Annotated in this window: 58 protein-coding genes and 2 tRNA genes (1 of these 60 running past the window's edge); 29 read left to right on the forward strand and 31 right to left on the reverse strand. The window is 70.1% G+C overall.

Annotated elements, in window-relative coordinates:
- The coding region (locus L6241_RS10255; protein ID WP_368245600.1) for an integrase core domain-containing protein at positions 1–114 on the forward strand (114 nt) is incomplete at its 5' end.
- Between the two features lie 513 nt (positions 115–627).
- On the opposite strand, the gene L6241_RS10260 is transcribed toward L6241_RS10255, so the two are convergent.
- From L6241_RS10260 to L6241_RS10300, 9 genes are all read right to left on the reverse strand, one after another.
- Positions 628–2040 carry a glucose-1-phosphate adenylyltransferase family protein gene (locus tag L6241_RS10260; protein ID WP_368246084.1) on the reverse strand — a complete coding sequence of 471 codons (1413 nt, stop codon included), beginning with the start codon at positions 2038–2040 and terminating at the stop codon, positions 628–630.
- A gap of 597 nt (positions 2041–2637) precedes the next feature.
- Positions 2638–3339, reverse strand: a complete 702-nt coding sequence (locus L6241_RS10265; RefSeq protein ID WP_368246085.1) for a hypothetical protein — start codon at positions 3337–3339, stop codon at positions 2638–2640.
- Between the two features lie 92 nt (positions 3340–3431).
- Positions 3432–4232, reverse strand: a complete 801-nt coding sequence (locus L6241_RS10270) for a DUF2382 domain-containing protein (protein ID WP_368246086.1) — start codon at positions 4230–4232, stop codon at positions 3432–3434.
- 123 nt (positions 4233–4355) lie between these two features.
- Positions 4356–5150: a hypothetical protein gene (locus L6241_RS10275; protein WP_123093771.1), complete on the reverse strand. Its 795-nt coding sequence runs from the start codon at positions 5148–5150 to the stop codon at positions 4356–4358.
- 830 nt (positions 5151–5980) lie between these two features.
- Positions 5981–6148, reverse strand: a complete 168-nt coding sequence (locus tag L6241_RS10280) for a hypothetical protein (protein ID WP_368246087.1) — start codon at positions 6146–6148, stop codon at positions 5981–5983.
- Between the two features lie 227 nt (positions 6149–6375).
- Entirely contained in the window at positions 6376–7092 is a 717-nt protein-coding gene (locus L6241_RS10285) for a response regulator transcription factor (RefSeq protein ID WP_368246088.1), read from the reverse strand.
- Positions 7093–7337: 245 nt separating this feature from the next.
- Positions 7338–7499, reverse strand: coding sequence for a hypothetical protein (locus L6241_RS10290; RefSeq protein WP_368246090.1), 162 nt, complete (start codon positions 7497–7499; stop codon positions 7338–7340).
- A gap of 287 nt (positions 7500–7786) precedes the next feature.
- Positions 7787–8029, reverse strand: a complete 243-nt coding sequence (locus tag L6241_RS10295) for a hypothetical protein (protein ID WP_368246091.1) — start codon at positions 8027–8029, stop codon at positions 7787–7789.
- A gap of 66 nt (positions 8030–8095) precedes the next feature.
- Positions 8096–9166 carry a helix-turn-helix domain-containing protein gene (locus L6241_RS10300; protein ID WP_368246093.1) on the reverse strand — a complete coding sequence of 357 codons (1071 nt, stop codon included), beginning with the start codon at positions 9164–9166 and terminating at the stop codon, positions 8096–8098.
- A gap of 58 nt (positions 9167–9224) precedes the next feature.
- Between L6241_RS10300 and L6241_RS10305 the strand changes: the two genes are divergently transcribed.
- The 3 genes from L6241_RS10305 to L6241_RS10315 all read left to right on the forward strand — a co-directional run bounded on the left by L6241_RS10305 (position 9225) and on the right by L6241_RS10315 (position 12199).
- Positions 9225–10331, forward strand: coding sequence for a M23 family metallopeptidase (locus L6241_RS10305; protein ID WP_368246094.1), 1107 nt, complete (start codon positions 9225–9227; stop codon positions 10329–10331).
- A gap of 126 nt (positions 10332–10457) precedes the next feature.
- Positions 10458–10643, forward strand: coding sequence for a hypothetical protein (locus L6241_RS10310; RefSeq protein ID WP_368246095.1), 186 nt, complete (start codon positions 10458–10460; stop codon positions 10641–10643).
- 971 nt (positions 10644–11614) lie between these two features.
- Positions 11615–12199, forward strand: coding sequence for a hypothetical protein (locus L6241_RS10315; RefSeq protein ID WP_368246097.1), 585 nt, complete (start codon positions 11615–11617; stop codon positions 12197–12199).
- Positions 12200–12770: 571 nt separating this feature from the next.
- On the opposite strand, the gene L6241_RS10320 is transcribed toward L6241_RS10315, so the two are convergent.
- The 3 genes from L6241_RS10320 to L6241_RS10330 form a co-directional block, all read right to left on the reverse strand.
- Positions 12771–13388 carry a CueP family metal-binding protein gene (locus L6241_RS10320; RefSeq protein WP_368246098.1) on the reverse strand — a complete coding sequence of 206 codons (618 nt, stop codon included), beginning with the start codon at positions 13386–13388 and terminating at the stop codon, positions 12771–12773.
- A gap of 130 nt (positions 13389–13518) precedes the next feature.
- The gene (locus L6241_RS10325; protein WP_368246100.1) at positions 13519–15867 is read right to left on the reverse strand and encodes a heavy metal translocating P-type ATPase; all 2349 of its coding nucleotides are present in this window, start codon (positions 15865–15867) and stop codon (positions 13519–13521) included.
- Positions 15868–15932: 65 nt separating this feature from the next.
- Positions 15933–16547, reverse strand: a complete 615-nt coding sequence (locus tag L6241_RS10330) for a DUF305 domain-containing protein (RefSeq protein WP_368246102.1) — start codon at positions 16545–16547, stop codon at positions 15933–15935.
- Positions 16548–16804: 257 nt separating this feature from the next.
- Here L6241_RS10330 and L6241_RS10335 point away from each other — a divergent pair, with 257 nt between their 5' ends.
- A complete protein-coding gene (locus tag L6241_RS10335) occupies positions 16805–17524 on the forward strand; it encodes a response regulator (protein WP_368246104.1) in 720 nt (239 codons plus the stop codon).
- On the forward strand, positions 17521–18696 hold the full coding sequence (locus tag L6241_RS10340) for a sensor histidine kinase (RefSeq protein ID WP_368246106.1): 1176 nt from the start codon (positions 17521–17523) through the stop codon (positions 18694–18696). The genes L6241_RS10335 and L6241_RS10340 overlap by 4 nt, the downstream gene beginning before the upstream one ends.
- 204 nt (positions 18697–18900) lie before the next feature.
- Here the strand turns inward: L6241_RS10340 and L6241_RS10345 are convergent, their stop codons facing one another.
- Positions 18901–19503, reverse strand: coding sequence for a cadmium resistance transporter (locus tag L6241_RS10345; RefSeq protein ID WP_368246107.1), 603 nt, complete (start codon positions 19501–19503; stop codon positions 18901–18903).
- A complete protein-coding gene (locus tag L6241_RS10350) occupies positions 19500–19859 on the reverse strand; it encodes a helix-turn-helix transcriptional regulator (RefSeq protein WP_006590980.1) in 360 nt (119 codons plus the stop codon). Before L6241_RS10350 ends, L6241_RS10345 begins: the two co-directional genes overlap by 4 nt.
- Positions 19860–19990: 131 nt before the next feature.
- Between L6241_RS10350 and L6241_RS10355 the strand changes: the two genes are divergently transcribed.
- The 3 genes from L6241_RS10355 (at position 19991) to L6241_RS10365 (ending at position 21111) form a co-directional block, all read left to right on the forward strand.
- Positions 19991–20209, forward strand: coding sequence for a hypothetical protein (locus L6241_RS10355; RefSeq protein WP_259909123.1), 219 nt, complete (start codon positions 19991–19993; stop codon positions 20207–20209).
- Between the two features lie 29 nt (positions 20210–20238).
- Positions 20239–20703 carry a hypothetical protein gene (locus tag L6241_RS10360; protein ID WP_368246112.1) on the forward strand — a complete coding sequence of 155 codons (465 nt, stop codon included), beginning with the start codon at positions 20239–20241 and terminating at the stop codon, positions 20701–20703.
- Between the two features lie 165 nt (positions 20704–20868).
- Positions 20869–21111 (forward strand): WhiB family transcriptional regulator, encoded by a 243-nt coding sequence (locus L6241_RS10365; protein WP_368246113.1) that lies wholly within the window; start codon positions 20869–20871, stop codon positions 21109–21111.
- A gap of 279 nt (positions 21112–21390) precedes the next feature.
- Here L6241_RS10365 and L6241_RS10370 read toward each other — a convergent pair whose 3' ends face one another.
- Positions 21391–22326, reverse strand: coding sequence for a cation diffusion facilitator family transporter (locus tag L6241_RS10370; protein ID WP_259909126.1), 936 nt, complete (start codon positions 22324–22326; stop codon positions 21391–21393).
- Positions 22326–22703: a helix-turn-helix transcriptional regulator gene (locus L6241_RS10375; protein ID WP_259909127.1), complete on the reverse strand. Its 378-nt coding sequence runs from the start codon at positions 22701–22703 to the stop codon at positions 22326–22328. Before L6241_RS10375 ends, L6241_RS10370 begins: the two co-directional genes overlap by 1 nt.
- 85 nt (positions 22704–22788) lie before the next feature.
- Here L6241_RS10375 and L6241_RS10380 point away from each other — a divergent pair, with 85 nt between their 5' ends.
- From L6241_RS10380 to L6241_RS10415, 8 genes are all read left to right on the forward strand, one after another.
- On the forward strand, positions 22789–23169 hold the full coding sequence (locus tag L6241_RS10380) for a helix-turn-helix transcriptional regulator (protein WP_259909128.1): 381 nt from the start codon (positions 22789–22791) through the stop codon (positions 23167–23169).
- A gap of 35 nt (positions 23170–23204) precedes the next feature.
- Entirely contained in the window at positions 23205–25136 is a 1932-nt protein-coding gene (locus L6241_RS10385; protein WP_259909129.1) for a cation-translocating P-type ATPase, read from the forward strand.
- Positions 25133–25777, forward strand: coding sequence for a thioredoxin domain-containing protein (locus tag L6241_RS10390; RefSeq protein WP_007926780.1), 645 nt, complete (start codon positions 25133–25135; stop codon positions 25775–25777). Before L6241_RS10385 ends, L6241_RS10390 begins: the two co-directional genes overlap by 4 nt.
- Positions 25758–26390 carry a vitamin K epoxide reductase family protein gene (locus L6241_RS10395; RefSeq protein WP_259909130.1) on the forward strand — a complete coding sequence of 211 codons (633 nt, stop codon included), beginning with the start codon at positions 25758–25760 and terminating at the stop codon, positions 26388–26390. Before L6241_RS10390 ends, L6241_RS10395 begins: the two co-directional genes overlap by 20 nt.
- Before the next feature lie 282 nt (positions 26391–26672).
- The gene (locus L6241_RS10400; RefSeq protein WP_368246117.1) at positions 26673–27128 is read left to right on the forward strand and encodes a TlpA disulfide reductase family protein; all 456 of its coding nucleotides are present in this window, start codon (positions 26673–26675) and stop codon (positions 27126–27128) included.
- The gene (locus tag L6241_RS10405; RefSeq protein WP_368246118.1) at positions 27125–27883 is read left to right on the forward strand and encodes a cytochrome c biogenesis CcdA family protein; all 759 of its coding nucleotides are present in this window, start codon (positions 27125–27127) and stop codon (positions 27881–27883) included. Before L6241_RS10400 ends, L6241_RS10405 begins: the two co-directional genes overlap by 4 nt.
- Before the next feature lie 463 nt (positions 27884–28346).
- On the forward strand, positions 28347–28601 hold the full coding sequence (locus tag L6241_RS10410) for a hypothetical protein (protein ID WP_191563183.1): 255 nt from the start codon (positions 28347–28349) through the stop codon (positions 28599–28601).
- Between the two features lie 6 nt (positions 28602–28607).
- Positions 28608–29000 (forward strand): hypothetical protein, encoded by a 393-nt coding sequence (locus L6241_RS10415; protein WP_368246120.1) that lies wholly within the window; start codon positions 28608–28610, stop codon positions 28998–29000.
- 429 nt (positions 29001–29429) lie between these two features.
- On the opposite strand, the gene L6241_RS10420 is transcribed toward L6241_RS10415, so the two are convergent.
- Positions 29430–29501: transfer RNA gene (locus L6241_RS10420), tRNA-Arg, on the reverse strand.
- 85 nt (positions 29502–29586) lie between these two features.
- Here L6241_RS10420 and L6241_RS10425 point away from each other — a divergent pair.
- Complete coding sequence (locus L6241_RS10425; RefSeq protein WP_368246121.1) at positions 29587–29769, forward strand: hypothetical protein; 183 nt, start codon at positions 29587–29589, stop codon at positions 29767–29769.
- A 123-nt stretch (positions 29770–29892) separates the two neighbouring features.
- On the opposite strand, the gene L6241_RS10430 is transcribed toward L6241_RS10425, so the two are convergent.
- Together L6241_RS10430 and L6241_RS10435 are read right to left on the reverse strand one after the other, a co-directional pair.
- Positions 29893–30156, reverse strand: a complete 264-nt coding sequence (locus L6241_RS10430) for a GlsB/YeaQ/YmgE family stress response membrane protein (RefSeq protein WP_368246122.1) — start codon at positions 30154–30156, stop codon at positions 29893–29895.
- Positions 30157–30360: 204 nt separating this feature from the next.
- A complete protein-coding gene (locus tag L6241_RS10435) occupies positions 30361–30900 on the reverse strand; it encodes a 2'-5' RNA ligase family protein (RefSeq protein WP_368246124.1) in 540 nt (179 codons plus the stop codon).
- Between the two features lie 81 nt (positions 30901–30981).
- Between L6241_RS10435 and L6241_RS10440 the strand changes: the two genes are divergently transcribed.
- Entirely contained in the window at positions 30982–31155 is a 174-nt protein-coding gene (locus L6241_RS10440; protein WP_368246125.1) for a hypothetical protein, read from the forward strand.
- 64 nt (positions 31156–31219) lie between these two features.
- Here L6241_RS10440 and katG read toward each other — a convergent pair whose 3' ends face one another.
- The gene (katG, locus tag L6241_RS10445; protein WP_368246127.1) at positions 31220–33490 is read right to left on the reverse strand and encodes a catalase/peroxidase HPI; all 2271 of its coding nucleotides are present in this window, start codon (positions 33488–33490) and stop codon (positions 31220–31222) included.
- Between the two features lie 277 nt (positions 33491–33767).
- Between katG and L6241_RS10450 the strand changes: the two genes are divergently transcribed.
- The 4 genes from L6241_RS10450 to L6241_RS10465 all read left to right on the forward strand — a co-directional run bounded on the left by L6241_RS10450 (position 33768) and on the right by L6241_RS10465 (position 39260).
- Positions 33768–34391, forward strand: a complete 624-nt coding sequence (locus tag L6241_RS10450) for a hemerythrin domain-containing protein (RefSeq protein WP_368246129.1) — start codon at positions 33768–33770, stop codon at positions 34389–34391.
- A 37-nt stretch (positions 34392–34428) separates the two neighbouring features.
- The gene (locus tag L6241_RS10455; protein WP_368246130.1) at positions 34429–35394 is read left to right on the forward strand and encodes a DUF4268 domain-containing protein; all 966 of its coding nucleotides are present in this window, start codon (positions 34429–34431) and stop codon (positions 35392–35394) included.
- Positions 35395–35457: 63 nt separating this feature from the next.
- Positions 35458–39063: a DUF4011 domain-containing protein gene (locus L6241_RS10460; RefSeq protein ID WP_368246132.1), complete on the forward strand. Its 3606-nt coding sequence runs from the start codon at positions 35458–35460 to the stop codon at positions 39061–39063.
- On the forward strand, positions 39060–39260 hold the full coding sequence (locus tag L6241_RS10465) for a hypothetical protein (protein ID WP_068276722.1): 201 nt from the start codon (positions 39060–39062) through the stop codon (positions 39258–39260). The genes L6241_RS10460 and L6241_RS10465 overlap by 4 nt, the downstream gene beginning before the upstream one ends.
- 80 nt (positions 39261–39340) lie before the next feature.
- On the opposite strand, the gene L6241_RS10470 is transcribed toward L6241_RS10465, so the two are convergent.
- The 4 genes from L6241_RS10470 to L6241_RS10485 all read right to left on the reverse strand — a co-directional run bounded on the left by L6241_RS10470 (position 39341) and on the right by L6241_RS10485 (position 42560).
- Positions 39341–39709 (reverse strand): MscL family protein, encoded by a 369-nt coding sequence (locus tag L6241_RS10470; RefSeq protein WP_368246134.1) that lies wholly within the window; start codon positions 39707–39709, stop codon positions 39341–39343.
- Between the two features lie 121 nt (positions 39710–39830).
- Positions 39831–40466 (reverse strand): SAF domain-containing protein, encoded by a 636-nt coding sequence (locus L6241_RS10475; RefSeq protein ID WP_368246135.1) that lies wholly within the window; start codon positions 40464–40466, stop codon positions 39831–39833.
- A 40-nt stretch (positions 40467–40506) separates the two neighbouring features.
- Positions 40507–40857 (reverse strand): FmdB family zinc ribbon protein, encoded by a 351-nt coding sequence (locus L6241_RS10480; RefSeq protein WP_123092338.1) that lies wholly within the window; start codon positions 40855–40857, stop codon positions 40507–40509.
- 176 nt (positions 40858–41033) lie between these two features.
- Positions 41034–42560 (reverse strand): potassium/proton antiporter, encoded by a 1527-nt coding sequence (locus L6241_RS10485; protein WP_368246137.1) that lies wholly within the window; start codon positions 42558–42560, stop codon positions 41034–41036.
- Positions 42561–42598: 38 nt separating this feature from the next.
- Here L6241_RS10485 and L6241_RS10490 point away from each other — a divergent pair, with 38 nt between their 5' ends.
- On the forward strand, positions 42599–45259 hold the full coding sequence (locus L6241_RS10490) for a penicillin acylase family protein (RefSeq protein WP_368246139.1): 2661 nt from the start codon (positions 42599–42601) through the stop codon (positions 45257–45259).
- Here L6241_RS10490 and L6241_RS10495 read toward each other — a convergent pair.
- Positions 45234–45842: a 5-formyltetrahydrofolate cyclo-ligase gene (locus L6241_RS10495; protein ID WP_368246140.1), complete on the reverse strand. Its 609-nt coding sequence runs from the start codon at positions 45840–45842 to the stop codon at positions 45234–45236. The genes L6241_RS10490 and L6241_RS10495 overlap by 26 nt on opposite strands.
- A 24-nt stretch (positions 45843–45866) precedes the next feature.
- Between L6241_RS10495 and L6241_RS10500 the strand changes: the two genes are divergently transcribed.
- From L6241_RS10500 to L6241_RS10510, 3 genes are all read left to right on the forward strand, one after another.
- Positions 45867–47261, forward strand: coding sequence for a UTP--glucose-1-phosphate uridylyltransferase (locus tag L6241_RS10500; protein WP_368246142.1), 1395 nt, complete (start codon positions 45867–45869; stop codon positions 47259–47261).
- On the forward strand, positions 47258–47917 hold the full coding sequence (locus tag L6241_RS10505; protein WP_368246144.1) for a GNAT family N-acetyltransferase: 660 nt from the start codon (positions 47258–47260) through the stop codon (positions 47915–47917). Before L6241_RS10500 ends, L6241_RS10505 begins: the two co-directional genes overlap by 4 nt.
- Positions 47918–48189: 272 nt before the next feature.
- Positions 48190–49107 (forward strand): hypothetical protein, encoded by a 918-nt coding sequence (locus L6241_RS10510; protein WP_368246145.1) that lies wholly within the window; start codon positions 48190–48192, stop codon positions 49105–49107.
- A gap of 100 nt (positions 49108–49207) precedes the next feature.
- Here the strand turns inward: L6241_RS10510 and L6241_RS10515 are convergent, their stop codons facing one another.
- A complete protein-coding gene (locus tag L6241_RS10515) occupies positions 49208–50530 on the reverse strand; it encodes an AI-2E family transporter (protein ID WP_368246147.1) in 1323 nt (440 codons plus the stop codon).
- Positions 50531–50629: 99 nt separating this feature from the next.
- Here L6241_RS10515 and L6241_RS10520 point away from each other — a divergent pair.
- Positions 50630–50705: transfer RNA gene (locus L6241_RS10520), tRNA-Ala, on the forward strand.
- A gap of 73 nt (positions 50706–50778) precedes the next feature.
- Here L6241_RS10520 and L6241_RS10525 read toward each other — a convergent pair.
- Entirely contained in the window at positions 50779–51339 is a 561-nt protein-coding gene (locus L6241_RS10525) for a helix-turn-helix domain-containing protein (RefSeq protein WP_368246148.1), read from the reverse strand.
- A 68-nt stretch (positions 51340–51407) separates the two neighbouring features.
- Between L6241_RS10525 and L6241_RS10530 the strand changes: the two genes are divergently transcribed.
- Positions 51408–52985, forward strand: coding sequence for an FAD-dependent oxidoreductase (locus L6241_RS10530; RefSeq protein ID WP_368246149.1), 1578 nt, complete (start codon positions 51408–51410; stop codon positions 52983–52985).
- Positions 52986–52990: 5 nt separating this feature from the next.
- Here the strand turns inward: L6241_RS10530 and L6241_RS10535 are convergent, their stop codons facing one another.
- The 4 genes from L6241_RS10535 to L6241_RS10550 all read right to left on the reverse strand — a co-directional run.
- Positions 52991–53476: a cupin domain-containing protein gene (locus L6241_RS10535; RefSeq protein WP_368246150.1), complete on the reverse strand. Its 486-nt coding sequence runs from the start codon at positions 53474–53476 to the stop codon at positions 52991–52993.
- A 218-nt stretch (positions 53477–53694) separates the two neighbouring features.
- On the reverse strand, positions 53695–54735 hold the full coding sequence (locus L6241_RS10540) for an NAD(P)-dependent alcohol dehydrogenase (protein ID WP_368246152.1): 1041 nt from the start codon (positions 54733–54735) through the stop codon (positions 53695–53697).
- 47 nt (positions 54736–54782) lie between these two features.
- Positions 54783–55241 carry a MerR family transcriptional regulator gene (locus L6241_RS10545; RefSeq protein WP_368246153.1) on the reverse strand — a complete coding sequence of 153 codons (459 nt, stop codon included), beginning with the start codon at positions 55239–55241 and terminating at the stop codon, positions 54783–54785.
- Positions 55242–55334: 93 nt separating this feature from the next.
- Positions 55335–55547, reverse strand: partial view of a DUF1304 domain-containing protein gene (locus tag L6241_RS10550; RefSeq protein WP_368246155.1) — the 3' portion only. 177 nt of this gene lie beyond the right edge of the window; 213 of the gene's 390 nt are visible here — the last part of the coding sequence; its start codon lies off the right edge, out of view; it ends in the stop codon at positions 55335–55337.

The following is a 55547-nucleotide window of genomic DNA, read 5'->3' on the forward strand; positions in this document are numbered from 1 at the left end:
AACACCGACCGCGCAGCCGCCCTTGCACCCTGGCTCGAGCAGTACAACACTCGACGACGCCACACCGCTCTGGGCGGACTCCCACCCATCAGCCGCCTGTCACCAACGTCGTGACCGAGTACAGCTAGACCTTGCTCGAGCAGTGTGTGTCGGCGCACCGCGCCGGCGAACGTCCTCGCGAGCCAGCGTCGTAGAAGTGAACCCTGAGGGCTGTCGTCATCCCTTTCGGGGTGTGCCCGGACGAGGGCAGCGTCGCCAAGGTGGTCGCGGATGTAGGTGGTCAGCGACCGCGGTGGGCAGTGGGGCAGGTCTAGAAGGTCGGATGCGACCACGGCCGCGGTGTTTCGGCGTAGATCTGTGGGCACAGCGGTCTGCACGAGGATCTGCGATGTGGGTAAATGCCGCGTCGTTAGGTGCTGCATGTACCCGGTGGTAGTGGCCGGCTCGTACCGGATGGGGCGAGCGAACTGGGTGCTCAGTTCTCGGCCGACCTCGTCGGAGGTCCACGTCCTGGACCCGGTCAGGTCGAGGATGACCACAATCCTGGCCCGAAAGACGCGGCGGGCGGGCCACCCATGCGCTCAGTGGGCCTGGGGTCGAGCCGGCTGTCTGTCTTGACCGAAGGTGTCAGGTGGTGGTGCCGGGCTCGAGGCGGGCTCCCGGCTCGAGGACGACCCCCTTCGCCACCTCGGAGTCACGACCGACGAGGACGACGGCGGAGTCCGAGGGCGGCCAGCGCTTCGGCTGCGCCCCGACCTGCGCGTCCTCGCCGACCCGGCACGAGTCGTCGACGACCGCGGCGAAGACCTGCGCACCGGGCGCGACCCGGACCCGGTGCATGAGCACCGAGTCCTCGACGACCGCCCCCGCCTCGACGACGCAGCCCGGTCCGACGACGCTGCGCCGCACCGTGCCGTGCACGTGCGACCCAGGGCTGATCATCGAGTCCTCGACGACGCTGCCCGCGTGCATCATCGGCGGCGGCATCTCCGGCGACCGGGTGAGGATCGGCCACGAGGGGTCGTCGAAGACGTCAACCCGACCACGCAGCAGCTCGCGGTGCGCGGCGAGGTAGGCAGAGGGCCGGCCGAGGTCGCGCCAGTAGCCCGACAGCGGGTACGCGTGGGTCTTCCCGCCCTCGACGAGCCGCGGGAGCAGGCGGTCGGGGAAGTCGCCGATCCCCTCCGTCAGACCCGGGTCGGCCTGCGCCCGCTCGTGCCGGATCGCGTCGAGGGTGCGCAGCAGCACCGCGACGTCGTAGACGAAGACCTCGGCGGCGATCGTCCCGTGCGGCGGGGTGGTCGGCTTGTCGGTGAGCCCCTGCACGACGCCGTCCCGGTCGATGTCGACGACCGTCTTGTGCTTGGCCTGCGCGAGCGGCACCTCGACGGTGACGATCGTCGCCTCGGACCCGCGCTCGAGGTGCTGGGCGACGACAGCGCGCATGTCGAGGCGGTAGACCTGGTCGGCGCTCGTCACGACGACGACCTCGGCGCCCGCCTCGCGCAGCTGCGCCCCCATCTTCAGCAGGTCGTCGGCGTTGCCGGCGCTGAAGCCCCCGGACCCGCTGGGCTGCCCCTCCTCCGGCACGAGCCGGCGGTAGCCGCCGCGTGTGCGGTCGAGGTCCCACGGGCGCCCGCCGGCGAGGTGACGGTCGAGCGAGGACGCCTCGTACTGCACCGAGACCCACACGTCGGCGATCCCGCTGTTGCCGAAGTTGCTCAGCGCGAAGTCGACGAGCTGGTAGCTGCCGGCGAAGGGGAGCGCGGGCTTCGCGCGCTCGCGCGTGAGGACGTCCATGCGGGAGCCCTGACCACCCGCCTGGACGACCCCGACGACCTTCGGGACACGGGAGAGCCAGAGCAGTTCATCGCTTCGGGGTCGAGGTCCTGTGTTCATGAGGGTGCTCCTTGGACGGATACGACTGGTTGTCGCGTGCCAGACGCTCTTGATGTGGGTGTGGTGCTCCTCGCCGGGGGTGCTCAGGCGAGGGCCACGGCCGCGCGCGCAATATGGAGATGCAAGAGTCGCGCAGCGCATTTACGAGGTAAGCCTAGACGATTCGCCGATTTCTGATTTCGTCGACCCATCGCTGACGGTACCGTCATGAACGCCGGGGGCCTGTGCCCACCGCGGGTGAAGACCTATTGCGCAACCTCACGAATATCGCCCGGCACAACTCGCATGGGGTGCATCTCGACTCGTTCTATGAGCAGCTCGAGGTTGATCTCGAACTCCTCTTTGGCAGGACCGGCATGCGGTGGACGAAGGCGATGGCGGTGATCATCCCGTGCGGGGGAGGGGGCTTGCGGTGGGTCCTTGGTCAAGGCCCGGGCCCGAGCACGTCCACGACCGTCGTGCACTTCGCCCGCGCCGGCGGGGCCGCCACGTGCGGCCGCTTGATCTGCGCGGCTTGCTGCAGCCCACTACAACGGCCGGTAGCACGTTTAGCCGGGACAGGTTGTGCCCCAACCGCGTCGGGTCGTCGGATCGTGGCGCACACCATTCGTGCTCGCTGCAGCGTCGGCCCGTGGGGTGGGCTGCACGATGGCAGCAGGCGGGTCCGGTGCATCACGAGGTGCTACCGGACCCGCCTGCCATCGGGGGAGGGCGCCTATATTGGCGCAGGTCGCCGGGTTAGTCCAGGGTGTAGTCGGCGTTGTCGATCTTGCGGTGGTAGCGCATGCCGGTGATGCCTCCGAGGATGGCGCCGATGAGGGTGACGGCGGCGACGGTGATCAGGGCGATGATGCCGGTGGTCGTCGCGTCGTCGGTGCTGACGGGGATGCTGGGCAGGGCGTCGAGCTGGGAGAGGACGTCGAAGCGGTCGCCGGCGATCAGGCCGAGGACGGCGACGACGATCGCGACGAGCACGGCCCACAGCCACACCGCGACGCCCTGCTTGGCGCCGTCGAAGCGGGCCATGCGGCCGGCGACGTAGCCGCCGGCGAAGTAAGCGATGAGCAAGATGACGAGCAGGGCCACGGCGCCGGCGATTCCGACGTCCTTGGCGTTGTCCGCGGCGTCCTGCACGGTGGTGTCGGTGCTGAACCCGATCGCGCTGCCGGTGCCGGCGACCAGGGCCGCCAGCAGGACCGTCAGGCCTACAGCGGTGAGCCAGCCGAAGAACGCGGCGCCGAACTTCATTCCGCCGAATCGCTCCCTCTGCTGCGTGCGCAGGGAGTCGTGGTGGGTGGGGCGGTTGTCCTTGCTCGGCGAGGTGCGCCCGGTGTCGTTGATGTCGCGGCCGGTGTGGCGGCGGGTCAGCCCGTCGGCGTCAGTGCGGCGGTCCCGGTCTTGGTCTCGGCGGTGGTTTTCTTCGCCCATGCTGGTGCTCATGTGCAGCTCCTGATTCGTGTGCGTGTGGTTCGGGGTGCAGACGCAGCAGTCCCCCATGACCTACCGGGGTCATGGGGGACTGCCGGTGGGGATCAGCCGCGCTGGGTGTTCTCGCGCCGGGTGGCCTCGTCGGGCAGATCGGCCTCGATCTGCTCCTTGCGGACTTCCTCGCTGACCTGCTGCTCGTCGGTGACGGTCTCGGTGCCGAGCTTGACGCGCTCGACCGGGACGGTCTCCTTGTCGACCACGACGCGCTCCTCGGTGAGGGTCACCTCGTGCTCCTCCTCGGTGAGATCACCGCCGGCCATGGCCTGGTCGCGGTTGGCGTCGGTGATGGGCTCGCGCTCGAGGCGGACCTCCTCGCGCTGGACCGGCACGGTGGTGGTGACGTTCTCGGTGACGATGTACTTGCGCAGCCGGGCCCGTCCGGTGGCGACCTTCTCGGTCCCCACGTTGAGGCGCTCCTCCGAGCGGGTCATCGCGTCGTCGGTGTTGGGGCCGGAGGTGTCCTGCCCCTCCCCGTGCACGTCGCGGTCCGCGACGCCTTCAGCGTTGTCGAAGCGGCCCTGGCCGCTGTCGGCAATGCCGTAGTAGCGGTAGAGCTCGGCCTCGTCGTCGGCGTCGAGGTGACCGTCGGCGTCGACGCGGGGGGCGTCCTTGATGACGGACTTGGCGAAGGCGACCTGGACCTCGTCATCGCCGCGCACGGTGGCGCCGCGAAGGGGGACGAAGGTCTCGCTGGTGCCGAAGAGACCGGTGTTCGCGGTCACCCACTCGGGCTGACCGCTCTGGTCGTCGAGGTAGACCTGGCCGACCTTGCCGACCTTCTCCCCGGACGCGTCGACGACGTTGCCGCCAGCCACGAGGGTGTTGATCTGCTCGGTAGAAATCATTGATTCCTCCACTTTCGATCGATTGGCTTACTTCGTAAACGTAGCCGAGGTCGCCGGGCCTGGCCGGGCTGGCAGACCCCCCTCTTAGGGTGTATCCGCATGGCCCGGCTGGCGCAGCAGGGCTCAGCCCTGGTTGCGGTCGAAGGGGACGTCGGGGGAGGTGGCCCCGCCGGTGGGGCGGGTGCGGGCCTCGGCGGCCTGGGCCTTGTTCTTGGCCTGCTGGGCCTGCTCCTTGACCGAGGGGGCCTTGGCGGCCTCGGCCTTGATGTTCTGGGTCTCGCTCTCCATCGTGCCGAGGTAGCTCTCCCAGCGGGCCTGCATGGGCTTGATCAGGCCGCCGCCGACGCCGACGATCAGGATGCCGCCGATGGTGGCCAGGACGGTGATCAGGACCGGCAGGGTGACGGTGGTGGCGATGCCGACCTGGTTCAGGGCAGCGATGATGCCCAGGCCCAGGATGAACGCGGCTGCGATGTTGGCCAGGACCTTGCCGTAGGACAGCCCGCCGAGGGTGTTGGCGATGAGCTCGCGCACGGCGGTGGCGATGGCTGCGGCCAGCACGACGATGACGATGGCCACGACGATGCTGGGCAGGAAGGCGATGACCCGGGTGAGCAGGTCGCTGATCGGGTTGGGTCCGAAGACGCCGAAGGCGAGCTGGAGCACGAACAGGATCAGGGTGTAGTAGACGAGCTTGCCCACGATCGAGGAGGCGTCGTACTGCGACTTCGCCAGGGCCCGCTTGACCCCGCCGCGCTCGACGGCGCGATCGAAGCCGACGCGCTCGAGGATCTTGTCGACGGCCTTGCCGATGACCTTGGCCACGATCCACCCGATGACCAGGATGAGCAGGAACATGACGATCTTGGGCACGTACAGGGCCAGGGCGACCCACAGCTGGTTCAACGCGTTCTCCACGGGGAGTACCTCTCGATTGGCTTACACCGTAAATTTACGGTCCGCTGGGTAGTGTGCCAGAGTCGTAAGCATGGACGAACATTCGTTGCCTACCCAGTGTCCGAAGTGCGGGTGCGCGCAGATCTCAGTGGTCACCGACCGGCGGTTCGACGCCTTGGGCGAGCACGAGAAGCACACGGTGACGTGCTCACAGGGGCACACGACGACCTACAGAGACGACAGCGCACCCGCCTCACCCCGCTCGCTGCTGGCCACGGTCCGCGACGCGCTGACGAAGTGAGCTAGCAGAGGGGGCCCCTCGCCAAACGGGGGGACTCGTTCTCCCGTTTGGCCTCCGTCGCTGTCCGCACCGCCCACCGGCGTTCGCGCTGCGAGGTCGCGCTGGTTCTGTGAGACTCGTCGGTCATGGTGGACACGCCAGGAGACGGCCAGGTCCTTCACTCCGCAGTCTCTCGCCGCCAAGCTGACCGACGCCGGGACGACGCCTACGAGCGCTTCCTCACCGACGTGGATCTGGCGCTGCGTGCCAGGGGGTGGTTGCACGCATCGGACCTAGGTCTGTACGAGTCGTGGGAGGACGAGTGGTGGGAGTACCCGCCCTCACGGCCCTCTGGCCTGGCACCGGGTATGGAAGGGGACGCGACGACCATCTCTGCCTCCGATCCGAAGCGGGGGCACACGCTGTGCGTGGAGTACGCGACTTGCTACCGATTGAACAAGCCCAGCGCGCCGAGTACCGCGACCTGGCGCCGTTGCTGCGGCAGATCGCGATCATCGAGGCCTACCGCTCCCCGGTCATCCCCTTTCGCCGCGACCTTTGATCCAGAGGCTCACGGGGCGGTGTCGTCGTCGGTGCGTTCCCGGGCGGGGAGGGTCGTGTCCTGCTGGACCTTGCCCTCGATCTCCAGGCCTGGGTCGCCCTTGGACTCTCCGACAACCTCCTTGACCTTGCCGACCAGCTGGTCCTTCACGTTGTCGATGTTGTCGCCGATGCCCATCTTCGTCTCCTCGAAAGCCGGTCGTTCTCCTGCCGTTCAACGTAGTCAAGATCGGGCGGGAGGTCGCGCCAGGAGAGCGCCCGTTGGGGTGGAGCCCTGGCCCCGGAGGTCCGGGGTTGACTGATCAGGTCCGCCGATGGTGCTTGTGGCTGACCACGGCGGTCCACCCCCCGGGGCAGGGGTCGACACGCCGTCCTGGCCCCTGCTCCGGTGAGGGTGCGATGCGTCTAGAGCGGGATCGACCGGGACCGGGGCACCTCGTGGTCGTCGCCATGGGGAAATAGGCGGGCTTGGGGGCTGGCGCGGAAGCCGTGCTCGACGCCCCACAGAACGGCCTGAGTGCGTGAGTTGACCCCCATCGTGCGGTAGGCCGCTCTGAGGTAGGACTTCACCGAGTTCATGCTCAGGTAGGAGCGATGGGCGATTTCTTGATTGCTCAACCCGGCCACGACTAACACGACCATCTCCGACTGTCGCGGTGTGAGCCCTTGCTCCTTGCCGGGCCAGTCGCCCTCGTGGGTGTCTTTGTCGACTTCAGGCGCTGAGATCACGCTTTGGCCGGCGTAGATCCGCTCGAGCGCGTCGACGAGCTCGGCGCCGCCGAGGGACTTCGACAGCATCCCGGACACGTGCCGGGTGGCGGCGATCTGGATGACCTCGTCAGTGATCGCCCAGGTGTAGAGGACCGTGTGTTCCACCATCGGATCTCGAGCGAGCCGGTCGACCTCCGGGCTATCGACAGCGGCCGCCGCGTACGTGTCGTACAAGAGGACGTGAACCGGTTGAGAGACCGGCAAGCCGGAGTCGAGCTCGACGACCTCCACGCGATCGGAAAAGGGGGCGAGCATCGCCGCGATACCGCGGACGACGACCTCGTAGTCGTTGAGGATCGCGACCCGCACGGGTGGCGTGTCTTGCTGCTGCACCCGCTTGTTGAGCGCCATCCATCGACGGTAGACCCGTGCTTGGAACCTCGCTAGTAGCAAGGGTGGATGCCCGGCGTCGACGAAGGACGAGCATGTTCGCCTCGTCCGAGGAGGTTTGTTCGATCAGCGCCCACCGCCGCGTCCTGCGACGAGCGACCCGGCGACGCCGGAAACAGCGTCGTCTCGCAGCATGTCACCCGCGTAGCCCGACCCGCGCGCACCCCACTCTCAGGCCGTTGCCCGGCCGGGCAAGAGCCCGGCCCTCAGGCCGCGGGTCGGCGCACCTGCTGGGGGGACAGACGCCGCCCGGTCGAATATGCGCCGGTTGCGATCATGGCGCCGACCGCGACGACGGTGACTGTGGTGACGACACCGATGACGAAGCATGCGGCGATGGCGTATCCAACGGGCTGAGGAACGGTCATGGGGCGAGGTTGCCAGGCCGAGGTGAACAACCTTCCTCTACCGGCGGGGTCGGGCGTGTGTCCTGGGCCACGCGCCGCGCGGGGGACGACGAAGCCCCCCGTCCCTCCGAGGGGATGGGGGACGGGGGACTTCGGATTGCTGTAGGGGGACTTGTGGTCGGTGGTCGAGAGAAGGACAGTCAAGGGCGGTTGCCGGGTGCTCCGATGCGGGGCGGGGACTTGAGCGCCGCCAGCCTCCGATGCTCTGAAGGCGCATGGGAACGGACTGATCCGGTGCATCGCCGACTTCACGGTGAGGTGAATACGTTGTACCGGCCGCGGCTCGGCTGATCATGGCGGTCGCGAACGACGATGCCGACGTTCTCCGACGGTGCGCTCGGCCCGCCGAGCTGACAGTCGACATCCGTGCCCACCGGCAACGCTGCGGTGACGTCGACATCCGGCGGCACGGGACGGTCATCCTCGTCCGACGCGCAACATCCCGGCAGTACCAACAGGGACAGGGCACACACCAGCTCAGCCGAGATCACACGCCCCACCTGATCACCGTACGGCGCGACGCCCCGGTGGCGAGGCGCGAGCCGCGAGTGCCATCGTCACGTCATCCCGCGAAGATCCGCCAGCCCCTCACCAGAACGGCCAGGCCCGGAACCCGCCACGAGGTCGTGGCCGATGGCCGTGCGGCCGTAGAGCACCGAGCGCCCGGAGCGGGTGGCCTGGAGGATCCCGGCGTCGCGCAGCGAGCGCAGGTGCTGGTTGGCCGCCGAGGGTGTGATGCCGAGCCGGGCCGCGACATCCGTCGACGAGGTGGGGCAGTCGAGGAGGTGGAGCACCTCGGCGCGGGTGCGTCCGATGAGCCGGGCGAGGCAGGGCGGGGGAGCGGTGCGTGCCCCCGGCGCCGCCGCCGTGCCCCGCACCGCGTAGACGATCGTCGGGTCCTCCTGCGCGGTCATCGGATGGGTGAGGTCGGTGGTGAAGAAGCTGGGCACGAGGACGAGCCCCCGTCCGGCGACCGCCGACTCGAAGTGCGGCTGCACCGCGATGCGCGGCTGCAGCCGTGTCCCGTCCCATCCGAGCGAGGGGCTGAGCGAGGTGATGGCCGCCCGCATGCCGTGCTCGGCGATGATCGTCCCCCGGTAGCCGATGTCGGCCTGCAGCGTCGCGCGCAGCGCCGGCCAGCGCGGCTCGAGGCAGGTGCGCCAGTACCCCGCCATCGCGGTGACGACCCGATCCCTGACGTCCCTCGGACGGCCGCGTAGCGGCTCCGGGCGACCCGCGGGGTGGACCGCGTCGATGCTCGTGGCGAGCCGGTCGGGGTCGAGGACGGCCAGGGCCTGCAGCTCGTCGGCGAAGGTCGTCCCGCTCGGCCCGGGGCGGGGGTTGAGCACGTCGGGGGTGTCGAACCCGGGCGAGATGAGCGCCGCGAGCACCGGCACGTCGAGCGCGTCGTGACGCTCGCGGACCTCGGCGAGCCACCCGCTCATCCGCGGGTACCAGCCGGGCGCGCGCCAGCCCCGTAGCGAGAGGCACAGCTCGCTCAGCGGGGAGACGCCGAAGCGCACGCTTGCGAGGTCGGCGGTGGAGACGACATAGCTGATCACCGCGCTGCCCCCGTGGATGTAGCCCTCGGCTTCATCGATTGCTCCCGTGCTCGAGGTGGTGGACAACAGGTGGGCAGCCGCGTCGCGGCATCCGGCCGCCGCGTGCCTTGATGAGGAGAGAACCATGAGCCACCCCACCTCGCATCTGCGAAACACCCGTGCGCGCACCGCCACGGGTGCCCTCGTGCTCGCTCTCGCCGCCGGCCTCGCCGTGCCGCTGAGCAACGCCTCGGCCGCGCCGGACGACACGGCCGGCGCTTCGACCCCTTCGGGCTCGGCGAACGTAGAGTCCTCAATCGCGCCGTCCGCGCGCTCCCCCTTCGTCGCCGCCGGTGGTGACGTCGACGCCCTCACCGATCTCGTCCTGGGCCGGGCGCTGCGCGGCAGCGGCGCGACCGGCCGTTCCGCCGACCCGTCGGTCCGGCTCGCCACGCTGCGCGAGGAGGGCCGCGAGGTCACCGTCCGCGTCGACCGGGCGAAGGGGGCGTGGGTCGAGGGGGTCGCGTACGTCGAGGCCGCGGCGGACCAGCACGGCGCGCCGCAGGGCTGGCTCTTCGTCGCCCGGCGCACCGCCGGCTCGTGGGATCTCGCGCTCGAGGGCGAGCCCGGCTTCCTCGGCGCGATGGGCCGGGCCGGGACCACCACCTCGTCGGAGCGCGCGACGTACGTCCAGGCGGCGAAGGCCACCCGGGCCACCTCCCGAACCGGCGCCGTGCGCGCGGCCGCGGCCGTCTCGAACGACACGGGCATGCAGTTCCCGGTCAAGGCGGGCTCGTGGTTCCAGATGGGCAGCCCGCACGGGTGGTCCGGCTCGACCGGCGCGCTGAGCTCGGTCGACATCTCGGGCAGCGACGGCACGGTCCGGGCGGCCCGCGCCGGGACGGTGCGCTCGCTGTGCAACGGGTGGACCCGGATCATCCACGACAACGGCTACTCGAGCGACTACTACCACCTGACGGCGGTGCGGGTCACCGGCGGCACGGTCGGCAAGAACGCCGTCCTCGGCAACCAGGGCACCTCGCTGTGCGCGGGCGGCGCGGCGTACGGCGCGCACGTGCACTTCGGTCTGCGGCAGTACGACGCCAACCTCAACGGCTGGTACGTCTCGCTCGACAACAAGATCATCGGCAGCCACCGCATCCGCACCGGCGGCTACTACACCGGCGGGACGACGACCGACGTCGTCAACGGCAACTACGGCGTGCTCCCCGGCCAGCGCTGGAACCGCTGACCCGGTGCCCGTCCCCCTTCGCCCGGTCGATCCTCAGCCGGCCGGGCGAAGGCGGGGCGCGCTCACGTGAGGTGTGCTCGCCGGCCCTCGCGGGCCACCACTCATCAGTTCCAACTCGTCCACGCGATGGCCGAGGCCGGCAAGACCCAGAGTGTGATCGCGTCGACCACGGATCTGTCCCGCGCCGTCGTCGGACGCGTCCTACGCGGCGAGATCGCCTCCCTGGCGAGGTTCGATGCGGGCTCACAGGAGGGCACGTTGCCGCTGTACCGCGGCGAAGGGCAGCCGACGAACCAGGGGACTGCACTGTGACCCGCGACGACCGCTCCGGCCGCCGCAGCAGCGAAAGTTTCGGGGACAGCGTCGTGGAGGGTCTAGGTATTGGCATCCCCGCGGCATTCGCTCTGGCTGGGGCGCTCTTCGCGGAGTCGACGACGTCCCGGTTGTGGTTCGTTGCCACTGCCGTGGTGCTGGTGAGCTCTCTCTGACCGAGCGCGTGACCTTCTCGTGCCGCTGCGCAGCGCTTCCTGAGGGACGTCCGGGTCGGGGGTGAGGGCCGTGGTGGATCGTGACTGGTCGGCGATTCACGCCGTGGTCATGCGAGGCCTCGAGGACTACGAGTCCGCGGACGCGAGGCGCGGGTATCTCCTCGGGATCGAGAAGAGATCGCGGATGTAGTCACCGATCACCTCGCGGCGAGCCTGGAAAGCGGAGTCCTGCGCACACAGCAGCAGGGGGAGCCCGCGGCAGGTGGGGGTCGGGTGAGTCAACGGCATAAGTGGGATCTTGAGCCGACGCGGTCTGTGCGTTGGGTGGCCCGGCATGCCACCGCGATCTGCGTGGCTTGTGTAGTGGTCGTGGTCATCGCGGCGGTCATGGCGGTCCAGTCGCTGATGGGGGATGACCCGCAGGGCGCGCTCGTGTGGGGGCTCCTCGCGGCGGCGTGGCTGACCTCGCCTCCAAGCGTGCGAGGGATCGCGAGGAGCGTCCGCGCTTATGACGACCGGAAACCTAGCGCCGACTAATCACTTTGAGGTCCTGGTCAGCCCGCGGCGAGACTGCTTTGGTCTATGTGGTCATTGTGGTGTTTATGGTCAATTTATCCAGGTCGCGGCCGCCGAGTCAGCCTTGCCAAGGCGTGCGCTGCTCGATGTCTCCTAGAAGTGCCCTGCATATAGGGAGTTCTGGGGATGGACTGGCGTCGGGTGAGTGCAGGTGGGGGAGTGGGCCGTTGTGTGGGGTGGTAACAGGGCGCTGTCCCGGCCGCCTGACACACTGCCGCGGTGACGATTGAGCCGCGAACCGCGTGGGGTGATGAGAGCATCCGGGATCTCGATGGCGCCGGAGGCGGGAAGTACTTCCTGGGGGCAGCCATCCCGGAGCCCCAGGATTGCGCCTCCATCCGAGAGCGGTTGCTGTCGCTTCCTCGAACGGAGCGGAAGCTGCACTGGCATAGCGCTGACGACCGGCGCCGACGCGCCATCATGAGGGTGGTCGACTCGCTTCCCTCCCAGCACGTCGTCATCGTGGCAATCCCGGTCGACCGCAACCGACAGGAGCGAGCTCGAGCGAAGTGCCTCGAGCGCATGCTCTACGAGCTGGACGCGCGTGGCGTGGCAGAACTGGTCATGGAGGCTCGTACGGACGCGCTGAACCGCAAAGATCTCAGGCTTGTCGATCAGTTACGGGGCTCGCGCCGCCTGACACCGTCGATCCGACTCAACTTCGGCAAGCCCTCAGGGGAGCCGCTGCTCTGGCTGCCCGATCAGGTTCTTGGAGCTGTTGGCGCCGCAGACTCAGGCGACGACCGGTGGCTCAGTTCGACGTTGAACCGCCAGGTGGAGCGCATCGACATACAGGTCAGATAACGCAAAAGCCGAGTCCCGTCATACGGCGGGGATCTCGGCTTCCACTTCCAGCCGCCCCAGCAGGACGGTGGCTCATCTCGAACTGTAGCCGCGTACGAGGCCGTACGCCAACATGTGTTGACGCCAGAACACCGACGATGACCAACTGAGCGAGCCTGGCTCCGGCCCGTGGCGCTCCATCGCGGCGCACCTAACCGGCTCCCAGCCCTCCTTGTACGGGTTGGCCTTCTTGGTGGCGACCTGGGGGAGGGGTGACGAAGGTTCGTCGACAGCTGCAGCAGACCCACGTACATGGCTCGGTAGGGCGATTACCTGACATAAGATAGATTATCGGCATTATCATAGACGTGACTAGATTGACTTCTGGCATCCGTAACGCGTGACAGTGCGTTCTTGTCCCCGCCGCGGGGCATGCGCGTCGTCCGCACGTCCGGGCTGCGGCTATCCACTGCCGGATCGGATCTCGTTGCGCAATCAGTCGGCGACCTGGGCACAGAGATGCCGGCCCGCTCTGATGGGTGCCGTAGCTGGGGACGAATGCGACGGATCTTGAGCCTGGCGATGACCGCGTCTACGTGATCTTGAGGTCGGTGATGCAGGTGGGGTCATCGTCCTCGGTGGTGGAGACTTCCCGGGTGCCCACCTCTCCGTTGTGCTCGATCGTCAGCGTTGCCTTGATCCCGCGCGGCACCCACAGGCCGATGAAGCCGTTGTCGTAGGTCCGACGTGTCTCATCGATGAGGGTTTCACCGCTGCCACCGGTCAGGGTGATGTGTACGTTCGCGTTGCGCAGCTCCCCTACGCAGGTGGTCAGGCTGTGGAAGTGGCACTCGTGTGTCGTGTGGCGGTAGGGCGCGATCGAGATGTACACCTCGTCCTCGGGCATGGGTAGCTGAACTTGTTGCCCTTGGCCACCGGTGATGCTCACCGTTCTCGGGTGCACCGATGCGACGAGGCCGGCGGGACGTTCAGCAATGGGCATGGTGTCAAGACGCTCGATGGCCTCTGCGGTGCTCAGACCGGTCAGGTCGTGCTCGGACAGCAGGTCGGCGGCCGCCGGTGAGGTGGTGGCCGAGGAAGGCGCGGGCGCGCCCGGCGACGGTGCCGACGTGCAGCCTGTCAGGATCAGAGCACCGACAGCAGCGGCAGCGAGCAGGCGAGGTCGGATGGGTGCTTGAACGGTGTACATCGGCGCTCTCCGTCAGGGTCTTGGGGAGTCATCAGCTTTGCTCCGATGACGTCCGGTCGGGTCATCCACGTCTGGGAGGGCCGATCGGGTGAGTGATCTGCTCAGTGCCGTGGCTCGTTCGGCGTCCGTGCTAGTCGATGGTGCGGGCGCGCAGACGTAGTGCGTTGGCGATGACGCTGACGCTGGACAGGGCCATGGCTGCGGCGGCAAGGATGGGAGAGAGGAGCAGCCCGAGCACGGGGTAGAGCACGCCGGCGGCGATGGGGATGCCTGCGGCGTTGTAGATGAAGGCGAACACGAGGTTCTGGCGGATGTTGCTCATCGTCATCTCGGAGAGGTGACGTGCCTTGGTGATCCCGGTGAGGTCGCCGCGAAGCAGCGTGATCCCCGCGCTCTCCATGGCCACGTCGGTGCCCGATCCCATGGCGATGCCGACGTCCGCGGCGGCCAGGGCGGGCGCGTCGTTGATGCCGTCCCCGGCCATGGCGACCACTCGGCCTGCTTCGCGCAGGTTCTTCACGACGTCGCTCTTGTGGTCGGGCAGGACCTCGGCCTCGACGCGCTCGATGCCCAGGGATCGCGCGACGGCATTCGCGGTGACCTGGTTGTCGCCGGTGAGCATGACGACGTCGATGCCTTCGGCTCGTAACGCTTCTAGGGCGGCCGGAGTGCTCTCCTTGACCGGGTCGGCGATGGCGAACAGCGCGGCGAGCTGGGTGTCGATGCCCATGTAGATCACGGTCGCCCCGTCAGCGCGCAGCTGGTCTGCGCGTTCGCGCCACGTAGCGGTGTCGATGTGGTGGGAGGCCAGGAAGTCGGCGTTGCCGAGCGTGACGTGTCGTTGCTCGACGAGGCCCGTGACGCCTCGCCCGACCGGGGAGTCAAAGCCAGCTACCTCGGGCAGGGTCAGGTGCTTGGCGGTTGCTGCTTCGACGATGGCCTGGGCTAGGGGGTGCTCCGATGCCCTTTCGACGGCGGCGGCGGTGCGCAGCAGGTCGTCGGGGTCGCCGCCGCTGATTGGCTCGATGTGGGTGACGGTGGGGCGGCCCTCGGTCAGGGTGCCGGTCTTGTCGACCACGAGGGTGTCGACCTTCTCCATGCGTTCGAGCGCTTCGGCGTTCTTGATCAGCACCCCCAGTCTGGCTCCGCGCCCGACTCCGACCATGATCGACATGGGTGTGGCCAGGCCCAGTGCGCAGGGGCAGGCGATGATCAGGACCGCGACAGAGACGATGAGGGCGTGGGCCAGCTTGGGGTCGGGCCCGGCGAGGCCCCATGCGACGAAGGCGATGACGGCGATCGCGATGACGACGGGGACGAAGATGGCCGAGACCTTGTCCGCGGTGCGCTGGATCGGGGCGCGGGAGCGTTGGGCGTCGGCGACCATGGTCACGATCCTGGCCAGCATCGTCTCGGTGCCCACCCGCTCGGCGCGCATGACCAGCCCGCCGCTGCCGTTGATGGTTCCGCCGATGAGCGCGTCGCCGCCGCTCTTGGTCACGGGCATCGACTCGCCGGTCACGAGCGACTCATCAACGGAGGAGCGGCCGTCGGTGACGGTGCCGTCGACCGGTATCGCCTCCCCGGGGCGGACCCGCAGCAGGTCTGCGACCTGCACCTGCTCCAGGGGGATCTCCTCGTCGACTCCGTCGATGATGCGTCGGGCGGTCTTGGGGCTGAGGTTCAGCAGGGCCTTGATCGCACCGGAGGTCTGCTCGCGTGCTCGCAGCTCGAGGACCTGACCGAGCAGGACCAAGGTGGTGATGACAGCGGCTGCCTCGAAGTAGACGTCGACGGTGCCGTCGTCGTTGCGGAAGGAGTCGGGGAAGACCCCGGGCATGGTCGTGGCCACGAGGCTGAACAGCCAGGCGACCCCGGTGCCCATCGCGATGAGGGTGAACATGTTGAGGTTGCGGCTTCGCAGCGAGGCCCATCCGCGCACGAAGAAGGGCCCCCCCGCCCACAGCACGACCGGCGTGGCCAGCACCAGCTGCAGCCACACCGAGACCCGCGCCGGGACGGCCTCGTGGATCCATGGCACCAGGTGCCTGCCCATCTCCAGGACGGTGATGGGCAGGCTGAGCACAACCGCGGCCCAGAAGCGCCGGGTCATGTCCGACAGCTCCCGGCTCGGGCCGCTGTCGGCTGAGATGGTCACCGGTTCCAGGGCCATCCCGCAGATCGGGCATGCCCCAGGACCGGCCTGGCGAACCTCGGGGTGCATCGGGCAGGTCCACTCGCTGGCCGAGACCGGTGCTGCCAGGTCGGGCGCTGCCGAAGAGCGGTCCACCGCTCCCACCTCGAAGCCCTGCGGGTCTGCCAGGAAGCGCTCCTTGCAGCTCGCGGAGCAGAAGAAGTGCTCCTGCCCGTCGTGCTCCGTGCGCAGGGCCGTGTCCTGCCTGACCTGCATGCCGCACACCGGGTCCGTGGCAAGCGGGGTCGAGTCAGCGAGGTCAGGTCGGTCGTTCTCAGTGCTCACGAAGACCTCCGATGTCGCACGCGAGGGTGGTGGGGAAGGCAGAGCGGCAAATCAGGGCTGCCCGCTCAGAGCAGATCCTTCATCGTGGTGATCTCGCTGTTCTGGGCCTTGATGATGTCCGCAGCCATGGTCTTGACCTCGCTGTTGGAGGTCGTGGACTGCACGTCCTTGGCCATCTTCACCGCGCCCTGATGGTGCTTGATCATCATCGTCAGCCACATCTGGTCGAACTCTTCGCCCGAGGCGGACTCGAGATCGGTCATCTCGGACTCGCTCATCATCCCGTCGCCGTGGTCCATCCCACCGTGCCCCATGCCCTCGCTGGCCGGCTCGGCCCCCCACTGCTCCAACCATCCCTGCATGGTCTTGATCTCCGGGCCTTGAGCGGCCTTGATGTCCTTGGCCAAGGCCTGCACCTTCGCCGACGCGCCCGAGCTGTCGTCCAGGGCAAGGTCAGCCATCTCGACCGCCTGCTGGTGGTGAGGGATCATCATCTGCGCGAACATCACGTCGCCCTCCTGCCCCGAGGACGCAGACCCACCGGTGGTCGAGGACATCGACTCCGAGCCATGGTTCATGCCCGGCATCGACCCGTCGGAGTCGTTGGAACAAGCGGAAAGAGCGACCGCGGCCAGGGCGCTCACGCCCACGACAGCGGCACGGCGGGTGGTCAGGTGCATCGTCTGCTCCTTCGATCAGCGCGAGGTCCGCGCGAATTGCGGTCCCTCGACGATGCGTCACCAAGGTGTTCACCATCTTGTGGTCGTGTTGAGATTTCCTCAAGACCGGGCGACATCTCGCTACAGCTTCAGCTCTTCGAGGTCCCGGCAGGCGAGGGCGCCAGACATGCACCGACCCGGGTTGAGGTTTGACGAAGATCTCCACCAACAGCGCTCAAGGCTCTGCCCACGCGGCCGCGCTGGATCACACTGACGGCGTGAACGACCAGCTCAGCACCGACACCCCGCGCCGGGTCCTCGTCGTCGAGGACGAACGCACCCTGGCGGGGATGGTCGCGGCCTACCTGTCTCAGGCTGGGTTCACCGCCGAGCTCGCCCACCGCGGCGACGACGCCGTCGCGGCTGTGCGAGCCGACCCGCCCGACGTCGTCGTGCTCGACCTCGGCCTGCCGGGGATGGACGGCATCGAGGTGTGCCGACAGATCCGCACCTTCTCCGACTGCTACATCATCATCACCACCGCCCGCAAAGAGGAGGTCGACACCCTCATCGGGCTGTCCGTCGGCGCAGACGACTACCTGACCAAACCCTTCGGCGTGCGCGAGCTCGTCGCCCGCGTGCAGACCCTGCTGCGCCGACCACGGGGCGACGGCAAGCCCCACGACACCGAAGGGGGTACCCACTCCTTCGGGGCGCTGCTCGTCGACCCGCTGGGCCACCAGGTCCACCTCCACGGCCAGCCCGTGGCCCTGACCCCCACCGAACGCGACCTGCTGATCACCCTCGCCACCCGCCCGGCGATGGCCTTCAGCCGGCGCCAGCTCATCGACGAGGTATGGGGCACGGGATGGATCGGCGACGAGCACCTCGTCGACGTCCACATCGCCCATCTGCGCAAGAAGCTCGACGACGACCCCGACACCGCCCGCTACATCACCACCGTGCGCGGCGTCGGCTACCGAATGGGCAAGGGATGAACCTCTTACACGGCCGACCGGCCCGCCCGCACGGACTAGCCACCCGCCTCCTGCTCGGCCAGAGCATCGTGCTCCTCGCCGGCGCCGTGACAGTGGCCTTGGTCGCGACCCTGCTCGGCCCGCCGATCTTCCACCGCCACCTCCTCGAGGCCGGCCATAGCGAGAACTCCCCCGAGGTCGTCCACATCGAGATGGCCTACCGCGACGCATCGTTCCTGGCGCTAGGGCTCGGCCTGCTCATCTCCGTGACAGCCGCGGCCGCCGTCACCTGGTTCTTCACCCGACGCCTGCGGCGACCGCTGGCAGACCTCACCCACGCAGCTCGCGAGCTCTCGCGCGGCCATTACTCCACCCGCGTGCCGGCCATCGACTCCGGCACCGAGCTGGAGACCCTGGCAGCCGCGTTCAACCACATGGCCACCCAGCTCGAAGGCATCGAAGACACCCGCCGACGCATGCTCGCCGACCTCGCCCACGAGCTCAGAACGCCCATCACCACCCTGGCGGCCTACCACGACGGCCTCCACGACGGGATCACTCACCTCGGCCCGCACTCCCAGATCGCCCTGGCCGAGCAGACCGACCGCCTCGCCCGCCTTGCCGAGGACATCGACGAGGTCTCGACCGCGGAAGAAGGACGCCTGAGCCTGGCAATAGACCACATGCCTGTCACCGACGTGCTGTGGAACGCGGCCGAAGGCATACGAGAGCGCTACCGCGACAAAGGTGTCAACCTTGTGGTCCAACCCGACGGCGCCGCCGGCCTCAACGTCATGGCCGACCAACAGCGCATCGGACAAGTCATGACCAACCTGCTGACCAACGCGCTCCGACACACCCCGAGCGGCGGAACCGTCACCGTGTCCGCGGAGCGCCACGGCAACGAGGTCGACATCACCGTTAAGGATAACGGGGACGGCATCAGCTCCCAGCACCTGCCCCATCTCTTCGAGAGGTTCTACCGCGCCGACGCAGCCCGTACCCGCTGGCAGTCCGGCTCCGGCATCGGCCTGACCATTAGCAAGGCCATCATCGATGCCCACCACGGCACCATCCGCGCCGAGAGCCCGGGAGCAGGCCACGGCGCCACCTTCATCATCACCCTCCCCCTCGGGCTGCCCTTCGCGGTAACCCCTCCCCTCGACACACGGCAACACCCCGACGAGCACTAAACCGCTCGACACCTAGAACCCACCGAACGGGGCTGCTGCTCCGGCATCTCGGTCTGTGGCTTCGTTCGCTTGGTGGCGGGGTTTTTGCAGCGCTCCGTGGCGGTCTTGTTGCCGCGATCACGCAGGACTGGCTGCAGGTAGGTGTCGCGGTCTGAACCGAGAGGGGTGCGCCCGGTCGGGGCCGTTTGGATCGCTGCCGCTACGTCAGAGTCCGAAGGCTCCGCCGCTGACGAGGATCACGATGCCGAGGCCGATGAGAACGATGGGGAAGAGGATGTGCTCCCAGCGTTCGAGCACTTCGGCGATCGGGGGGCGGGTGGCGACGAACTTTGACAGGGCCACCAGGACCGCGACGAGCGCGAGAAAGACGATGCAGTAGGCGACTACTGCGAGAGGTTCCGCGCTGAGGAAGACAGGGGTGTAGACGCCGATGTTGTCGCCGCCGTTGGCAAGGGTGACGCCTGCGACTGTCCACACGCCGACCTTCTTGCCGGCAACCTTGGCCTCGTCGTCATCGTCGTCATCGTCTCCGCGCCAGGCCTGCCATGCGGCCCAGAGGCCGAGGCCTAGAGGGATGAGACCGAAGTACGGGATGGCTGCCGAGGGCAGGAATGCTCCGGCACCGATGGTCACCAGGACCGCGGCACCGAGGATGCCGGCGAATCCGAGGTACTGGCCGGCCAGAATGCGGGCGGTAGTGCCGCGCTGGCCTGCCCCTCGCGCGAAGAAGAGGGAGAGCACGATGATGTCGTCGATGTTGGTCGCTGCGAACAGGCCCATCGCCTGCAAGACCGAGGTGAGGATCATGCGCCCTCCCCAGCTGCGTCGCATCCGGGAAGCGAGCAGGCGGGATCGATGCACGGGGCGTCTTCGTCCACTGCCAGGGTGGCATCGACCAGTGCCGTCAGCGCCTGCGCCAGGTGCGAATCGGCGATCTCATATCGTGTCCGACGACCCTCGGGCTCGGAGACGACGATCCCGCAATCGCGCAGGCATGCCAGGTGGTTGGACACGTTCGGGCGTGTCAGGTCCAGATCTCGGGCCAGTTCCGCCGGGTAAGCGGGATGGTCGAGCAGGGTCAAGATGATCCGGGATCGAGTGGGGTCGGCCAGTGCACGACCCAGGCGGTTCATCACGTCGAGACGCGAAGCAATAGTCAGCATGTACTGAACTATACAGCGCGCACTGAACACTCGGTCACAGGCGTCAGCCCAGATCGCATGCCCGTAAGGGGATCGCCGGCTGCGACGAGTCCAAGCACCCCAAGTGCGGGGGAGTCGTCACACCCGCGTCGGTGGTCAAGGGAGGTTTCTCCAGCAAGCACGACGCGGACCTCTACGGCCGCGACGTCATCCAAAACGAGTACACCGCGGGCGACATCGCCAACGACGGCGGGCAGCTGCTCGCCGGGGCCGACCGCTCGACGATCCTGCGGGACTACGTCCTGATCGACGAGGCCAGTGGGGACGTCGTCGACCCCGGCGAGCACGACGACCACGACCTGTTCAACTAACCCCCGCTGGGGAGATGGAGCCAAGAATCATGAGCGCAGATGACGGAATCGTGATGGACCTCGGTGGGGTCTACGAGAGGTGCAAGCACCTGGCCCACCAGGCAGTGATGGACTCGCCCAGTTCGTCCTTTGGGTTGGAGGACGTCATGCCCGAGAGTCGCTGGCTGGCGTTCCTGTCCTCCGGCATGGGGTCGCTGGCGCTTCAAGGGATGCTCAACGGCTGCGTCGAGGCGATGGCTGCCAGGTCGACGACCGCGCTGCACGTTCACGACGTGGCGCTGGAGCCGCCACGGGGCACGTTGGTGGAGAGGGAAGACGTCAAGGTCGCCAAGGGGTTGCTGGTCGCGGGTGTGGCGCCTGGACTCGACGAGCAGGCCCGTCAGGAACTAGTGGCCGCCGAGGTCGAGGAGCGAGGGTGGGCGCTGGACGTGGCCCACCTGTCATCGCTGATGATCGTGGTCGTCATCATCGCGGGCGCCGCCGTCGACCACTGAGCGTGACGACGACCGGGCTGGGGTTGTCACCCCAGGGTCGTAGCGTCTTGGACGCCCCTCCCCTCAACCGACCCCCGGGGGGAGGGGCCTCCTGCACGGACCGGGAGTGCGCCCCCTCGTCGCTCTCGGGTGGGGGTTGTCGGTGGCGGCAGCGACCCTGACGACATGGCCTCGATACTTCAGCTACTCAAAGAAGCCCCCGAGTGGCAAAGCCATGCGGCCTGCGGGGAGGCATCCGCCGCCGAGACGTTTTTCCTGGCGCTCAACGGCAGTCGGCCCGAGGTGTCCGCCGCGATCATGGTCTGCCAGCGATGTCCCGTCCGGGACGAGTGCGGCGATCACGCAGACGCCAGCGGCCAGTGGATCGGCGTGTGGGGTGGGGTTGATCGTGGCAGTGGGGTGAGATGACAGCCCAACCGCCCACCCGACCCGGCGTGCCGTTGAAAGACCGACCAACAGGCGACCAGCCGGCCCCAGCAACGCCGCGCCGTCGACGGCACTGCTGGCTCACCCACGAGGACGGCACTGAGACCGAGGGTCTGGTTCTGCAATGGGCACAGGAGGGGCCCACGTGGGTCGCGCTCGTGGCGCACGTCATCCCGCGACCCGGGGGCGACCTCATAGCCCAGGAGTGGGTCCCCGCAACTCGACTACGACCGGTCAACTGGAGGGCGGGGGGGGGTCGCCCTACGTGTGTTGAACCGAGGTGCATGCTCGCTCTCGTATTGCGGTCGTCTCCAGCTGGATGGTGGCATGTTCGAAGGAAACGGGAAAGTGCTCCTTCACACACGAAATGATCTGCTCCAGAATCTGCGGTGCGTGGCCCGACTCGAAGCACTCGTCGTCGATCACGACGTGCGCGGAGATGACGGGCAGGCCAGTGCCGATCGTGGAGGCGTGCAGGTCGTGGACCTCACGAACATGCTCCAGCTCAAGGACATGTGTCCGCACGGCGTCCAGGTCGACGTCCTTCGGGGTGAACTCCATCAGCACCCGCACGGTCTCGCGCAAGAGCTTGTAAGCGCGGGGGAGGATCAAGGCCGCGATGAACAGCCCGGCGATGGTGTCCGCCCGTTGGAACCCCGTGGTGGCGATCACGATGGCGGCCACGATCACCCCGAGGGAACCCAAGGCGTCGTTGAGCACTTCGAGGAATGCCGCGCGCATGTTGAAGTTCGCGTCGCGACTGGAGGACAGGACCACCATCGCGGCGATGTTGGCGACGAGTCCGATGATGCCGAAGAGCAGCAGCTCCCTGGCTTGGACCTGCGTGGGCTCAACCAGTCGGCGGACCCCTTCGATGGCCGCGTAAGAACCCACCAGCAGCAGCAACACCGCTTGGCCTAGGGCAGCGACGATCTCGATTCGCGCGAAGCCCCACGTGCGCTGGCTGCTGGGGGGCCGCAGCATCATGGTGGCCGCGATGACCGCGACCAGCAGGCCGGTGGAGTCCGATAGAGCGTGGGCGGTGTCCGTCAGCAGCGCCAGGCTGCCGGTGATGATGCTTCCGATCGCCTGCGCGATGACGATGAACGAGGTGATGCCAAAAGCAATCAGAAGGCGGTTGCGCAAGCCACTGCCCGCTTGCCCATTTGCCGTGCCGTGGTGGTGGTCGGATCCCATCAGGCCTCCTCGGTCGCAAGTTGGTCGTGGTCACGGTGCTCGCGCAGGGACAACGACGCGCCCGACGCTGCCAGTAGCGCATCCGCGCTTTCGAACAGGTCAGACAGTCGGGACGGATCGGTCAACGAGATCCACGACGCGCGGCCCTCGGTCCGCACCCTCACCAGCCCGCAGTCCCGCAGGCACGCCAAGTGCTTGCTTACCGTCGACTGAGCAAGGTGCATGTGGTCGACCAGGTCGCGGACCCGATGCTCCCCACTGGAGAGGTGCTTCAGGAGCGCCAAGCGCGTGGGCTCGGCCAAGGCATGGAACAAAGCAGCGCAGGCGTCGGACACCTCCATCGCAGTCGGGCTTTCATTTTGGCTATTGATCGTCATAGAGCGATGTTACCTCCATGGAGCGATTCGTTGGCGCCTATACCTTGGTTGGCTCACGGGTCAGTCGTCGATGTATGGTCACTGAATGCTGAATAGTGCTGCTCGTCTGGACGTGCTCAATCGCTTGGGTAGGGCGATGGCGGACCCGACTCGCGCGCGGATATTGGTGTCGTTGTTGCAGGACGCGAGCTATCCGGCGCAGCTGGCCCGCGATCTTGGACTGAGCCGCACGAATGTCTCCAACCATCTCGCCTGTCTGCGCGGCTGCGGGATCGTGGTCACCGCACCGGAGGGACGTCGGACCCGTTACGAGATCGCCGATGCGCATCTGACTCGGGCGTTGGAGTCGTTGATGGACGTGGTCTTGGCGGTCGACGACGGGGTCCCCTGCATGGACGCGAACTGCGACGTGCCGTTGTGCTGCGGGAATACACCTGCGCTGGTTGCCGATGAGCAGAGGGTCTGACGATGAGTGATGTGTGTTGCGGAACGGACGGGCCCGTGACTGAGGATCTCGCGCCGTGGTGGCGTGATCAGGGCTTGGCGCTGCCAGCCGCCGCTGGAGTGCTGTGGCTGACCGGACTGCTGCTGGAATTCGGCGGCGCCGAGGGCCTGAGCGTGCTGTCCTACGCGATCGGCTTGGCTGCGGGTGCTTGGACGTTTGCTCCGGCTGCGATCCGCCGCCTAGTCACGGGGCGTGGGCAGGGCCGGTTGGGTGTGGGCCTGCTGATGACGATCGCCGGTACGGGTGCCGTCCTGCTGGGGCACGTGGGCGAGGCAGCAGCCTTGGCCTTTCTGTTCTCGATTGCCGAGGCGCTTGAGGACCGCGCTATGGACCGGGCCCGTCACGGGCTGCGGGCGTTGTTGTCCCTGATCCCAGAGACCGCTGTCGTTTCACGAGCGGGAACTGATGAACGGATCCCCGCGGAGCAGGTTCGGCGGGGCGATGTCCTCGTCGTCGGCGCTGGCGACCGGGTCAGCACGGACGGCGTGGTCGAGGCGGGTCACTCGTGGATGGACACCTCTGCGATCACCGGCGAGTCGATCCCCGTCGAAGTCGCGCCCGGCGACGAGATCGCGGCCGGATCGGTCAACACATCGGGCACGTTGCGCATCACAGCAGTCGCCGACGGGCGCGACAACTCCCTGACCCAGATGGTCGAGCTCGTCGAGCAGGCTCACGCGAACAAGGGCGAGCGTGCGCGCCTGGCTGACCGCATCGCCCAACCACTCGTCCCATTGGTGCTGCTGGCCGCTGCTCTGATCGCGGCGTACGGGTTCGTCGTGGGCGACCCACAGACGTGGATCGAGCGTGCGCTGGTGGTGCTGGTCGCGGCCTCACCCTGCGCCTTGGCGATCGCGGTCCCGGTCACGGTGATCTCAGCGATCGGCTCGGCCAGCAAGTTCGGGGTGATCATCAAGTCCGGAGCAGCTTTCGAGCAGCTCGGGACGATCCGCACCGTCGCCTTCGACAAAACAGGCACCCTGACTCGCAACGAGCCCCGGGTGGTGGCCACCCACGCGGCCAACGGTCACACCGACGCGGAGGTGCTCTCCTTGGCAGCGGCACTGGAGGCCACCAGCACCCACCCCCTGGCGGCGGCAGTGGTCGCTGCCTCACCAGATCATCCTGCGGCGAGCGACGTCCACGAGCACGCCGGACACGGAGTCACCGGGTTGGTGGACGGACTCCGGGTACGCGTTGGCAGCCCCCGCTGGGTCGCCCCGCACGACCTGAGCGGGCAGGCCGACGCCATGGCCAGCCAAGGCATGAGCCTCATTGTGGTCGAGGTCAACGATCAAGCGTGCGGCGTGATCGGCGTCCGCGACGAGCTGCGCCCCGAGGCAGCCCAGGCCATCTCCGCCCTGCACCAGCAGGGGGTGTCCACCGTGATGCTCACCGGGGACAACACACGCACCGCGCAGGCCATCGCCAGTGAAGCCGGCATCCGACAAGTTCACGCGGAGACCCTGCCCCAGGACAAGGCCGACCACATCCGCGCCTCGATGGCCACGGCCCCGACGGCGATGATCGGCGACGGCATCAACGACGCGCCCGCGCTGGCCACGGCCACCGTCGGTATCGCGATGGGCGCCAGCGGTTCCGCCGCCGCAGTCGAGTCCGCAGACGTTGCCTTCACCGGCCACGACCTGCGGCTGCTGCCACAAGCCCTCGCACATGCCCGCCGCGGACGAGCGATCATGACCCAAAACGTCGTCCTGTCCGTGGCCCTGATCGCGGTCCTGTTCCCGCTTGCCCTGTTCGGCGTGCTGGGTTTGGCCGCGGTCGTGCTGGTCCACGAGGTCGCCGAGGTCATCGTCATCGCCAACGGTTTGCGAGCCAATCGCACCCAGCGCCATTCCCAGCCTGAGGCCAGAAACGATGACTACTCTGCGCGCCAGCAGCGCCCTTCGATGATTGGAACCCGATGAGCAAGAGCCTGAAACTGTCCATGGCCATGATCGTGGCGGTCCTGGTAGCACTGGTCGCTGCGGTGACGTTCAGCCGGGCCGGCGAAGAAGCGGCACCCACGGGGTCCGGAAGCGGTGCGTCCGCGCCATTGGTGCGCGATGACAGCCCTCGCCTGACCTCCGGCAAGAAGGCAGTGTTCGTGGAGTACCTCGACTTCGAGTGCGAAGCGTGCGGCGCAGCCCACCCCGTCATGACGGACCTGCGAGAGAAATACGGCAAAGATGTGACCTTCGTGGTGCGCTACCTCCCCCTCCACGGAAACTCGATGAACGCGGCGCTAGCTGCCGAGGCCGCCCGTGAACAGGACAAGTTCGAGGAAATGCACGACAAGCTCTTCGAGACGCAGGCCGAGTGGAGCCACTCTGAGTCGTCCAAGGAGAAGACCTTCGAGGGATATGCCCAGGAGCTGGGGTTGGACATGAAGCAGTACCGCGCCAGCCTGAAAGACCCCGCCGCAGCACAGCGCATCGAGCAGAGCAAGAAGGACGCCCAGACACTGGGCGTCACCGGCACCCCCACGTTCTTCCTCGACGGCGAAAAGATCGAGCCGACCACCATCGCCGACTTCGAGACCAAGCTTGATGCCGCAATCGAAGACTGAGCCGGCCGTCGTCACTCCGTCGGCTGCATTCAACGCACGCGGACTGGGCTGGCTGTACCTCGTCGGGGGCCTGGTCGGGCTGCTCTGCGCCGGCGTGCTGCTCGTGGAGAAGATCGAGCTGCTCAAGAACCCGGACTACGTCCCCTCGTGCAGCATCAACCCGATCCTGTCCTGCGGCTCGGTCATGGTCACCCCGCAGGCAGACGCCTTCGGCATCCCCAATCCGCTTATCGGAGTCGCCGGGTTCGCAGCCCTTGCCATGCTTGGAGCAGTCCTGGTCAGTGGCACAAGCCTTCGGGCATGGTTGTGGGTCGCGACCCAGGCCGCGGTGACCCTCGCGGTGGTGTTCATTCACTGGCTGATCTTCCAGAGCCTGTACGTCATCGGCGCACTGTGTCCCTATTGCATGGTCGTGTGGGTCGTGACCATCGCCGTCTTCTGGCACACCACCATCCACAACCTTCGGCGTCACCGTGGCTCCGTCGCTTCGCCCGCACGCCGCGGTGTGGCGATGCTCATCGAGTACCGCGCAGCGGTCTTGACCGCTTGGTACCTGGTGATCATCGTGCTCATCGCTATCAGGTTCTGGGACTACTGGGTCACGCTCCTGTGATCAGTGCCCCGTGGACCGAATCGCCATCACGCCGAGAGGCCGAGCGGCATCCTCCAGCCGCCTCGGCGCTGACGAACGACGACCCCGACACCTCGCCGCGCATCCACGCACGCGCGGCGACGACCTCAGGAGCATGAGACCCGAATGACCGCACGTCGTCCCTCCCGCCGAAGTCTCCTCGCCGCGGCCAGTGCTGTCGCTGCCACCAGTGGGCTCGCCGCGTGCTCCTCATCCGGCGCCAAGGATGAGCAAGACCTCGGCTATCGATCCGGGGACGGCAGCGTGACCGCCTTCGACGAGACCCAGCGGGGCGAACCCGTCGAGCTCGCTGGTGACACGCTTGACGGCCAGACGTGGGACAGCGCCGATCACCGTGGCCAGGTCGTCGTCGTCAACGTCTGGGCCAGCTGGTGCGGACCCTGCGCCAAAGAGGCCCCACACCTCGTCGCGCTCAACAAGGAGTTGAAGGGCGATGACGTGCAGCTCGTCGGGATCAACTTCCGAGAGTCCTCCGTAGCGACCGGCAGAGCACAAGCCAAGACGTGGGGCTTCGTCTGGCCCTCGATCTACGACAAATCCGGCACCACCTCGATCGCCATGCAGGGCAAGATGACCACCCAGCCCTCCACCGCTGTCCTCGACCGACAGGGTCGTATCGCTGCGGTTGTCCTCGGGGCCACCACGCAGTCGACCCTTCGAGGCTTGATCGAGGACACCCTCGCCGAGGAGGGTCGATGATCGTCGCTTTCACGACCGGGCTCAGTGACCAGGTTGCCAGTGGGGCTCTGCCTCTCGCCGTGCTCGTCGCGGCCCTCGCCGGGCTCGTCTCCTTCGCCACGCCCTGCGTGCTGCCCCTCGTACCGGGCTATCTCGGCTACGTCACCGGCCTGTCCGACGTAGCACTGGAGAAGCGCAGCCGCGGCCGGATGGTCTTGGGCGCGCTGCTGTTCATCCTCGGCTTCACCCTCGTTTTCGTTCTTGCCTCGATGTTCGTCGCCACCGCCGGCCGCGCGCTCGTGGAGCACCGAGAGCTGCTGATGCGCATCGGTGGCGTAGTGGTGATTCTCATGGCCCTTGTCTTCCTCGGCGCCGGTTCGCAGCGGACCTTCCGCCTGCCGATCAAGCCCGCCACCGGCCTGGCCGGGGCGCCAGTCCTCGGGGCCGTCTTCGGGCTGGGCTGGGCTCCCTGCATGGGCCCGACACTTGCCGCGGTCCTCGCGCTCAACCTCGCCGGCGACGCCTCGATCACCCGAGCTGTCGTTCTCGCCGTGGCCTACTGCCTAGGGCTGGGACTGCCCTTCATCCTCATCGCCGCGGCCTACGAGCGCTGGGCCCCGGTCTCGTCGTGGCTGCAACGACACCAGCGCGCGATCCAGGTCGTCGGCGCAAGCCTGCTGATCATCGTCGGGACACTCCTGCTCACCGGCGGTTGGGATGCGATCGTCCAGCGGCTGCAGACCAGACTCATCAGCGATTGGGAAGTGCCCCTCTGATGCGAAGGAACGTGACCCACTGATGTCAGTTCCCGAGCCACGATGTGACCGCTCATCGTGTGGCCTCCGCTGTAGACAACGGGGCTCGTCGAGCACCTCGGTGGCGCCGGCCTGCCGGTCAGGTGACGCCCGGGCAACGGGCGTTCCGTTGGAGGATCGTCAACTGCGACGCGCGGCCGGCCCCTTGGTGTGCCGCTAGTCGCTTAGCTCGCGGGTGTCGCACTAGACGTGTGCGGAGGGGTTTCGCAGACACGGGCGTCGTCTGCGACGGTCCGACCCCGACCCCGAGCCCGTGTCCGCACATGTCGGCGAGCCCGGGTGGGCGCCAGCCGTGGCCAGACCTGACGCAGAGCCGCGATCCCCCGAAGGGTCAAGATTCGGCAAGTAGTGGAACAGCGCACTGCGGTCTGGGGAACTGGAGACGGAGCAATCCGACTCCACCTCACCGGACAGAGGACCTGCCATGAAGCACCTCACCCACCTGCCGGCGGCCGTCGGCGACACCAGCAACCTGCAGTCCTGGATCCAGGACAACATCATCCCGCTGCTGCTCCTGCTCATCGCGGTGATGCTCTTCGTCTTCGCCCAGCGCGGCGACAACGCCAAGTCGATGAAGGTCGTCGGCGGCGTCGTCATCGCCCTCGCCGTCCTGGGGTTGGCCACCAGCGGCCGAGCTGACTCCGTCGGCACCTGGCTCGCCAGCCTCGTCACGGGGTGACCATCCATGCGACTGCCAGTCGATGACGAGATCTACAACGTCGACGCGGTCTGGCTCGGCCCGCCCGGCAAGACCCTGCCCTTCCGAGCCCGCTACGTCGCCTACGCCATCGCCGCACTCATCTTCTTCCTCCTGCAGGTCCTCGAGCGGCGGCTCGGCATCGGGATGGGCTTCTTCCCCCTCGCCTACAGCCTCCTGGTCACGGCCGGCCTCACCCGATTGGTCCTGGCGTTCGTCGACCACGACCGCCCGGTCGTCACCGTGCTGCAAGCCTTCATCAACGAGCTCACAGCACCCAGGTTCACGACGGCCAGCACGACGACAACGGTCCGCCCGTCCAAGGTGGTCGCGGTCCCCCTTCGTCTCCCACGTCATGGGCGAAGGGGTGAGGAGTCATGAGAGGGAAGACCGGACTGGCGCTGCGTCGCATCTCCGGCCACTGCACCGTCACGAGCGAAGGGGTCATGGCCTGGTACCGGTTGGCCCCGCAGGGCTGGTCCTTCCGGCCCGACTCCGCTGCGCGTGAGCACCAGGCCGTGCCCCGTCAGTCGATGGGCGCGCGCCCACGACGAGAACGCGCCCGATCCGCTTCCCGGGTGGGCCGAGCACCTACGAGCCGATCAGATGCACCTCGCCCGCCGCAGCATGGCGGACGAGGAGGTCTACGTCGGTGTGAGCATCCCTGATGCGCGACGGGTCATGCGGCTCGCGGCCTAGTTCCACGCAGGGGCTTGGGAAGGGCGCCGGCGGGAGCTGATATGTCCAAACTATGTCCACGAGACGTAGTCGGACGGCCCGGCGAGGGCCAAGAAGCCCGGAAAATGGCGGTGCCCCCGGCAAGATTCGAACTTGCGACACCTTCTTTAGGAGAGAAGTGCTCTTCCCCTGAGCTACGAGGGCCAGCCGCTCCTCGGAGCGGCACCGGACCAGGGTACGTGCACCTCTGCTGGTCCGGCGCCACCGCGGGAGGAGGCAGACTGCGGCCATGCGGACTCACGAGAAGTGGTTGCTCGTCGCCATCACCTTCACGGTGCTGTGGTGGGTCGTCATGGCCACGCTCGACGGGGACGCGGAGACGGTCCTCGGCGTCGCCCTGGGCATCCTCACGCTGGTGTGTGCGGTAGTTGCCTTCGTCGCGTGGCGCCGCGAGGGTCCTCGCCGAGGCTGAGGCCCGCGATCCCCGTGATCGGGCCACGCCGACGCACGTCGCCCCCCGAACTCGCTCCAGGCAGAGGAGGGAGTGCGGGGGACTAGGCCGTCTCGAGGACGGCCCGAGGTCAGCACATCCGCGTCAGCGCCGGCCGGTGACCGCCTTGACGACGAAGAGCAGGATCACGGCGCCGAGGAGCGCGGTGAGGAAGCTGAAGATGATCCCAGCGCCCTCGACGTCGACGCCGACGAGGCTGAGCAGGAAGCCACCGAGCAGACCGCCGACGATGCCGACGACGATGTTCAGCGGGATCCCCATCTGCGCATCCGTGCCCATGAACTTGCTCGCGATCCACCCGGCGAGGCCGCCGATCACGATCCAACCGATGAAGCCGAGTCCGAGCACGACAATCACACCTTTCACATCAGAAACACACACAACACTTGCGGGCCGACGATAGGCGGTGTAGGAGGTCTCCGAGGTTCTTGAGACGGGGCCAATCTGCACGTGCCCGCGTGGACGCGGTCGTCCACCGCACGAGTCAGCGCCTTGTGACCCTGCTGGAGACAGCGGTGGGCCTCCCGCAGGTGAGGCCCTCTCGCGACTGCCTCAGACCCCGAGCTCCCACTCGGCGACGGTGCGGCAGCCGTGGTTGGCATACCTCTGCAGCGAGATCCGCTCGGCCCGGCACCGAGCCGGCAGGGTCGGGCCGAGCGCGGACCGGGTGGACCCGACGGTGACCCCGCCCGCCACGTGGTCGACCGTGAGGTGCGGGACGGGGTCGAAGCGCCCGCCGTACGGTGGGCACTGCGGGAAGGCCGCGACCAGCGCGGCCGTCAGCGAGGCGAAGGGGGCCGCCGGGTCAGGTCCCAGGTAAATGGTGCCGTCGGGGAAGACCCCCATCTCGTCCAGCACGAAGTCGATCGGCGCCGTCCTCGACGCGACCTCGGCGATCACGGCCAGGTCGGCGGTTGTGGGGGCGACGACCCACGGCGCGAGCAGGGTGATGTGGGCGTGGACGAACGCGGCGTCGGTGGACACGAAGGAGTCGTCGTAGTGACGTGTCCGCTCGAGCACGAAGTCCTCGAGCTGCGGCACCGGCACGACGAGCACGAGGTGCCCATCGGTCGACGTGTCGCTCGTGACCATGGCCGCGACCCTAGGTCGGCGCCGCAGGGGGCCGCACGTCCGGACCGTCCCCGGATACCCAGGACCTGCTTCCATGACCCCATGTCACCCGCACGCCTGTGGTTCGCCGCCGCGCTCGTCCTCGGCGTCGCCGCTCGCATCGCGGACCGTGCGCTGTCAGGCGGCGCCGCCGACGTCACGACGGTCCTCGTCGCCCTGATGCTCGTCTGCATCTGCGTCGGCGCCACCTCGTGGTTCAGACGCAGCCAGCGCTGAGCCCCTCACGACAGACGAGGGCCCGGCCGTCACCGGACGACCGGGCCCTCACCTGCTCATGACGTCACACGAGGTCGAAGCGGTCCGCCTCCATGACCTTCGTCCACGCCTTGGCGAAGTCGGCGGCGAACTTCCCCTTCGCGTCCTCGCTGGCGTACACCTCCGAGAGCGCACGCAGCTGCGAGTTCGAGCCGAAGACGAGGTCCACACCGGTCGCCGTCCACTTCTTCTCGCCGCTCGCGGCGTCGCGGATCTCGTAGACCCCGTCGCCGGTCTTCACCCACTCGGCGCCGGGCGCCAGCAGGTTGGCGAAGAAGTCGTTGCTCAGCACGCCCGGCCGGTCGGTGAGCACGCCGTGCTCGGACCCGCCGTGGTTGGCGCCGAGGACGCGCAGGCCGCCGACGAGCGCGGTCATCTCCGGCGCGCCGAGGCCGAGCATGTACGCCCGCTCGACGAGCAGCTTCTCCGCCGGCACCGGCAGGCCCTCGCGCAGGTAGTTCCGGAAGCCGTCGGCCCGGGGCTCGAGGACCGCGAAGGAGTCGACGTCGGTCTGCTCCTGCGTCGCATCGGTGCGACCGGGGCGGAAGGGGACCTCGACGGGCTGGCCGCCGTCCGCTGCCGCCTTCTCCACCGCGGCCGAACCGGCGAGCACGATCAGGTCGGCGAGGGAGACCTGGGCTCCCCCCTTCGCGTTGAAGTCGCCGCGGATCGACTCGAGACGCTCGAGGACGCCGGAGAGCTGCTCGGGCTGGTTGACCTCCCAGCTGCGCTGCGGCTCGAGACGGATGCGGGCGCCGTTCGCCCCGCCGCGCTTGTCCGTCGTGCGGAAGCTCGCGGCCGCGGCCCACGCCGTCGAGACGAGCTCGGCGACGGACAGCCCGGAGTCGAGCACGGCCTTCTTCAGCTCCGCGACGTCCGCGTCGCCGACGAGCTCGCCCTCGACCGCGGGCACCGGGTCCTGCCACGGCTGCGCCTCCGGCACCCACGGGCCGAGGTAGCGATCGACGGGACCCATGTCGCGGTGGAGCAGCTTGTACCAGGCCTTGGCGAAGGCGAGGCGGAACTCCTCGGGGTTCTCGAGGAAGCGCCGCGAGATGGCCTCGTACGTCGGGTCGACGCGCAGCGCGAGGTCGGAGGTGAGCATCGTCGGGCGGTGCTTCTTGTCCGCGTCGAAGGCGTCCGGGATGATCTCGTCGTCGGTCTTCGCGACCCACTGGTTCGCGCCGGCGGGGGACTTCGTCAGCTCCCACTCGTAGCCGAAGAGGATCTCGAAGTACCGGTTGCTCCACTGCGTCGGCACGTCGGTCCACGTGACCTCGAGGCCCGAGGTGATCGCGTCACCAGCCTTGCCCGACCCGTACGAGCTCTTCCAGCCCAGGCCCTGCTGCTCGGTGGGCGCACCCTCCGGCTCCGGGCCGACGTGGTCGCCGTCGCCGGCGCCGTGGGTCTTGCCGAAGGTGTGACCGCCGGCGATGAGGGCGACGGTCTCCTCGTCGTTCATCGCCATCCGGGCGAAGGTCTCGCGGATGTCGCGGGCCGAGGCGGCTGGGTCGGGGTTGCCGTTGGGACCCTCGGGGTTGACGTAGATCAGGCCCATCTGGACCGCGCCGAGCGACTCCTCGAGGGTGCGCTCACCGCTGTACCGCTCGTCGCCGAGCCACGTGTCCTCCGGCCCCCAGAAGACCTCCTCGGGCTCCCACACGTCCTCGCGGCCGAAGGCGAAGCCGAAGGTCTCGAAGCCCATGTCCTCGAGCGCGACATTGCCGGCGAGGACGATGAGGTCGGCCCAGGAGATCTGCTGGCCGTACTTCTGCTTGACCGGCCACAGCAGGCGGCGGGCCTTGTCGAGGTTGGCGTTGTCCGGCCAGGAGTTGAGCGGGGCGAAGCGCTGCCCGCCGTCACCGGCGCCACCGCGGCCGTCGTAGATGCGGTACGTGCCGGCGGAGTGCCAGCTCATCCGGATGAAGAGACCGCCGTAGTGCCCGAAGTCGGCCGGCCACCAGTCCTGCGAGCTGTGGAGCACCTCGACGACGTCGGCCTTGAGCGCCTCGACGTCGAGCCCGGCGAAGGCCTCGGCGTAGTCGAAGTCGGCGCCGAGCGGGTTGCCCTTCGGCGAGTGCGCGTGGAGCACCGACAGGTCGAGCGCGTCGGGCCACCAGTCCTGGATCGTGCGGGGGCGTCCGCCGGTCTTGGGCTCCGGCGAGTCGATGACGGGGTTCTCGCTCTCGGACCCCTGCGCGGTCGCGGAGTCGTGCATGACCGGGCAACCTGCCTCGGCCTTGCGGTCCACTCCCTGCGGGCTCTGGGCGACGTCGTTGTCCTGGTTGTCGGTCATGCGTCGATCATGGGGGCTTATCTGGAATCGGTCAAGACTGGCTTTCGGTCGTGGTGCCGTGCTAGGTGCGGCGGTGGCAGACGTCGCGAAGGGGGTGCAGGGGAGGGGGCGAAGGGGGTGCCGGGGCCGGGCCGGGCGGCCGGCTCGGTGCCCCTTCGCCCGGTTTGCCCGAACTGCCCGCGCGATGTCGGTCCCCGGGTCTAGCGTGACGAGCGGAACTCGGGGGAGGGACACGATGGGATCAGCTGACGCACGTGCGGGGGAGCAGGGAGCGGGCATGATGCTCGCGCTGCACGCGGCATTCCGGCGCGACCTGGGGCATCTCGCCCGGGCGGCCGAGGGGCTCACGAGACGGCCGGAGCGCCGTGCCGCGGTGGTGCGGGGGTGGGTCGCCTTCCGCGACGAGCTGCACCACCACCACACGGTCGAGGACACCTCGTTGTGGCCGGCGGTGCGCCGGCGCACGAGCGCCTGCGCCGACGCCGAGGTGCTCGAGGCGATGGAGTGGGAGCACGGCATCGTCGACCCGCTCGTCGAGGTCGTCGAGGTCGTCGACGCCAGTCTCAGCGCGCCGGCGGGGGCCGGCCCGCTCGACGGCAGCGATCTCGCCGCGGCCGTCGACGAGCTGCACCAGCAGCTGAGCCACCACCTGCGGCACGAGGAGCAGGACGCCCTGCCGCTCGCGCTGCGGGTGCTCACCGCGCAGGACTGGCACGCCAGCAGCGCCACCGCGCGCAAGACGAAGGGGCTGAGGACGATCCCCGCCTTCCTGCCCTGGCTCACGGACGGCAGGACCGCCGAGGAGAGCGCGTCGACCCTCGCGCTCTTCCCCGGGCCGCTGCTCGCGCTCAACGGCCGCTTCTTCGAGCCGCGCTACCGACGCCAGGACCGCTGGCTGTGACCGCCACGCGTTAGGTGTCGGTGGCAGGCTTCTGCGGGTGACCCACCAGCGAACCCCGGACCTCGGACGACTGACGACGTTAAATCCTCGGGACGTCTGGAGGCACGAGGCTCACAACTTCACTCCCTGGCTCCTCGGTAACCTCGACGTGCTGAGCGACCTGCTCGGTATGGAGCTAGCGCTCGATGTCGCGGAGCACCCAGTCGGCAGCTTCAGCCTCGACCTCATGGGGCGCGACCTCACCTCGGGCGAGGTCGTCATCGTTGAGAACCAGCTCGAACCCACAGACCACGGCCACTTGGGTCAGATCCTCACCTATGCGGCGGGCACCGAGCCAGCCACTGTCGTGTGGATTGCCTCGTCATTCCGGCCGGAGCATCGCGCAGCTCTCGACTGGCTCAATGCTCGGACCGATGACCAGACCCGGTTTTTCGGGGTCGAGCTCCGGGTGGTACGCATCGGGCAGTCGCAACCCGCCCCCGACTTCAAGCTCGTCGCCCAGCCGAATGACTGGGAGAAGACGGTGCGTGCATCCGCGCGCTCTGAGCTGTCCAGCCGGGAGCGGGCGTACAGCGAGTTCTGGAGGCTCTGGCTGGACCGCCTCGCTGAGGAGAGCCTGCCGTGGTCACGGGCCACGCGGATGCCCAGGGGGTCAGCCTTCGCGATGCCGACCGGGACGTCGAACGTCAGCTACTACTGCTACTTCATGGGTGGGCGCTTGGGGAGCGAGATCGACTTCGAGGATCCCGACCCGGCGACCAACGATGCGCGCCTTCGCGCCCTAGAGGCTCGCAAGGCCGACATCGAGGCGGCGTACGGGGGCCCGCTGGACTGGCAGGAGATGAAGGGTCGGAAGGCGACCCGGATCGCTGACTATCTCCCTGACTCCGTCATCGACGACACGGACCGATGGGAGGAGTACCTGACCTGGCTCCTCGAGCGTCAGCGCCGGTTGCGCCGAGCGATCACCAGCGTCGGCGGCGTGCCCACTGATCTGGCCTGACTAGTGCTGCCGGGGCGCGACGCCGGTGGGCTGCGTCGCTCTCCGCGCGTTAGCCTCTGGGGCGTGACCGCGACGCCCCCCGCACCGCCCCCGACACCGGGCCCGATGCGGCAGTGGCGCGAGGAGCTCATGGACCTCGGCGGGCCGAACACGCTCGTCTGGCCGCGTCGCGACACCTCCGAGGTCGTCACGCTCACCCGCGCCCACCCGGGCGGCGTCGCCATGCTGCTCGCGGGTCGCACGGTGCGGCTCGGCGACCTCGTCCGCGAGACCGAGTCACGCCTCGCGGCGCAGCGCGCGGCCGCCCGTCTGCGGGCCCGCGCTGACGTCATCGCCGAGGAGCACGGGCTGAGCACCTGCTTCCTCGCGATGGGGACCGCGACCTGGCACACGAAGGACGAGGCCCGGCGCCCCGCCGCCCCCGTGATCCTGCGCCGCGTCGACCTCGAGCCGACCGAGCTCGACGGCGACATGCGGCTGCACTTCGTCGCCGACGTCGAGCTCAACCCTGCGCTCGTCGCCGCGCTGCGCACCCGGATTGGCAACCCCGGCGCCCTCACCCGCACCCTCGACCGGGGGCGCGACACCGGGCGTGGGGGCTTCAACCCCGAGCCGGTCTACGCCGCCCTCTCGGCGCTGTGCGCCCAGGTGCCGGGCTTCGAGATCACGCCATCGCTCAGCCTCGGCGCCTACCCCTACGGCAAGGCCGAGGCGATCTCCGACCTCGCCGCCGTCGAGGAGGCCGTCACCGCGCACCCGGTCGTCACCCGGCTCGTCGGCGACGCGCCCGCAGAGCAGCCCACCCCGCCCGACCCGCGCGAGAGCCGCCGCGCGCCCGAAGGGGTCGACCGCAGCGTCTTCGACCTGCCGGAGGACCAGCAGGGCGCGCTCGACCGGGTCGCCGCGGGCGAGGACCTCTTCGTGGAGGCGCCCCCCGGTGTCGACGCCGCCCGCTTCGTCGCCGCCCTCGTCGCGCAGTGCGCGGGCGACCAGCGTCGCGTCCTCGTCGTCGCCGAGAAGACCGGCGCCCTGAGCGCGGTCCGCGAGCGCCTCGACGACGTCGGCCTGGCCGACCTCGCCCTGCACATCACCGACCCGACAGCGCCGGTCGACCCGCACGTCATCACGCAGCGGTGGCCCGAGCCCGACCCGCAGCGCGAAGGGGACGCCCGCGCCAGCCGTCGTGACGCCGCGCTCGCCGCGTCCGTCCTCGACGGGCACGCGCAGGCCGTGCACCTCGCCCGCGAGCCGTGGGGCGTGAGCATCGCCGACGCCCACGACCACGTCGTCGCGCTCTCCGCCGCGAAGTCGCCCCCGCGCTCGCGGGTGCGCCTGCCCCGCGGGGTGCTCGCCCGGCTCGACCTCGACGCCATGGAGGGCGCGGCCGAGACCGTCGAGCGGGTCGCCGCGGCCTTCGGCTGGGAGCGCCGCAGCGCGGCCTCGCCGTGGTGGCGGGGCCGGGTGGCGGGCGACGGCGACGTGCGGCGCGTCGAGGACACCATCACGACGCTCCTCGACCGCGACCTCGCGGCGCTCGAGACGACGATGGCCGAGGTCTTCCGCGACATCACCGAGCCGGTCGCCCAGTCGCCGGGCGACCACGGGCGCTTCCTCTCCGCAGTCGAGCGGATCCGCGACACCCTCGACGTCTTCCGGCCCGAGCTCTTCGACGCGCCCATCGACCCGCTCATCGACGCGACCGGCGGGGCGCCCGGGCTCGGGATGCTCGAGCGGCGCCGTCTCGTGCGCCAGGCCCGCGCCCACCTTCGCCCCGGGCGTCCGCCCGAGGACCTGCACGCCGCTCTCCTCGCCGCCCAGGAGCAGCGCCAGGCCTGGGCCGCCCTCGTCGGCGGCGGCGGCCGGCCCCGCATCCCCGCGACCATCGACGACGCGCATCGCGCCTACGAGCGGGTGCACTCCGCGCTGGAGTCGGTCGAGGCTGCCGCGCCCCCGGCGGACGGGCACCTCGTCGACCTGCCGACCGAGGAGCTGCGCTCGCGCCTGTCGGCGCTGCGGCGCGACCACGCCGGCGCGGTCGCCGCGTCGGGGACCCGGGCCGACCTCGACGCCCTCGACGACCTGGGTCTCGGCGAGGTCGTCGACGACCTCGCCGCCCGTCGGGTGCCCCGCCCCGCCGTGGGCGACGAGCTGCGCTACGTGTGGTGGATGTCGGTGCTCGCTGAGATCGGCCAGGTCGACAAGCGGTACGGGGCGGTGGCCGGCTCCGACCTCGACGCCGCGCTCTCCGACTTCGTCGTCGCGGACGCCGCGACCGTGCGGGCGAACGCCTACGACCTCGCCGCCGATCAGCGCCGCCGCTACCGCGAGACCGCGCGCGGGCACCGGCGCATGGCCCATGCCGTCGCCCACGCCGCGGCCGGACGCGGCCCGGGCGCCCCGCGCTGGTACGACGCGGTGAGCACGTGGGGCGACCTGCTGCGCGCGGCTGCGCCCTGCTGGATGACGAGCCCGCTCGCCGTCGGCCTGCTCCTGCCCCCCGAGGAGCGCTTCGACGTCGTCGTCGTCGACGACGCGAGCCGGACCACCCTCGCCCGCACCGCCTCTGCGCTCGCCCGGGGCGGCCAGGTGGTCGTCGTCGGCGACACGACCCAGCAGCGACCGGGCACGTGGACGACCGACCCCGCCGTCGTGCCGCCGGCGCCGACCGCGCCCGGTCTGGCCGACGTCGCCGAGGACCGTCTGCCGGTGGTCCCCCTTCGCACGAGCGGTGACCCACGGCCCTGGCTCCCGTCGGCCCGCGAGCGGGGCGTCGTCCACACCCCGTCGCCCACCGGCGACCCCACGCCGCGGCTGCGCCGCGTGGACTCCGACACCGCTGGTGCCGAGGTCGAGCTCGTCGCCGCCCTCGTCGCCGAGGCGCTCGCCGACCCGTCGAGCTCGCTCGGCGTCGTCACCTTCGACGAGGCGCACGCGGCCGCGATCCGCTCCGCCGTCGCCGACCAGCTCCGCGCCCGTCCGGAGCTCGCCGCCGCGGCGGCCGCGCTGCCCGCCCCCTTCGTCGTCAAGCCGGTGCTGCGCTGGCAGCGCGAGCAGCGCGACCGCGTCGTCGTGAGCGTCGGACCGGTCTCCGCGCCGGGCTCCGGTGCGCCGTCGACCGGTGCGACCGCCGCGCTCATGGCCCCCGGGGGCGACCGTCTCGTCGCGACCGCGCTCACCCGTGGCCGCCACCAGGTCGACTGGGTCACCGGTCTCCGGGCCGCCGGTCTCGCGGGTGCGCCGAAGACCTCCGGCGTCGAGGCGCTGCGCCACGTGCTCGTCGAGCTGGAGGACGACCCCACGCCGGTCGCGGGCACCCCGCGGGTGGAGCCCGGTCCGCTCGTCGTCGGCTTCGTCGAGCGCCTGCGCTCGGCCGGGCTCGAGGTCGAGCTCGGTGTCGGGCAGGCCGGTCACCGTGTCGACATCGCCGTGGGCGACCCCGACTACCCGGGCTACCAGCTCGCGGTGAGCATCGACGGCCCCGAGTACGCGACCCGGGCCGGAGCCCGGCAGCGCGACCGGATCCTGCCCGGCGAGCTCACGGCGCTGGGGTGGCGGCACGTGCGGCTGTGGGCGACCGACATCTTCGCCGACCCGGCCCGCCAGGAGGCGAAGGTCCTGCGCGCCCTGCACCAGGCCTGCGTCGAGATCGACCGGGAGCGCGGGCGATGAGCGAGGAGCCGACCCCGCGGCGTCGGCGCAACCGCCGAGCGACCCACCCCGGCACCTCTGAGGCGGCCCGGGCGGCGAGCGCGCAGGCCGACGAGCGCCCCCGCCGCCGTCCGGCGGTGACCTCCGGCGACGAGCCGACGGCCGGCGACGAGCGCGAGCGCTGGCTGCTCGAGCAGCGTCCGCCCCACTGGGGCTGACCGAGGCATGACGACGGGGTGAGGGCCGGCCGGCCCTCACCCCGTCGTCGTCGCGGCTGTGGCGGCCGCTGGTGGTGCGATCAGATCTTGCCGCGACCGGCGCGCAGCTCGTCGCGGATCTCGCGGAGGAGCTCGATGTCCTCAGCGGTCGTCTCCGCCTCCTGGGCCACGAAGCGCTCGCGCATCCGCTGGTAGGGCTGGATGACGACGAAGTAGACGATCGCAGCGATCATGACGAAGGCGATGACGGCGTTGATGAAGGGGCCGACGGGGACCCCGCCGATGGTGATGTTGCCGACCTCCGGCGGGCCGCCGAAGATCTTGCTGATGGTGGCCAGCAGCAGCTTGGTGAACTCGGTGACCACGAGCGCGAACGCACTGGCGATGATCAGACCGGTGGCGATCTCGACGAGATTGCCCCGCATGAGGAAGTCCTTGAAACCCTTCATGACGAGCCGTCCTTCACAGGGGTAGGGGTGCCGGTGCAGGAGCGCACCTTCGGACCAAGGATGGAAGTCCGCGGCCCCACCTGCAACATCAGCCCCTCTCTCGGCGTGGCGCGCTCCTAGATCACCCCCCTCGGGTCGTGAGGACGAAGCCGGTCGCGGCGTCCGCGCCGAGAGCATCGACGACGTCACCGGCGGCCTCGACGGGGAGCGACACGACGGCCGTCGGCTCGGGCACGGCGGCGAGGTCGTCCGCAGCCGACGGGATCGCGACCACGGTGGCGCCGGTCGCCACGGGCTCGCGCCGGCCGGGTCGGTAGACGTCCACCCGGTCACCGACGGTCAGCGATCGCGCCGCACCGAGGAGGGGGAGGGTGACGAGCCGGCGGCCGCGTCCGGCGGACGCGGGGTCCCGGCCGAGGACCCGGGCGGGGGTGATGACCTCGCCGGGGCCGATGGCGACGGTGGCCATCCGGCCCACGGCCTCGTCGGGTCTGGTCAGCGCACCGTCGGGGGCTGCGGACCGCGGCAGGTCGACGACGGCCACGGCCTCGGCGAGCACCTCGGTGCCGGGCGGGACGTGGGCGCTCGCGACGAGGACGGCGCGGGTGGGCTCGGGTGCCTGCTGACCGAGAGCCAGCGTGAGCGCCAGGCAGAGGGCGGCGGCCGCGACGAGGCGACGCGCGACCCGTCGTCGCCACGCGGGGCGGCGGCCCGGTCCGAAGAGCGAGGGCAGCTGGGTCGCGAGGAGGTCGGCCATGCCGGTGACGCTAGGCAGCGTCGCCGGTGCCGCCCAGGTGTCAGGCCGAGGGTGTGGAGGAGGTGCTCGTGCTCGAGGTGCCTGTGGACGACGCGCTCGAGGAGGAGGTCGACGACGTGCTCGACGAGTCCGAGCTGCTGCTCGTGGACTCGCTGCTCGTGCTGCTCGACGTCGCGCTCGAGGAGGTCGACGACCCCGAGCTCGAGCCGTTGGCCGCGCGGGAGTCGTTGCGGTAGAAGCCGCCGCCCTTGAAGACGACGCCGACCGAGCCGAACTTCTTGCGCAGGGTGCCACCGCACTCGGGGCACTGCGTCAGGGCGTCGTCGCTGAAGGACTGGACCGCGTCGAAGGCATGGCCGCAGTCGGCGCACGCGTAGGCATAGGTAGGCACGAGTCCCAAGTATAAGAAGTGCGAAGGGGTGCCCCTTACCACGTCCACCACGGCCCCCCCTTCGCCGAAGCCCGCTCGTGGTCCGCGAGACCCGGTCGTCGCCGGCCCGCGAGGAGCGGGCCTCACGGACGACGAGCGGTGCTCGGCGAAGGGGGGTGGGGGTGGGGCGAGCCGGGTCAGGGGGAGGGGCGGTGCCAGCCGGCGAGGCGGCCGTCGCGGCTCACAGCGCGCAGGCGGCGCTCGACGTCGCGGCGCAGGCCTCGGCCGCACACGACGAGCAGCTGGTCGCCGGCGCGCACGAGCGTCTGCGACCCGGGCACGAAGGACTCGCCGTCGCGGACGACGAGGGAGACGTTGGCCCCCTTCGGCAGCCGCAGCTCGAAGACCCGGACGCCGTGCAGCCGCGAGCCCTCGCCGACGCTCACCTCGACGAGGTCGGCCCCCAGCCGCTCCAGCGGCTCGGACTCGACCATGACGTCGGTCGCGAGCGCCACCTCGGTCACCCCCAGCCGGCGGGCCACCCACGGCAGGGTCGGCGCCTGGATGAGCGTGAAGAGCACGACGAGCACGAAGACGAGGTCGAAGACCCAGTCGACCCCGCGCGCCCCGATCGTCACCGGCACGGTGGCGAGCACGACGGGCACGGCCCCGCGCAGCCCGGCCCACGACAAGAAGGCCTGGTCGCGCCAGGGGACGCCGAAGGGGGTGAGCGACACGATCACCGACAGCGGCCGGGCGACGAGCAGCAGCGCGAAGCCCAGGAGCAGCGCCGCGGGCACCTGCTCGAGCAGCGTGCTCGGCGAGGCGAGCAGGCCGAGCATGACGAAGAGCCCGATCTGCGCGAGCCAGCCCACCGACTCGGCGAAGCCGAGCATCGCCGCCCGGTGCGGCATCGTCATGTTGCCCATGACGAGCGAGGCGAGGTAGCAGGCGATGAAGCCGGAGGTGTGCGCGCTCACGGCGACCGAGTAGGCCAGGACCGACACGGCGATGACCCCGATGGAGAAGAGCCCCGACGTCACCGACGCGGTCCGGCGCACGAGCTGCCCGCCGAGGTAGCCGACGACGATCCCGACGATCCCGCCGCCGACGAGCTCGAGCGTCGCGGTGAGCCCGAGCAGCCACCACGGCTCGGCGTGCGCCGGGTCCGCGGCCCGCGCCGACAGCGCGACGACGAGGATGACGACCGGCGCGTCGTTGAAGCCCGACTCGGCCTCGAGCATCCCCGACAGCCGCCGGGGCAGGGGCACGCGGCGCAGCACGGAGAAGACGGCGGCGGCGTCGGTCGAGCTGACGACCGCCGCGATGAGCATCGCGATGTGCCAGTCGAGCCCGAGCAGCCAGTGCGCGCAGACGGCGGTGACGAGCACCGACACGACGACCCCGACCGTCGACAGCGCGACCGCCGGGGCGACGGATCTCTTGATCGCCGACCACCTCGTCGTCAGCCCGCCCTCGGTGAGGATGAGCACGAGCGCGGCGTAGCCGAGCACCTGCCCGATCGCGTCGGACTCGAAGTCGATGCCGATGACCCCTTCGCCGAGGACGAGCCCGACGGCGAGGTAGATGAGCAGGGTCGGCAGGCCCGACCGGGCGGTGGCCCGCACGGCGGCGATGCACACGACGAGGACGCCGGAGGCGACGAGGAGCACACGTGCGAGGTCCTGAGGGTCCCAGCCCGTCCCACCTGCGCTCGCCAGCACCGCTCACCTCCGTCTCGTCCGGTCGTTAGTCTCGCAGGGTGCCATCGCTCGCCTCCCTCCGGCGCGGCCTGCTCATCGCAGCGGCCGTCGTCCTCGTCGTCGTCCTCGCGCTCTCCGTCCTCGCCTGGATGCAGGTGAGCCGGACCCAGCCGAAGACCTCCGGCACCCTGCAGATCAGCGGGCTCAGCGCGCCGGTCACCGTGGTCCGCGACGACCGCGGCGTGCCCGACATCTACGCCGACACGCTCGGCGACCTCATGCGGGCGCAGGGCTACGTCCACGCGCAGGACCGCTTCTTCGAGATGGACCTGCGCCGGCACATCACCGCCGGTCGCCTCGCCGAGATGGTCGGCGAGCCCGGCGTCGAGACCGACCGCGTCATCCGCACGATGGGCTGGCGCCGCGTCGCCGAGGCCGAGCTGCCGATGCTCGAGCCGAGCACCCGCCAGGCGCTGCAGGAGTACGCCGAGGGCGTCAACGCGTGGATCTCCGACCAGGGCGAGCCGGGCGACATGGCGCTCGAGTACACCGTGCTCGGCCAGCAGAACCCCGACTACCGCGTCGAGCAGTGGTCGGCCGTCGACTCCCTCGCGTGGCTCAAGGCGATGGCCTGGGACCTGCGCGGCAACTACGACGAGGAGCTCACCCGGGCCCGCCTGTCCGGCGTCGTCTCCGACTCGATGCTCGCCGACCTCTTCCCGCCCTACGACTCCGAGAGACACCAGCCGATCCTCTCGCCCGACGAGTGGCCGGCGACGAGCCGCAGCGGCGGCGCGACCTCCGCCGGCGGCGCCCAGAGCGTCGCCCCCGCGGCCACCCCTTCGTCCGGTCCGTCGTCCACCCCCTCGCCGAAGGGGGAGCCCGCCGGCTCCTCGACGCCGGAGCCCGAGCTCTCCGACGACGAGACCCGTCGGGTCCTCGCGTCGACCCAGCAGGCCGTCGACACCGTGCCCCAGCTGCTCGGCCAGGGCGAGGGCATCGGCTCGAACTCCTGGGTCGTCAGCGGCGAGCGCTCCTCGACGGGCAAGCCGCTGCTCGCCAACGACCCGCACCTCGGCATCTCGATGCCGGGCATCTGGTACCAGGTCGGGCTGCACTGCCGCGAGGTCACCGCCCAGTGCCCGCTCGAGGTGAGCGGCTACTCCTTCGCCGGTCTGCCCGGCGTGGTCATCGGGCACAACGCCGACATCGCGTGGGGCTTCACCAACCTCGGGCCCGATGTCACCGACTTCTACCTCGAGCTCGTCGACGACGACTCCGGCCGCTACACCCGCGACGGCAAGCAGGTGCCGCTGACGACCCGCCGCGAGACCATCAAGGTCGCCGGCGGCGACGACGTCGAGCTCACCGTGCGCTCGACGACGCACGGCCCGATCATGTCCGACGTCTTGCCCGGTGTCGCCGAGGCCGGCGAGCGCGGCGACGGCGGGGGCGGCACGGGCGACCAGGCCGTCTCGCTCGCGTGGACCGCCCTCACCCCGAGCACGACGGCCGACGCGATCTTCGCGCTCAACACGGCGAAGGACTGGGGCGACTTCCGCGAGGCGGCGCGCGACTTCTCCGTGCCGAGCCAGAACCTCGTCTACGCGGACACCGAGGGCAACATCGGCTACCAGGCGCCGGGAGCGATCCCGATCCGGCGCGACCGCGGCACGGGCGTCACCCCCGGCGAGCTGCCGGCGCCCGGGTGGGACAGCCGCTACGACTGGCAGGGCTTCGTCGACTTCGAGGACCTGCCCTGGGTGCTCAACCCCGACGACGGCGTGATCGTCACGGCCAACCAGATGGTCACCGAGCGCCGCACGCCCTACCTCACCTCCGACTGGGACTACGGCTACCGGGCCCAGCGCATCCTCGACCTGCTGACGAGCGAGGAGGAGGTGACGCCGGAGAAGATGCTGCGCATCCAGGACGACAGCCGCAACGAGTTCGCCCCGACGCTCGTGCCGCACCTCATGCGCATCACCCTCGACGACCCCTTCGTCACCGAGGCCCGCGACCTGCTCGCCGAGTGGGACTACACCCAGCCGGCGGGACCGGGCGAGGACAGCGCGGCGGCCGCGTACTTCAACGCCGTGTGGTCCAACGTCGTGCGCCTCACCTTCAACGACGACCTGCCGACCGACCTGCAGGCCAGCGGCGGCTCGACCCAGATGCAGTCAGTGACGGCCCTGCTCGACACGCCGCGCTCGGGCTGGTGGGACAACAAGCTCACCCCGGGCCTCGTCGAGGGGCGTGACGAGATCCTGCGCCAGGCGATGGTCGACGCGCGCCTGGAGCTGACGAAGCGGCTCGGCAAGGAGCCGGTCGACTGGCAGTGGGGCCAGCTGCACACCGCCGACTTCGAGCACCAGGTGCTCGGCGGCGAGGGCGTGCCCGGGCCGGTCCGCGCGCTCTTCAACCGCGGCGGGTACGAGGTCGCCGGCGGCAGCTCGATCGTCAACGCGACGTCGTGGGACGCGTCGAAGGGGTACGAGGTCACCGCCGCGCCGTCGATGCGGATGGTCGTCGACCTCGGTGACCTCGACGCGTCGCGCTGGGTCAACCAGACCGGGCAGAGCGGGCGGCCCTTCAGCGACCACTACACCGACCAGGCCGAGGCGTGGGCGCGCGGCGAGACCTACCCGTGGGGCTTCAGCGAGTCGGCCGTCCAGGACGCGAAGGACGACGAGCTCACCCTCGAGCCGAAGAAGGAGTGACCCCCTCGGCGGTGAGCACGGAGCTCACCGGCCGGTCGTGGGGCTCGGCGGGCAGGGGCTCGTCGGCGCGCTCGCCGGGGTGGAGGAGCAGGACGACCGGGGCGTGCGGCGAGAGCCGGGCGAGCGCCCGGTCGTAGCTGCCGCCGCCCTGGCCGAGCCGGGTGCCGAAGGGGTCGGCCGCCAGCCCCGGGACGAGGGCGAGGTCGGCGTGGGATGGGGCGTCGAGGCCGAGCGGGGTGCGCTCGGGATCGGTGACGTCGCACCAGTCGAGGTCGAGGTCGGGCAGCGTGAGGGGCACGAGCACCCGCCAGCCCGCGGCGACGAGCGCGCGGTTGACCTCACCGGTGGGCGGCTCGTGAGGCAGCGACTCGTACGACAGGGCGAGGGGCACCCCTTCGCCCTCGGTCCTCTGCTGGGCGCCGATGTCCTCGGCCAGGTCGAGGACGTGGCGGGCGAGCGCCGAGGCGTCCGCGGCGAGGTCCCGGGCGGCGACGACGGCCCGGCGGCGGGCGCGCAGAGCGGCCCGCAGCTCGCGCTTCGCGGCAACCGTGGACGGGCTCTGCCCGGGACCCTCCTGCGTCACCTGCCTCATCGTAGGGTGGGCGCCATGACCCCTGAGGCGCTGGAGCTGTCGCTGGAGAAGATGCGTGACCAGGGGGTCGACCGACGGGCGATCGCGGTCTTCGAGGCGTACTGGCACCAGCTCGCCGAGGGCGCGCAGGGCGTCATCCCCGAGGACACGATCGAGCCGATGGGCGACCTGCCCGAGCTCGCCGACCTCGACGTCAGCGACGACGAGCGACGCGAGGCGCTGCAGCGCGTGGCCGTCGTCAAGCTCAACGGCGGGCTCGGCACGAGCATGGGCATGTCCGGGCCGAAGACCGCGCTCGTGGCGCTCGAGGGGCTGACCTTCCTCGACATCATCGCCCGGCAGATCATCGCGCTCGGCGAGCGCTACGGCGTGCGCCCGCCGCTGCTGCTCATGAACTCCTTCCGCACCCACGAGCAGTCCCTCGAGCTGCTCGAGCAGTACCCGCAGCTGCGCGAGCAGCCGCTGCCCCTCGACTTCATCCAGAGCCGCGAGCCGAAGCTGCGCGCCGACGACCTCGCCCCGGTGGAGTGGCCGGCCGACCCCTCGCTCGAGTGGTGCCCGCCCGGCCACGGCGACGTCTACGTCGCGCTCGCCGCGTCGGGGATCCTCGCCCAGATGCAGGAGCAGGGGATCAAGTACGTCTTCCTCTCCAACGCCGACAACCTCGGCGCGAGCTGCGACCCCGACATCGCCGCGTGGCTGCTGCGCGAGGACGTCCCCTACGCCGCCGAGGTGACGACCCGCACGGCGAACGACCGCAAGGGCGGCCACCTCGCGATCCGCAAGGAGGACGGGCGGCTCATCCTGCGCGACACGGCGATGGTCGCCGACGGCGAGGACCACTACTTCCAGGACAACCGCCGCCACCAGTGGTTCCACACGAACAACCTCTGGGTGAGCGTCGACGCGCTCGCCGAGCGGATGGAGGCCAGCGACGGCGTCCTCGGCCTGCCGATCGTCATCAACCGCAAGACCGTCGACCCCACCGACAAGACCTCGACGAAGGTCATCCAGGTCGAGTCGGCGATGGGCACGGCGATCGAGCGCTTCGAGGGCAGCCAGGCGATCCGGGTGCCGCGCAGCCGCTTCCGTCCCGTGAAGACGACGAACGAGCTGCTCCTGCTGCGCAGCGACCTCTTCGAGCTCGACGACGACATGCTCGTGCGCGGTCTCAGCGACCAGCCCGACCCGGCGATCGACCTCGACGACCACTACAAGTACATCGCCGACTTCGACCGGCTGCTGCCGCACGGCTCGCCCTCGCTCGCGGGCTGCTCCTCCTTCGCCGTGCACGGCGAGGTGACCTTCGGGTCCGACATCACGTGCGAGGGCGACGTCGAGGTCGTCGCCGACGGCGCGGCCGAGGTGCCCGACGGCACCCACCTGCAGGGTCGGCACGAGCTGACGTGACGCGGCTGGTCAGCCGGCTGCGCCGCCGCCCCGCCGAGCCGGTGCGCTGGCCGATGCGGCTCGCCGCGCAGACCGCGGCGGGCGAGCGGGTGCTGCTGCGCCCCCTTCGCCCCGGTGACGAGGGCGAGTTCCTCGGCGCCCGCGCGGCCAACGCGACGTGGCTCGGCCCGTGGGACGCGACCTCGCCGCTGCCCTCGCCCCCGCGCGTCGCCTTCCGCGAGTACCTCGGCCGGCTCGAGGCGGATGCGCGACGGGGGACCGCCCTACCCTTCGTGCTCGAGGTGGACCGTCAGATCGTAGGCCAGCTCAACGTCAGCTCCATCGTCCTCGGGTCCTTCCGCTCATGCACGATGGGCTACTGGGTCATCCACGACGTCGCCGGGCGCGGGCTCATGCCGGCGGCGGTCGCGCTCGCCGGTGACCACGTGCTGCGCGACGTCGGCCTGCACCGCGTCGAGATCAACATCCGCCCGGAGAACTCCGCCTCGCTCGCCGTCGTGCGCAAGCTCGGGCTGCGTGACGAGGGCCTGCGCCGGCGCTACCTGCACATCGACGGCGACTGGCGCGACCACCGCAGTTTCGCCGTCACCGCCGAGGAGCTCGAGCCCGCCGGCCTCCTCGGCCGCGTCGGCGCCCGCCGCGTCCCCGCCCGCTGACCCTTGGTGGTTGAGGCGCGAGCGCCAGCGAGCCTCGAAACCGCCCCTTCGCTGATCGAGGTGGTCTCGAGGCTCCTTCGTCGCACCTCGACCAGCAACGGCTCCATCGCTGGTCGAGGTGCGACGAGCGCAGCGAGGAGCCTCGAGACCACCACGCGAGGTCGACCAGCACACCGAAACCACACACGCACCACGATTCACAGCAGGCAACATCCGCGACACACCGTATGGCCTGACCGACGAGCGCCCTTGCCCTCCATAGTGTTCGGATCGTGCAGTCGAGCAGCCTCATCTTCGTGGTCGTCGTCGCGATCTGGGCTGCGTATCTCGTGCAGTACTGGGTGCGCCGCCGTGATCACCTCGCGACCGTCCGTTCCGTCGACCGGTTCTCCGCCGCCATGCGTGTCCTCGACTCGCACCGGCTAAGCCAGACCGAGGAGCCCGCGCGCTCCTACGCGGTCTCGCCCGCCCGCGCGGCGCGACCTGAGGTCGTCGTCAAGCGCACCGTCACCGTCCCGGAGGCCCCCGTGCACGAGCCCGAGCTCGAGGACGAGGGGTCGGGCCGTCTCGCGGTCGTCTCGGCCGTCGTCGACGCCCCCCGCCAGGTCCGCGGTCTGGCCTTCCTCGGCCACCTCGTCCTGCTGCCGATCGCCTTCCTCTTCTCCGCCTTCGGCTCGCTGCCGTGGCTCGTCACCGGTCTGCTGCTCGTCGGTCTGCTCGGCTCCTTCGGGTGGCTGCGCCAGGACGTCAAGGCCGCCGAGGCGCGTCGCCGCGAGGAGCACCTCGCCCGTCGCCGCTCCCGTGAGGCCGCCGCCCCCGCGCGTCGCCCCGCCCCGCGCCGCGCGCCCGTGCACGCCGAGACCACGACCGAGGTCGTCGTCGACGAGCCCGAGCGGGCCGTCGCCGAGGCCGCCGTGTCGCAGACCGTCGCGACGGACGCCCCCTTCGACGTCTCCGCGCCGGTCGAGGCCGCTCCCGCCGAGCCCGCCGAGGTCGAGGCGCCCGCAGCGGTCGTCGACGACCGCGAGGGCACGTGGGAACCGGTGCCGGTCCCGCGCCCGACCTACACGATGAAGGCCCGTGCGGGCGCCCGTCCGGTCGTCGAGGACGCCCTGGCCGAGGACACCCCGCAGGTCCTCGACGCGATCGACGACGACGTCGTCGCCCCGCAGCGCGCTGTCGGCAGCTGACCCCCGCCCCTCACGCACGAGTGGCCGCTACGCACCTCGCGTAGCGGCCACTCGTCTGTTTCCCCCTTCGTCCCACCCACGGGGGCGAAGGGGGCACCCCTCACGTGTCGTAGGGGCCGCGCTCACCGGGCTCGATGCGGGCCATCTCCTCGCTCTCGTCGACGTCCTCCTCGACCTCCGCCTGCTCCGCGGGCGTGAGGAGGTCTTCCGGCTCGTCGACGCCCGGCGGCTCCGGGTCGAGCAGGTGGTGCCCGACGGCGTTGAGCACCGCGATGAGCGGCACGGCGACGAGCGCGCCGAAGATGCCGCCGACGACGACACCGGCGGCGATGCCGAGGATGACGGCGAGCGGGTGCACGCGGACCGCGCGGCCGAGGAGCAGCGGCTGGAGCAGGTGCGCCTCGACCTGCTGCACGACGACGACGACGCCGAGCATGATGAGTGCGACGACGGGGCCCTTCGCGACGAGCGCGAGGACGACGGCGATGAATCCGGACAGCAGCGCGCCGATGACGGGGATGAAGGCGCCGAGGAAGACGAGCAGCCCGATGCCGGAGGCGAAGGGGACGCCGAGCGCGAGCGCGCCGAGGCCGATGCCGAGGGCGTCGACGGCCGCGACGAGGATCGTCGCGCGGGTGAAGGCCTGCAGCTGGCCCCATGCGATGCGACCGCCGGAGATGGCCTTGGCGCGCACGGTGCGCGGGAAGAGGCGCACGACCCAGCCCCAGATCTGCGGGCCGTCGTAGAGGAAGAAGAAGAGGGCGAACATCGTGATCGCCGCGCCGGCCAGCAGGTGCCCGACGGTGAGGCCGGCCTGCGCGGCCCGCGTCCCGACCTCGCTCTGACCGAGGCTCTCGCGGGCGCGGTCGAGGTAGCCGGTGAGCTCGTTGTTGCTGAGGTTGAAGGTCGTGAGGACCCACGTGCGGATCTGGTCGACGCCCTGGCCGACCTGCCCGACGAGGTCCGGCAGCTGGGCGGCGAACTGGTTGACGACGAAGCTGAAGAGCCCGACGACCACGGCCAGCGTGCCCAGCACAGTGATGATCGCGGCGAGCCCGCGCGGCATGAAGGACGCGAGCCGGCGGAAGAGCGGTTCGAGCAGTGCCGCGAGAAGGATCGCGACGATGATCGGGTAGGTCACCTCGGAGAGGAAGCCGACGAGGTAGATCAGCGCGGCGATGCCGGCGGCGATGAGCAGCAGGCGCCACGTCCACTCGCTCGCGGCGCGCACGAGCGGCGGCACGTGGCTGCGGTCGGCCTCGGCCGTCGCGTCTGCGGGGACCTCGACGACGAGCGGTCGCGGGGGAGGTCCGGCCTGCCGCTCACGGGCCGTGACGACGGCCTCGGTGATGCGGTGGCGCAGCGAGCGGGTGGCGTCGGTCTCGTCCGTCTGGGCGGGATCCGGCTCGTGGTCCGTGGGCATGGACGTCCTTGCCGAAGGGGGAGGCGCGAGCGCCCTGACCGACGGAGCCTAGCCGTTTGGACCGGGCCCGGACGCTGGGTTATCGTTGCCGCTGCACCTGGGGCTGTGGCGCAGTTGGTAGCGCGTCTCGTTCGCAATGAGAAGGTCAGGGGTTCGAATCCCCTCAGCTCCACCAGCGTGAGACCCCGGCCGGGATCGGCCGGGGTCTTCGTCGTCTCTGGCCGCTCACGGCGGCGGTAAGGCAGCGCTCATGAGCGGACGTGCATCCGCTCGCCCTGGGGCCCGAAGATCGCCAGCACCTCGGCCGGCGCCGGGCCCGGGTTGCCGATCCAGTGGGGGGTGCGGGTGTCGAACTCCACCACCTCGCCCGGCTCGAGCATGAGGTCCCGCGTGCCGAGCAGCAAGCGGATCCGGCCGTTGAGGACGTAGAGCCACTCGTAGCCCTCGTGCGTCTGCAGCGTCGGGGATGGGTTGTCCTCGACGGGCATGACCATCTTGAAGGACTGCAGCCCGCCCGGCCGGCGGGTGAGCGAGATGAAGGTCCGCCCGTGCCGGACGACCGGCTTGGAGCGGATGCGCGGGTCGCCGGTCTCGGGGGCGTCGACGAGCTTGTCGAGCGCGACCCGGTGGGCGCGGGCCAGGGGGAGCAGGAGCTCGAGGGTCGGCTTGCGCTGGCCTGACTCGAGCCGCGACAGCGTGCTCACCGAGATGCCGGTCTCCTCGGCGAGATCGGTGAGGGTCGCCTCGCGCTCGAGGCGCAGCTGGCGCAGGCGGGGGCCGACCCCGCGGAGCACGTCGTCGTCGGTCATGCGTCCTAGTTTGCCAGGGCAGCAAGAATGTTTGTCAAAAGTGCGAGAGTGGTCGCACCGTCGTCGACATGGACGAGAACCCCACCCCCCAGACCTACGACGTCGTCGTCATCGGCGGCGGCGCCGCCGGCCTCAGCGGCGCGATGGCGCTCGGCCGATCGAAGCGCTCGGTCCTCGTGATCGACGCCGGCGAGCCCCGCAACGCCCCCGCCGACCATGCCCACAACTACCTCGGGCGCGAGGGGGTCCCCCCCTTCGAGCTGCTCGAGATCGGCCGCGCCGAGGTCGCCCAGTACGGGGTCGAGATCCTCTCCGACCGCGTCGTCGCCGTCTCCGGCGAGATCGACGCCTTCCTCGTGACGACCGAGGGCGGCCGTCGGGTCATGTCCCGCCGTGTCCTCGTCACCGGCGGCGTGGTCGACGAGCTGCCCGATGTGCCCGGCCTCGCGCATCGGTGGGGCGTCGACGTCCTGCACTGCCCGTACTGCCACGGCTGGGAGGTCCGCGACCGGCGGATCGCCGTGCTCGCCACCTCGCCCATGGCCGGCCACCAGGCCCTGCTCTTCCGCCAGCTGAGCGACGACGTGGTCGTCGTCGTGCACGACGGCGTCGAGATCCCCGACGAGGAGCTCGAGCGGCTCGGTGCGATCGGGGTGCGAGTCCTGCACGGCACCCCTCAGGAGGTCGTCTCCGACGGCGACCGCCTCGTCGGCCTGCGGCTGGCCGACGGCACGCTCCTCGAGCACGACGCGGTCGTCGTCGCCAGCAAGCCCCACGTGCGCACCGACTACCTACGCCCCCTCGGCATCGAGGCGACCCCCTTCGAGATGCACGGGACCGAGCTCGGCTCGGTCATCGCCGTCGAGCCGACCGGCGCGACGAGCGTGCCCGGCGTCTTCGCCGCGGGCAACGCCACCGACATCGCGATGGTCCTCGTCGCTTCCGCCGCCCACGGCGTGCGCGTCGGTGCCTGGATCAACGCCGAGCTCGCCACGGCGGACGCGACCCGGGCCGCGGCGCAGCGCCGGGAGGGCTTCTTCGAGCGGGATGCGTGGGAGGAGCGCTACTCGGGCGACCGCGTGTGGAGCGGCCGGGTCAACGCCCAGCTCGCCGCCGAGGCGCAGTCGCTCACGCCGGGTCGCGCGCTCGAGATCGGCTGCGGCGAGGGGGGAGACGCCATCTGGCTCGCGGAGCAGGGGTGGCAGGTGACGGCCGTCGACTTCGCCGACGCCGCGCTCGCCCGCACCTCTGAGCACGCCGCGCAGGTCGGGGTCGGCGACCGGGTCGAGACCCGTCGCGTCGACGTGCGGACCTTCGAGCCGGACGGCGAGACGTGGGACCTCGTCACCTCGCACTTCTTCCACCTGCCCGACGGCGGCATGCCCGACGTCGTGGGCCGGCTGGCCTCGGCCGTCGCCCCCGGCGGCACTCTGCTCGTCGTCGGCCACCACCCCGGCGACCTCAGCACGGGTCTGCGCCACGGGCATGCGACCTTCATGTTCACCGCCGAGGAGCTCGCGCCCGCGCTGCCCGAGGGCTTCGAGGTCGAGGTCAGCGCGGCCCGACCGCGCACCCAGGCGCACCCCGAGACCGGCGAGGAGATCGCCGTGACCGACGCGGTGCTGCGCGCCCGCCGGGTGGGCTGACCCGCTCAGACCCAGAAGGTGTCGTGCCGGTCCATGAAGTCGGCGCGCTCCTGCTCGCTCATCGGCTCGCCCCGCGCGAGGGTCTCGAAGTAGTCCTCGCGCGGGCCGCCGGGCGCGAACATGAGGAGCATCGAGGCCGGCCCCGCCCCACGGAAGCCGTGGATGCCCCCTTCGGGCACGTAGAGGAAGTCACCCGACCAGGCGGTCACCCACGCGCGCCCGTCGTAGAGCCGCACCTCGCCCGAGAGCACGTAGAACTGCTCGGAGATCGAGCGGTGGAAGTGCGGGTCGGGCCCGGACTCGGTCTCGCCGAATGTCCACCGGTAGAGCCCGAAGCGGTGATCTGTCTGGTCGCCGGTCGCGAGGTACTCGCACGTCCCGCCGCCCCGGTAGGTGATCTCCGGCGGGGTCCCCGAGCGCCCCAGCCAGGCACTCGCCTCGCCCTCGGCTGCCTCGTAGGTCGGCGGCGGGTAGGGGCGGGGGAGCGACATCGGCGGGTCCTCTCTGTCGGGATGTCGATGTCTACCGCTGACGTCACGCCTGCACAAGGGGAGCGGGTGGTGGTGGGGAGGTGGTCTCGAGGCTCCCCTTCGAGGCTCCCCTTCGAGGCTCCTCCGTCGCACCTCAGGGCGGCGCTCCGTCGCACCTCGACCGGCAAGAGCGACCGCCCCGCCCGACGGGTGTCGGACGGGGCGCTCGGTGGTCTGGGTCAGGCGAGGGTCTTCGCGTCGATGACGAAGCGGTAGCGCACGTCCGAGGCGAGGACGCGCTCGTAGGCCTCGTTGACCTTCGCGGCCTCGATGACCTCGATCTCGGAGCCGATGTTGTGCTCGGCGCAGAAGTCGAGCATCTCCTGGGTGAGGGCGATGCCGCCGATCATCGAGCCGGCGAAGGAGCGACGGCCGCCGATGAGCGAGAAGACGTTGATCTCGAGCGGCTCCGGCGGGGCGCCGACGTTGACCATCGTGCCGTCGACGGCGAGCAGGCCGAGGTAGGAGTCGATGGCGATCTTCGCGCTCACCGTGTTGATGATGAGGTCGAAGCGGCCGGCGAGGTCCTGGAAGGTCGTCTCGTCGGAGGTCGCGTAGTACTCGTCGGCGCCGAGACGCAGGCCGTCCTCCTGCTTCTTCAGCGACTGCGAGAGCACGGTGACGTGCGCGCCGAGGGCGTGCGCGATCTTCACGGCCATGTGGCCGAGCCCGCCGAGGCCGACGACGGCGACCTTCGAGCCGGGGCCGACGCCCCACTTGCGCAGCGGCGCGTAGGTGGTGATGCCGGCGCACAGCAGCGGGGTCGCGGCGGCGGGGTCGAGGCCCTCGGGCACGCTGAGGACGAAGTCGGCGTCGACGACGACGTGGGTGGAGTAGCCACCCTGGGTGATTGTGCCGTCGCGGTCGGTCGCGCCGTACGTGGCGACGTTGCCCTCGACGCAGTACTGCTCGTCGCCGTTGGTGCAGTTCTCGCAGCGGCCGCAGGAATTGACCATGCAGCCGACGCCAACACGATCGCCGACTGCGTGGCTGCCCACGTCGGAGCCGACCTCGCGGACGATGCCGACGATCTCATGGCCCGGCACGAGCGGGAAGGCCTGCGGGCCCCAGTCGCCGTTGACCGTGTGGATGTCGGAGTGGCAGATGCCGGCGTACTCGATGTCGATGAGCACGTCGTTCGCGCCGACCTCACGGCGCTCGACGGTCGTGGAGACGAGCGGCTCGCCGGCGGCGGGCGCGGCGTAGGCGTTGACCTGCATGGGTGTGTCCTCGGTTCTCGGGGTGGGGATGGAGGTGACGAAGGGGGTCAGGACCGGCCGACGCGCGTGAGGTCGTCGGCGAGAGCCCTGGCCCGGGTGGAGAGCTCGGCGGCGCGGGCGTCGTCGCCCGCCTGGACCGCACGCCAGTAGTCGACTTTGAGGGCGACGTAGCGCTGGCGAAGAGCGATGGCCTCCGCCTCGCGGGCGAGGCGCTGCTGCTGCTCGGCGAGCAGCTCGTCCTGCTCCGCGGCTGCGGAGGGGCCGAGGCGCCCGTTCGCGACGTAGGTCCTCATGTCGGCGACGGACAGGCCCGTCGCCGCGAGGCAGGCGACCCAGGTGAGCTGGTCGAGGTCGGCGTCGTCGTACACCCGGTGACCGCTGCTCTCGTCGCGGCGCACGGGATCGATGACGCCGATGGACTCGTAGTACCGCAAGGTGCTGGCGGGAAGGCCGGTCAGAGCCGCCGCCTCCTTGATCGTGTACTCGCGCTCGGTCGTCGTGCTCACAGATGACGACGCTAAGAACTTCGAGTACTTGAAGTCAAAGCGCTCGACCGCGCTGTCCAGGGTCGCCCAGAGGGCGTTCTCCGGGCTTGCGAGCTAGGCGAGCCGGGCGACGACGATCGCGAGGATCGCGAGGAAGGGCGGCAGCAGCTGCTTGAGCGCGGCCGAGGTCTTCGAGCGGTCCGAGAGCATGAGCAACAGACCGGCGGCGACCATCGAGCCGGTGCCGACGAGCACGAGGGTGAGGCCGACGGCGCGCTGGTCGGCGATGACGAGGACGATGCCCAGCGCGATCTCGATGGCGAGGAA

Source organism: Janibacter sp. Y6 (assembly GCF_040900765.1).
GTDB classification, from domain to species: domain Bacteria; phylum Actinomycetota; class Actinomycetes; order Actinomycetales; family Dermatophilaceae; genus Marihabitans; species Marihabitans melonis.

Excerpts from the sequence above, each read along its gene's own strand:
- L6241_RS10515 (WP_368246147.1), bottom strand. The coding sequence starts at position 50,530 with ATGCCCACGGACCACGAGCCGGATCCCGCCCAGACGGACGAGACCGAC.
- L6241_RS10410 (WP_191563183.1), top strand. The coding sequence starts at position 28,347 with ATGAAGCACCTCACCCACCTGCCGGCGGCCGTCGGCGACACCAGCAAC.
- L6241_RS10440 (WP_368246125.1), top strand. The coding sequence starts at position 30,982 with ATGTCACCCGCACGCCTGTGGTTCGCCGCCGCGCTCGTCCTCGGCGTC.
- katG (WP_368246127.1), bottom strand. The coding sequence starts at position 33,490 with ATGACCGACAACCAGGACAACGACGTCGCCCAGAGCCCGCAGGGAGTG.
- L6241_RS10535 (WP_368246150.1), bottom strand. The coding sequence starts at position 53,476 with ATGTCGCTCCCCCGCCCCTACCCGCCGCCGACCTACGAGGCAGCCGAG.
- L6241_RS10375 (WP_259909127.1), bottom strand. The coding sequence starts at position 22,703 with ATGACGATCAATAGCCAAAATGAAAGCCCGACTGCGATGGAGGTGTCC.
- L6241_RS10395 (WP_259909130.1), top strand. The coding sequence starts at position 25,758 with ATGCCGCAATCGAAGACTGAGCCGGCCGTCGTCACTCCGTCGGCTGCA.
- L6241_RS10450 (WP_368246129.1), top strand. The coding sequence starts at position 33,768 with ATGATGCTCGCGCTGCACGCGGCATTCCGGCGCGACCTGGGGCATCTC.
- L6241_RS10360 (WP_368246112.1), top strand. The coding sequence starts at position 20,239 with ATGAGCGCAGATGACGGAATCGTGATGGACCTCGGTGGGGTCTACGAG.
- L6241_RS10330 (WP_368246102.1), bottom strand. The coding sequence starts at position 16,547 with ATGCACCTGACCACCCGCCGTGCCGCTGTCGTGGGCGTGAGCGCCCTG.
- L6241_RS10475 (WP_368246135.1), bottom strand. The coding sequence starts at position 40,466 with ATGGCCGACCTCCTCGCGACCCAGCTGCCCTCGCTCTTCGGACCGGGC.
- L6241_RS10320 (WP_368246098.1), bottom strand. The coding sequence starts at position 13,388 with ATGTACACCGTTCAAGCACCCATCCGACCTCGCCTGCTCGCTGCCGCT.
- L6241_RS10405 (WP_368246118.1), top strand. The coding sequence starts at position 27,125 with ATGATCGTCGCTTTCACGACCGGGCTCAGTGACCAGGTTGCCAGTGGG.
- L6241_RS10500 (WP_368246142.1), top strand. The coding sequence starts at position 45,867 with ATGACCCCTGAGGCGCTGGAGCTGTCGCTGGAGAAGATGCGTGACCAG.
- L6241_RS10465 (WP_068276722.1), top strand. The coding sequence starts at position 39,060 with ATGAGCGAGGAGCCGACCCCGCGGCGTCGGCGCAACCGCCGAGCGACC.
- L6241_RS10530 (WP_368246149.1), top strand. The coding sequence starts at position 51,408 with ATGGACGAGAACCCCACCCCCCAGACCTACGACGTCGTCGTCATCGGC.
- L6241_RS10305 (WP_368246094.1), top strand. The coding sequence starts at position 9,225 with ATGAGCCACCCCACCTCGCATCTGCGAAACACCCGTGCGCGCACCGCC.
- L6241_RS10265 (WP_368246085.1), bottom strand. The coding sequence starts at position 3,339 with ATGAGCACCAGCATGGGCGAAGAAAACCACCGCCGAGACCAAGACCGG.
- L6241_RS10470 (WP_368246134.1), bottom strand. The coding sequence starts at position 39,709 with ATGAAGGGTTTCAAGGACTTCCTCATGCGGGGCAATCTCGTCGAGATC.
- L6241_RS10345 (WP_368246107.1), bottom strand. The coding sequence starts at position 19,503 with ATGATCCTCACCTCGGTCTTGCAGGCGATGGGCCTGTTCGCAGCGACC.
- L6241_RS10285 (WP_368246088.1), bottom strand. The coding sequence starts at position 7,092 with ATGGCGCTCAACAAGCGGGTGCAGCAGCAAGACACGCCACCCGTGCGG.
- L6241_RS10370 (WP_259909126.1), bottom strand. The coding sequence starts at position 22,326 with ATGGGATCCGACCACCACCACGGCACGGCAAATGGGCAAGCGGGCAGT.
- L6241_RS10260 (WP_368246084.1), bottom strand. The coding sequence starts at position 2,040 with ATGCGCTGCGCGACTCTTGCATCTCCATATTGCGCGCGCGGCCGTGGC.
- L6241_RS10425 (WP_368246121.1), top strand. The coding sequence starts at position 29,587 with ATGCGGACTCACGAGAAGTGGTTGCTCGTCGCCATCACCTTCACGGTG.
- L6241_RS10270 (WP_368246086.1), bottom strand. The coding sequence starts at position 4,232 with ATGATTTCTACCGAGCAGATCAACACCCTCGTGGCTGGCGGCAACGTC.
- L6241_RS10390 (WP_007926780.1), top strand. The coding sequence starts at position 25,133 with ATGAGCAAGAGCCTGAAACTGTCCATGGCCATGATCGTGGCGGTCCTG.
- L6241_RS10380 (WP_259909128.1), top strand. The coding sequence starts at position 22,789 with ATGCTGAATAGTGCTGCTCGTCTGGACGTGCTCAATCGCTTGGGTAGG.
- L6241_RS10415 (WP_368246120.1), top strand. The coding sequence starts at position 28,608 with ATGCGACTGCCAGTCGATGACGAGATCTACAACGTCGACGCGGTCTGG.
- L6241_RS10525 (WP_368246148.1), bottom strand. The coding sequence starts at position 51,339 with ATGACCGACGACGACGTGCTCCGCGGGGTCGGCCCCCGCCTGCGCCAG.
- L6241_RS10435 (WP_368246124.1), bottom strand. The coding sequence starts at position 30,900 with ATGGTCACGAGCGACACGTCGACCGATGGGCACCTCGTGCTCGTCGTG.
- L6241_RS10365 (WP_368246113.1), top strand. The coding sequence starts at position 20,869 with ATGGCCTCGATACTTCAGCTACTCAAAGAAGCCCCCGAGTGGCAAAGC.
- L6241_RS10340 (WP_368246106.1), top strand. The coding sequence starts at position 17,521 with ATGAACCTCTTACACGGCCGACCGGCCCGCCCGCACGGACTAGCCACC.
- L6241_RS10290 (WP_368246090.1), bottom strand. The coding sequence starts at position 7,499 with ATGACCGTTCCTCAGCCCGTTGGATACGCCATCGCCGCATGCTTCGTC.
- L6241_RS10310 (WP_368246095.1), top strand. The coding sequence starts at position 10,458 with ATGGCCGAGGCCGGCAAGACCCAGAGTGTGATCGCGTCGACCACGGAT.
- L6241_RS10540 (WP_368246152.1), bottom strand. The coding sequence starts at position 54,735 with ATGCAGGTCAACGCCTACGCCGCGCCCGCCGCCGGCGAGCCGCTCGTC.
- L6241_RS10280 (WP_368246087.1), bottom strand. The coding sequence starts at position 6,148 with ATGGGCATCGGCGACAACATCGACAACGTGAAGGACCAGCTGGTCGGC.
- L6241_RS10350 (WP_006590980.1), bottom strand. The coding sequence starts at position 19,859 with ATGCTGACTATTGCTTCGCGTCTCGACGTGATGAACCGCCTGGGTCGT.